The sequence below is a fragment of the Corallincola spongiicola genome, from assembly GCF_004284785.1.
Classification (GTDB): domain Bacteria; phylum Pseudomonadota; class Gammaproteobacteria; order Enterobacterales; family Neiellaceae; genus Corallincola; species Corallincola holothuriorum.
The window spans coordinates 230,686-288,356 of record NZ_SHLY01000004.1; the positions used below are offsets into that span (position 1 = coordinate 230,686).

54 protein-coding genes are annotated in these 57,671 nt (G+C 50.5%); 18 read left to right on the forward strand and 36 right to left on the reverse strand.

Annotated features, from left to right (window positions below; all coding sequences use genetic code 11):
• The first annotated feature begins 54 nt into the window (after positions 1 to 54).
• Entirely contained in the window at positions 55 to 1,410 is a 1,356-nt protein-coding gene (locus EXY25_RS13205; RefSeq protein ID WP_130567124.1) for a DegQ family serine endoprotease, read from the forward strand.
• Positions 1,411 to 1,523: 113 nt separating this feature from the next.
• Entirely contained in the window at positions 1,524 to 2,621 is a 1,098-nt protein-coding gene (degS, locus tag EXY25_RS13210) for an outer membrane-stress sensor serine endopeptidase DegS (RefSeq protein ID WP_130567125.1), read from the forward strand.
• Between the two features lie 85 nt (positions 2,622 to 2,706).
• On the opposite strand, the gene murA is transcribed toward degS, so the two are convergent.
• The 7 genes from murA to mlaF are packed head-to-tail and all read right to left on the reverse strand — an operon-like array spanning position 2,707 to position 7,332.
• Positions 2,707 to 3,972, reverse strand: coding sequence for a UDP-N-acetylglucosamine 1-carboxyvinyltransferase (gene murA / locus EXY25_RS13215; protein ID WP_130567126.1), 1,266 nt, complete (start codon positions 3,970 to 3,972; stop codon positions 2,707 to 2,709).
• A 13-nt stretch (positions 3,973 to 3,985) separates the two neighbouring features.
• Positions 3,986 to 4,243 (reverse strand): BolA family iron metabolism protein IbaG, encoded by a 258-nt coding sequence (ibaG, locus tag EXY25_RS13220; protein ID WP_114338146.1) that lies wholly within the window; start codon positions 4,241 to 4,243, stop codon positions 3,986 to 3,988.
• Positions 4,244 to 4,261: 18 nt separating this feature from the next.
• Positions 4,262 to 4,573 (reverse strand): STAS domain-containing protein, encoded by a 312-nt coding sequence (locus EXY25_RS13225; RefSeq protein ID WP_114338145.1) that lies wholly within the window; start codon positions 4,571 to 4,573, stop codon positions 4,262 to 4,264.
• Complete coding sequence (locus EXY25_RS13230) at positions 4,570 to 5,229, reverse strand: MlaC/ttg2D family ABC transporter substrate-binding protein (RefSeq protein WP_130567127.1); 660 nt, start codon at positions 5,227 to 5,229, stop codon at positions 4,570 to 4,572. Before EXY25_RS13230 ends, EXY25_RS13225 begins: the two co-directional genes overlap by 4 nt.
• 27 nt (positions 5,230 to 5,256) lie before the next feature.
• Entirely contained in the window at positions 5,257 to 5,745 is a 489-nt protein-coding gene (gene mlaD / locus EXY25_RS13235) for an outer membrane lipid asymmetry maintenance protein MlaD (protein ID WP_114338143.1), read from the reverse strand.
• 4 nt (positions 5,746 to 5,749) lie between these two features.
• On the reverse strand, positions 5,750 to 6,526 hold the full coding sequence (gene mlaE / locus EXY25_RS13240) for a lipid asymmetry maintenance ABC transporter permease subunit MlaE (RefSeq protein ID WP_114338142.1): 777 nt from the start codon (positions 6,524 to 6,526) through the stop codon (positions 5,750 to 5,752).
• Positions 6,523 to 7,332, reverse strand: coding sequence for a phospholipid ABC transporter ATP-binding protein MlaF (gene mlaF, locus EXY25_RS13245; protein WP_114338141.1), 810 nt, complete (start codon positions 7,330 to 7,332; stop codon positions 6,523 to 6,525). The genes mlaE and mlaF overlap by 4 nt, the downstream gene beginning before the upstream one ends.
• A gap of 222 nt (positions 7,333 to 7,554) precedes the next feature.
• Between mlaF and EXY25_RS13250 the strand changes: the two genes are divergently transcribed.
• The 11 genes from EXY25_RS13250 (at position 7,555) to mgtE (ending at position 15,899) form a co-directional block, all read left to right on the forward strand.
• Entirely contained in the window at positions 7,555 to 8,523 is a 969-nt protein-coding gene (locus EXY25_RS13250) for a calcium/sodium antiporter (protein WP_130567128.1), read from the forward strand.
• 41 nt (positions 8,524 to 8,564) lie between these two features.
• On the forward strand, positions 8,565 to 9,122 hold the full coding sequence (gene kdsC / locus EXY25_RS13255; RefSeq protein WP_130567129.1) for a 3-deoxy-manno-octulosonate-8-phosphatase KdsC: 558 nt from the start codon (positions 8,565 to 8,567) through the stop codon (positions 9,120 to 9,122).
• On the forward strand, positions 9,119 to 9,685 hold the full coding sequence (gene lptC / locus EXY25_RS13260) for an LPS export ABC transporter periplasmic protein LptC (RefSeq protein WP_130567130.1): 567 nt from the start codon (positions 9,119 to 9,121) through the stop codon (positions 9,683 to 9,685). Before kdsC ends, lptC begins: the two co-directional genes overlap by 4 nt.
• The gene (gene lptA / locus EXY25_RS13265) at positions 9,669 to 10,199 is read left to right on the forward strand and encodes a lipopolysaccharide transport periplasmic protein LptA (protein WP_130567131.1); all 531 of its coding nucleotides are present in this window, start codon (positions 9,669 to 9,671) and stop codon (positions 10,197 to 10,199) included. Before lptC ends, lptA begins: the two co-directional genes overlap by 17 nt.
• Positions 10,200 to 10,202: 3 nt before the next feature.
• Positions 10,203 to 10,928 (forward strand): LPS export ABC transporter ATP-binding protein, encoded by a 726-nt coding sequence (lptB, locus tag EXY25_RS13270; protein ID WP_114338137.1) that lies wholly within the window; start codon positions 10,203 to 10,205, stop codon positions 10,926 to 10,928.
• 89 nt (positions 10,929 to 11,017) lie between these two features.
• Complete coding sequence (locus EXY25_RS13275; RefSeq protein WP_130567132.1) at positions 11,018 to 12,514, forward strand: RNA polymerase factor sigma-54; 1,497 nt, start codon at positions 11,018 to 11,020, stop codon at positions 12,512 to 12,514.
• Between the two features lie 31 nt (positions 12,515 to 12,545).
• A complete protein-coding gene (hpf, locus tag EXY25_RS13280; protein WP_114338135.1) occupies positions 12,546 to 12,833 on the forward strand; it encodes a ribosome hibernation promoting factor in 288 nt (95 codons plus the stop codon).
• Positions 12,834 to 12,841: 8 nt separating this feature from the next.
• A complete protein-coding gene (ptsN, locus tag EXY25_RS13285) occupies positions 12,842 to 13,291 on the forward strand; it encodes a PTS IIA-like nitrogen regulatory protein PtsN (RefSeq protein WP_114338364.1) in 450 nt (149 codons plus the stop codon).
• Complete coding sequence (gene rapZ, locus EXY25_RS13290) at positions 13,288 to 14,160, forward strand: RNase adapter RapZ (RefSeq protein WP_114338134.1); 873 nt, start codon at positions 13,288 to 13,290, stop codon at positions 14,158 to 14,160. The genes ptsN and rapZ overlap by 4 nt, the downstream gene beginning before the upstream one ends.
• A 5-nt stretch (positions 14,161 to 14,165) precedes the next feature.
• A complete protein-coding gene (locus tag EXY25_RS13295) occupies positions 14,166 to 14,444 on the forward strand; it encodes an HPr family phosphocarrier protein (protein WP_114338133.1) in 279 nt (92 codons plus the stop codon).
• A 96-nt stretch (positions 14,445 to 14,540) separates the two neighbouring features.
• Positions 14,541 to 15,899: a magnesium transporter gene (mgtE, locus tag EXY25_RS13300; protein WP_130567133.1), complete on the forward strand. Its 1,359-nt coding sequence runs from the start codon at positions 14,541 to 14,543 to the stop codon at positions 15,897 to 15,899.
• Positions 15,900 to 15,960: 61 nt separating this feature from the next.
• On the opposite strand, the gene pmbA is transcribed toward mgtE, so the two are convergent.
• Positions 15,961 to 17,346: a metalloprotease PmbA gene (gene pmbA / locus EXY25_RS13305; protein WP_425455776.1), complete on the reverse strand. Its 1,386-nt coding sequence runs from the start codon at positions 17,344 to 17,346 to the stop codon at positions 15,961 to 15,963.
• Between the two features lie 92 nt (positions 17,347 to 17,438).
• Between pmbA and yjgA the strand changes: the two genes are divergently transcribed.
• Positions 17,439 to 17,966 carry a ribosome biogenesis factor YjgA gene (gene yjgA / locus EXY25_RS13310; protein WP_114338131.1) on the forward strand — a complete coding sequence of 176 codons (528 nt, stop codon included), beginning with the start codon at positions 17,439 to 17,441 and terminating at the stop codon, positions 17,964 to 17,966.
• Positions 17,967 to 17,989: 23 nt separating this feature from the next.
• Positions 17,990 to 20,833: an Ig-like domain-containing protein gene (locus EXY25_RS13315; protein WP_130567134.1), complete on the forward strand. Its 2,844-nt coding sequence runs from the start codon at positions 17,990 to 17,992 to the stop codon at positions 20,831 to 20,833.
• Positions 20,834 to 20,955: 122 nt separating this feature from the next.
• On the opposite strand, the gene tldD is transcribed toward EXY25_RS13315, so the two are convergent.
• The 8 genes from tldD to EXY25_RS13355 are packed head-to-tail and all read right to left on the reverse strand — an operon-like array spanning position 20,956 to position 31,851.
• Complete coding sequence (gene tldD / locus EXY25_RS13320) at positions 20,956 to 22,404, reverse strand: metalloprotease TldD (protein WP_130567135.1); 1,449 nt, start codon at positions 22,402 to 22,404, stop codon at positions 20,956 to 20,958.
• Positions 22,404 to 23,231 (reverse strand): carbon-nitrogen hydrolase family protein, encoded by an 828-nt coding sequence (locus tag EXY25_RS13325; protein ID WP_165419362.1) that lies wholly within the window; start codon positions 23,229 to 23,231, stop codon positions 22,404 to 22,406. The genes tldD and EXY25_RS13325 overlap by 1 nt, the downstream gene beginning before the upstream one ends.
• Positions 23,228 to 27,316, reverse strand: coding sequence for a YhdP family protein (locus EXY25_RS13330; protein WP_130567136.1), 4,089 nt, complete (start codon positions 27,314 to 27,316; stop codon positions 23,228 to 23,230). The genes EXY25_RS13325 and EXY25_RS13330 overlap by 4 nt, the downstream gene beginning before the upstream one ends.
• Positions 27,317 to 28,792, reverse strand: a complete 1,476-nt coding sequence (rng, locus tag EXY25_RS13335; RefSeq protein WP_114338127.1) for a ribonuclease G — start codon at positions 28,790 to 28,792, stop codon at positions 27,317 to 27,319.
• Positions 28,770 to 29,396, reverse strand: coding sequence for a Maf family protein (locus EXY25_RS13340; protein ID WP_130567137.1), 627 nt, complete (start codon positions 29,394 to 29,396; stop codon positions 28,770 to 28,772). The genes rng and EXY25_RS13340 overlap by 23 nt, the downstream gene beginning before the upstream one ends.
• Positions 29,397 to 29,407: 11 nt before the next feature.
• Complete coding sequence (gene mreD, locus EXY25_RS13345; protein ID WP_130567138.1) at positions 29,408 to 29,896, reverse strand: rod shape-determining protein MreD; 489 nt, start codon at positions 29,894 to 29,896, stop codon at positions 29,408 to 29,410.
• Positions 29,893 to 30,747 (reverse strand): rod shape-determining protein MreC, encoded by an 855-nt coding sequence (mreC, locus tag EXY25_RS13350; RefSeq protein ID WP_130567139.1) that lies wholly within the window; start codon positions 30,745 to 30,747, stop codon positions 29,893 to 29,895. Before mreC ends, mreD begins: the two co-directional genes overlap by 4 nt.
• A gap of 60 nt (positions 30,748 to 30,807) precedes the next feature.
• A complete protein-coding gene (locus EXY25_RS13355; RefSeq protein WP_114338124.1) occupies positions 30,808 to 31,851 on the reverse strand; it encodes a rod shape-determining protein in 1,044 nt (347 codons plus the stop codon).
• Positions 31,852 to 32,067: 216 nt separating this feature from the next.
• On the opposite strand from EXY25_RS13355, the gene EXY25_RS13360 reads away from it, so the two are divergent.
• The gene (locus tag EXY25_RS13360; protein WP_165419363.1) at positions 32,068 to 32,544 is read left to right on the forward strand and encodes a YbaK/EbsC family protein; all 477 of its coding nucleotides are present in this window, start codon (positions 32,068 to 32,070) and stop codon (positions 32,542 to 32,544) included.
• 46 nt (positions 32,545 to 32,590) lie between these two features.
• On the opposite strand, the gene EXY25_RS13365 is transcribed toward EXY25_RS13360, so the two are convergent.
• From EXY25_RS13365 to pilM, 18 genes are all read right to left on the reverse strand, one after another.
• Complete coding sequence (locus EXY25_RS13365) at positions 32,591 to 37,600, reverse strand: DUF6701 domain-containing protein (RefSeq protein WP_130567141.1); 5,010 nt, start codon at positions 37,598 to 37,600, stop codon at positions 32,591 to 32,593.
• Positions 37,597 to 38,097, reverse strand: coding sequence for a hypothetical protein (locus EXY25_RS13370; protein WP_130567142.1), 501 nt, complete (start codon positions 38,095 to 38,097; stop codon positions 37,597 to 37,599). Before EXY25_RS13370 ends, EXY25_RS13365 begins: the two co-directional genes overlap by 4 nt.
• Complete coding sequence (locus EXY25_RS13375; protein WP_130567143.1) at positions 38,087 to 38,929, reverse strand: PulJ/GspJ family protein; 843 nt, start codon at positions 38,927 to 38,929, stop codon at positions 38,087 to 38,089. Before EXY25_RS13375 ends, EXY25_RS13370 begins: the two co-directional genes overlap by 11 nt.
• Entirely contained in the window at positions 38,929 to 39,558 is a 630-nt protein-coding gene (locus EXY25_RS13380; protein ID WP_114338119.1) for a type IV pilus modification PilV family protein, read from the reverse strand. The genes EXY25_RS13375 and EXY25_RS13380 overlap by 1 nt, the downstream gene beginning before the upstream one ends.
• Positions 39,548 to 40,057, reverse strand: a complete 510-nt coding sequence (locus EXY25_RS13385; RefSeq protein ID WP_165419364.1) for a pilus assembly FimT family protein — start codon at positions 40,055 to 40,057, stop codon at positions 39,548 to 39,550. Before EXY25_RS13385 ends, EXY25_RS13380 begins: the two co-directional genes overlap by 11 nt.
• A 184-nt stretch (positions 40,058 to 40,241) precedes the next feature.
• Positions 40,242 to 40,754: a type II secretion system protein gene (locus EXY25_RS13390; protein ID WP_130567145.1), complete on the reverse strand. Its 513-nt coding sequence runs from the start codon at positions 40,752 to 40,754 to the stop codon at positions 40,242 to 40,244.
• A 189-nt stretch (positions 40,755 to 40,943) separates the two neighbouring features.
• On the reverse strand, positions 40,944 to 41,468 hold the full coding sequence (locus EXY25_RS13395; protein ID WP_130567146.1) for a type II secretion system protein: 525 nt from the start codon (positions 41,466 to 41,468) through the stop codon (positions 40,944 to 40,946).
• A 30-nt stretch (positions 41,469 to 41,498) separates the two neighbouring features.
• Entirely contained in the window at positions 41,499 to 42,101 is a 603-nt protein-coding gene (locus tag EXY25_RS13400) for a type II secretion system protein (protein ID WP_205695353.1), read from the reverse strand.
• Between the two features lie 56 nt (positions 42,102 to 42,157).
• The gene (locus tag EXY25_RS13405) at positions 42,158 to 42,685 is read right to left on the reverse strand and encodes a hypothetical protein (RefSeq protein WP_130567148.1); all 528 of its coding nucleotides are present in this window, start codon (positions 42,683 to 42,685) and stop codon (positions 42,158 to 42,160) included.
• A gap of 1 nt (position 42,686) precedes the next feature.
• On the reverse strand, positions 42,687 to 43,913 hold the full coding sequence (locus EXY25_RS13410; protein ID WP_130567149.1) for a type II secretion system F family protein: 1,227 nt from the start codon (positions 43,911 to 43,913) through the stop codon (positions 42,687 to 42,689).
• Positions 43,914 to 43,923: 10 nt separating this feature from the next.
• Complete coding sequence (locus tag EXY25_RS13415; protein WP_130567150.1) at positions 43,924 to 45,672, reverse strand: GspE/PulE family protein; 1,749 nt, start codon at positions 45,670 to 45,672, stop codon at positions 43,924 to 43,926.
• The gene (locus EXY25_RS13420; RefSeq protein ID WP_130567151.1) at positions 45,672 to 46,862 is read right to left on the reverse strand and encodes a tetratricopeptide repeat protein; all 1,191 of its coding nucleotides are present in this window, start codon (positions 46,860 to 46,862) and stop codon (positions 45,672 to 45,674) included. The genes EXY25_RS13415 and EXY25_RS13420 overlap by 1 nt, the downstream gene beginning before the upstream one ends.
• On the reverse strand, positions 46,859 to 47,758 hold the full coding sequence (locus EXY25_RS13425) for an ExeA family protein (RefSeq protein WP_130567152.1): 900 nt from the start codon (positions 47,756 to 47,758) through the stop codon (positions 46,859 to 46,861). Before EXY25_RS13425 ends, EXY25_RS13420 begins: the two co-directional genes overlap by 4 nt.
• 3 nt (positions 47,759 to 47,761) lie before the next feature.
• Positions 47,762 to 49,432 (reverse strand): pilus (MSHA type) biogenesis protein MshL, encoded by a 1,671-nt coding sequence (mshL, locus tag EXY25_RS13430; protein ID WP_233496463.1) that lies wholly within the window; start codon positions 49,430 to 49,432, stop codon positions 47,762 to 47,764.
• Between the two features lie 11 nt (positions 49,433 to 49,443).
• Positions 49,444 to 49,776, reverse strand: a complete 333-nt coding sequence (locus EXY25_RS13435; protein ID WP_114338109.1) for an MSHA biogenesis protein MshK — start codon at positions 49,774 to 49,776, stop codon at positions 49,444 to 49,446.
• A gap of 1 nt (position 49,777) precedes the next feature.
• On the reverse strand, positions 49,778 to 50,428 hold the full coding sequence (gspM, locus tag EXY25_RS13440; protein ID WP_130567153.1) for a type II secretion system protein GspM: 651 nt from the start codon (positions 50,426 to 50,428) through the stop codon (positions 49,778 to 49,780).
• Positions 50,425 to 51,018 carry a PilN domain-containing protein gene (locus EXY25_RS13445; RefSeq protein WP_114338107.1) on the reverse strand — a complete coding sequence of 198 codons (594 nt, stop codon included), beginning with the start codon at positions 51,016 to 51,018 and terminating at the stop codon, positions 50,425 to 50,427. The genes gspM and EXY25_RS13445 overlap by 4 nt, the downstream gene beginning before the upstream one ends.
• Positions 51,015 to 51,920 (reverse strand): type IV pilus biogenesis protein PilM, encoded by a 906-nt coding sequence (pilM, locus tag EXY25_RS13450; RefSeq protein WP_130567154.1) that lies wholly within the window; start codon positions 51,918 to 51,920, stop codon positions 51,015 to 51,017. The genes EXY25_RS13445 and pilM overlap by 4 nt, the downstream gene beginning before the upstream one ends.
• Positions 51,921 to 52,042: 122 nt before the next feature.
• Between pilM and EXY25_RS13455 the strand changes: the two genes are divergently transcribed.
• Positions 52,043 to 53,008, forward strand: a complete 966-nt coding sequence (locus EXY25_RS13455) for a 1-aminocyclopropane-1-carboxylate deaminase/D-cysteine desulfhydrase (RefSeq protein WP_207232169.1) — start codon at positions 52,043 to 52,045, stop codon at positions 53,006 to 53,008.
• Here EXY25_RS13455 and EXY25_RS13460 read toward each other — a convergent pair.
• Entirely contained in the window at positions 53,005 to 54,927 is a 1,923-nt protein-coding gene (locus EXY25_RS13460; protein ID WP_130567155.1) for an EAL domain-containing protein, read from the reverse strand. The genes EXY25_RS13455 and EXY25_RS13460 overlap by 4 nt on opposite strands.
• A gap of 40 nt (positions 54,928 to 54,967) precedes the next feature.
• On the reverse strand, positions 54,968 to 56,164 hold the full coding sequence (locus EXY25_RS13465; RefSeq protein WP_130567156.1) for an EAL domain-containing response regulator: 1,197 nt from the start codon (positions 56,162 to 56,164) through the stop codon (positions 54,968 to 54,970).
• Between the two features lie 352 nt (positions 56,165 to 56,516).
• Between EXY25_RS13465 and EXY25_RS13470 the strand changes: the two genes are divergently transcribed.
• Positions 56,517 to 57,434: a tetratricopeptide repeat protein gene (locus EXY25_RS13470; protein ID WP_165419365.1), complete on the forward strand. Its 918-nt coding sequence runs from the start codon at positions 56,517 to 56,519 to the stop codon at positions 57,432 to 57,434.
• Positions 57,435 to 57,671: the final 237 nt, after the last annotated feature.

Here is a 57,671-nt window from a genome sequence, read left to right on the forward strand (position 1 = left end):
TGTCTGTTTGTGATGTAGCAACAATCAAACACCATTAGGGAGAATGAAATCAGTATGAAACGTTTGCTGTCTCTTGCCTCGTTGGCGCTATGCGCCACGCTTATCGTTACCCCAACAGAAGCCGCGGCTTCTCTTCCCCTCTCCGTCGAAGGGCAACCAGTTCCTAGCCTTGCTCCTATGCTGGAAAGAGTCACTCCAGCCGTCGTCGACATATCCGTATCTGGAACACATACGGCGAAACAAAGAGTTCCGGATATCTATCAGTACTTCTTCGGAGCCCCGCGCGAGCAGGTACAAGAGCGACCATTTCGCGGACTCGGCTCTGGCGTCATTATTGACAGTGACAAAGGCTACATCGTCACCAATCACCATGTTATCGACAGCGCAGATAAGATCATGGTGACGTTGCAAGATGGGCGAGAGCTCGATGCCCGCGTTATTGGTTCAGATGAAGAATCCGATATCGCACTGTTACAGGTAGACCAAGATAATTTAGTCGCGCTGCCCCGCGCCAATGCAAGTCAGTTGCGTGTTGGCGACTTTGTGGTGGCCGTAGGCAACCCTTTTGGCTTAGGACAAACAGCAACTTCAGGGATCATCAGCGCCCTAGGTCGCTCTAACCTTAACATCGGCCAATATGAAAATTTCATCCAAACCGATGCAGCCATCAACTCGGGTAACTCTGGCGGCGCATTGGTTAATCTCAATGGTGAACTGGTCGGGATCAATACAGCGATCGTTGCCCCTAACGGCGGCAATGTTGGCATCGGCTTCGCCATCCCGATCGATATGGTGAATGACTTGGTCTCACAGTTTATCGAGTTCGGTGAAGTTAGACGCGGTGTACTCGGCGTATCTGGTGGCGAACTCACCCCAGACTTAGCAGAAGCATTTGGCTACGATACCAAACACGGCGCCTTTGTTAATCAGGTGTTCGAAGGATCGGCCGCAGAAGCTGCAGGGATAAAAGCTGGTGATATCGTGGTCAGTGTTGACGGTAGTATGATCAAGAGCTTTGGCGAACTGCGCGCCAAAATAGCTACCCGCGGCGCTGGCAGCCAGGTTACGCTGGGTGTGATCCGCGATGGTAAATTGACCGACTTTAAAGTCACCCTGAAAGAGGCAGAGGAAGCACGAGTACAAGCACAGGCGCTCCATCCCGCTTTCGAAGGTGCGGTACTGCGAAACAGTGAAGATAGCGATAAACAATCAGGAGTGATCGTAGAAAAGGTCGCCCCCCGGTCGCCAGCATCACAAATCGGCTTTAAAGAGGGCGACGTCATTCTCGGTCTCAATAAACAGCCAGTAACCAACCTGAAGGGGCTACGCCAAATTCTGGAGCAGCAGCCATCCGTATTGGCCCTGAACATTCAACGGAACGGCCAACGTATGTATTTAGTTGTCCGGTAACACCCGATAATCAACTAAGATCTGTTAAGACACGCTCCACCAGAGCGTGTCTTACTCCCTTTTCTTTAGTGGCAGTGCTATCCTGCGATTGTATCTAAAGGAATTTCATATCCATGATCTCTCGATTTGCCTCTTTCGCCTCCTATTTGGGCAAAAGCATCGTTTTTGGCCTCGCCATTGCGGCGATCTTATTGCTGCTACTACCAAACCTGCGTGAGCAGGGAAGCGGCGGGAGTCTGCTGATCAGCAGTCAACCTGCAGCAATATCTTTTGCTGAAGGGGTTAGGCGAGCGGCGCCTGCAGTCGTCAATGTCTATACCCGCAGCCTACGATCGGTCACCGACTCGCAACCAGCACAACTTCGTCCGCAAGGCTTAGGCTCTGGCGTATTGATGAGCAAAAAGGGCTATATACTCACCAATTACCATGTTATTGCCGATGCCGATCAAATTATTGTGGCGCTGCAAGATGGGCGAATATTTACCGCCGAGCTCATTGGCAGTGATATCTATACCGATCTTGCCGTGCTCTATATTGAATCTGACGATCTTCCTGTGATCCCACAAAATAGAGACACAGTGGCCATGGTCGGTGATGTGGTATTGGCCATCGGTAACCCATACAACCTGGGTCAGACGATCACCCAAGGGATCGTCAGTGCCACGGGGCGCAGTGGTATGGCTTCCACCAGCTATCAAGACTTTCTGCAAACCGATGCTGCAATTAATCGCGGTAACTCTGGCGGTGCGCTGGTCAATAGCCTGGGTGAGCTTGTCGGCATCAACACGGCAGCCTATTACACCAGCCCCAATGTTGAGAGCCAGGGGATCAGCTTCGCCATTCCCTATGCGTTAGCCCATAAGATCATGAACAAATTAATTTCCGATGGGCGCGTCATACGAGGTTATTTGGGGATCACTGGGCAGCAAGTTAACCCTGTACACGCTAAGCAGTTAAAACTAGGTACATTAACCGGCGTTGTAATTGACAATATGGAGCCGGACGGCCCAGCAGCAAGAGCGGGACTGCTCCGTAATGACGTAATGATCAAGATGGACGATATAGCTGTCGCTGGTGTCCATGATGCAATGGATCGGATCGCAGAAACCAGACCTGGTGCCACGGTAAATATCACTGTGGTCAGGCGTGGCGAGCGCCTCAACATCCCGGTTCAAGTGCATGAGCCACCAGCACTGGCGAGCAACAACTAGCCACTTTTGCTCAATTGAATGTGGATAAATAAAAAAGCTGCCATTGAGGGCAGCTTTTATATTCGTATATCAAGACGATAATCTATCAGGCTTTGACGCGAGTGATTGTCGCGCCTAAGCCGCCCAACTTCTTCTCTATCGCCTCGTACCCGCGATCTAAATGATAGATACGGTCGACAACCGTTTGCCCAGCGGCCATCATACCGGCTATCACCAAGCAAGCTGACGCTCGAAGATCGGTGGCCATCACTTCTGCACCTGTCAATTCGTCAGTGTGATGACAAATAGCAGTGTTGCCTTCCAGTTCAATGTCAGCACCCATACGGCATAGTTCCGGCACATGCATAAAACGATTCTCAAAAATCGTTTCTGTCACTTTGCCACTGCCATCCGCCAGAATATTAAGCACGGTAAACTGTGCCTGCATATCCGTAGGGAAGCCAGGGTGTGGTGCTGTACGTATGCTTACAGCCTTGAGTTGGCGAGCACGCATATCTAATCGGATCCAGTCATCAGCAAAAGTGACCTTTGCTCCTGCTTCTTGCAGTTTAGCGATAACAGGCTCCAATAAACGCGCATCGGTATTGCGGCAAGTGACATCACCACCGGAGACAGCCGCTGCCACCAAAAAGGTGCCAGTCTCTATGCGATCAGGTAACACCGCATAACTTCCACCGTGTAGCGCTTTTACGCCTTCAATCTCAATTCTATCTGTCCCGGCACCACTGATCTTCGCCCCAAGTGAATTTAGGAAGTTGGCTAAATCTGTCACTTCCGGCTCACGAGCCGCGTTTTCAATTATCGTTTTACCGTTGGCAAGGACGGCGGCAGCCATCAAGTTTTCGGTACCTGTCACACTGACGGTATCGAGAAAAATAGTCGCCCCACGCAAGCCGCCTTCAGGTGCGGTGGCATTGATATAACCGCCCTCCACCTGAATATCTGCGCCCATCAACTCTAGCCCATGAATATGCAAATTCACTGGACGCGCACCAATAGCACAGCCACCCGGTAACGAAACTCGCGCCTTACCGCCACGAGCGACCAAAGGCCCCAACGCCAGAATAGATGCACGCATGGTTTTCACCAAATCATAAGGCGCTTCATGGCTGGTCAAGATCGAGGCATCGATAGTAACTTGATTGTCACCACTCCAGTTCGCATCAACCCCCATACGGCCAAGCAGAGCCAACGTAGTATTGATATCTCGCAAGCGAGGTACGTTGTTAACAACCAGCGGCTCACCGCATAACAGGGTGGCAAATAAAATAGGCAGAGCGGCGTTCTTAGCCCCTGAGATGGTTACATCACCATGCAGAGGACCGCTTTTTTCAACTAACAATCTATCCATTACATACGACTTACTATGAGGGCATCATCAACTTACGTTCCCGTTGCCATTCATCAACGGTAAACGCTTTAATCGAAACTGCGTGCATGTCACCGGCAGCGATCGTAGCCATCAAAGGGCCATAAACCGTCTGCTGACGCTTCACTGATCGCATACCTTCAAAACAGGCACCGACAGCAATAATTTCATAATGACTACCGTCGCTTTTTACGTGTACTTCATCCAGCGACAGTGCATCAGTCAGTAATGACTGAATTTCAGTGTTATCCATTACAACCTCTTGGAAAGATCAGGCGGCTTTAGCCGCTTCAATCGGAAGGATATCGTTAAGATCAGAAACTTCGACTAAACGCATCAATTGTTCTGGCGCATTAACAAAATTAAGCACGCGCCCATGACGGCTTTGACAGGCAAATAACTCGAAAAGAAAGGCCATACCAGCACTATCACAGTGCTCAAGCCCTGACAGGTCGACATAGGTAATGCCTTCGCCACAGCAGAGGCTTTCACGTTTGTCCCAAAGGGTAGGAACCGATAGGCGATCTAGCTTACCGCTAATCTGAAAATGGCTGGCCTTAACCCGCTCAAAGGTTGCACTCATTTGGCCTCCTCCGGCTCAGATTGAAACTCGATCTTGGTCTGGTTCTTCTCTATCAGCAAATCGGTGACCGCATCCAACCCTTGCTGTCTGATAAGACCTCGCAATTCAGCCTCTTTCTGGCTCAACATACTGAGATTTTCAGCCACCATGTCATATGCTAGCCATTGGCCAGTTTTTTTGTTGCGGCGCATTTTGAAGTCAACGCTGATATCTGGCCTTCCAGGTTCTTGGATCAATGTCTTAACTGTGGCGTAGTTTTCATCTGATAACGCGCCAGGTAAAAAAGCAACTTTCTGGCCATTGTACTCAGTAAAAAGCTGAGCATAGGTAACAATAAGGTTCTCTTTAAATGCTTCCACAAAGCGATCACGCTGCTCTTTGGATGATTTTTTCAATTCACTCTGACCGATCACTTTATATGCGGCAAAGCGATAGTCGGCATAAGGGATAAGCTCTTCACGCACAATCTCCTTAAGCAATTCAGGCTGTGCAAGCAGCTGCTCCTGTTCAGTATTGATACGCCCAAAGGTTCGCTTCGACACAGCTTGCGCGAGCTTAAACGGATCATCCCTCAGTTCCGTTGGCAGCGGTTCAGCGACAGCAGCAGTAACCAGCAGTAACCATGCTGATAAAAAGGAAGTAAATTTGAATATCATTGAATACACAGTTGCCCTGCTCACTATTTACTTGGATTGACTATAGAGAAACTGCCCAATGAGATCTTCCAATACCAGTGCCGACTTGGTATCAGGGATCTTATCGCCATCGGCTAAGTAGATACTCTCTTCTTCAAACTCTTCAAAGCCTGGCTGCAGGCCAATGTACTGCTCGCCGAGCAGTCCAGATGTCAAAATCGATGCGGATGTAGAATCGGTAAAGCGGTTATAGTCAGCATCTAAACGCATCTCCACCACAGGCACCCAATCTGTTGGATCAAGGGCAATGGAAGCCACCCGACCAATAACAACGCCGCCAACTTTAATCGGCGCACGTACTTTCAAACCACCAATATTGTCGAACTTAGCAAACAGCGTGTACGAGTTCGTGCTGGTGCTCAACTCTGAGGTTGCCACTTTCAGTGACAACATAAGTAGCGCCAGAAAACTGGTCAGAACGAAAAAGCCAACCAATATCTCGATTTTACGCTGATCAAAACGCTTACTATTTTGCATCCATTTACCCGAACATAAGCGCGGTAAGGACAAAGTCGAGTCCTAGCACCGCTAACGAAGAATGAACAACGGTTTCAGTGGTTGCCCTACTTATCCCTTCTGAAGTAGGCACTGCATCATATCCCTTGAAAACCGCTATCCAGGTCACTACCAGCGCAAACGCTGCGCTCTTGATAATTCCATTGCCAATGTCTTCCCGCCATTCAACGGAAGAGTTCATCACCGACCAAAATGTACCACTATCAACTCCCAGCCACTCGACACCAACAAGGTAGCCGCCAAAAATACCCACGCTACTAAACATCAATGCCAATAACGGCATGCTAATGATGCCAGACCAAAAGCGAGGAGCGACGATCCGCTTCAACGGGTCGACAGCCATCATCTCCAAACTAGAGAGCTGCTCAGTGGCTTTCATTAAACCGATTTCAGCGGTCATGGCCGAACCCGCTCTGCCGGCAAACAGCAGTGCGGTAACCACTGGGCCAAGTTCCCTTAAAAGGGCCAAAGCAACCATAGGTCCAATGCTGGCTTCTGCACTGTAGTCCACCAATACATTATAGGCTTGCAATCCCAGTACCATGCCAATAAACAGCCCTGATACTAAGACAATCAACATCGACAAAACGCCGGTGATATAAATCTGCTTAATCAGCAGTGGAAAACCACGGCGTATAGAAAAACGCCCGAATAGCACAGCGGTCAACAATAAAGTAGCCCTGCCTGCGCCCGCCAAACTATCCAATACGCCGACGCCTAAGAGACGAATTCTCTCAATCACTTCGGATCAACTCCCTTAAGATCCTCTGCAAAACTATTCGCAGGAAAATGAAATGGCACAGGACCATCATGGGCACCATCTAAAAACTGGCGTACCAGCGGCGACTCTGATTGTCGAATCCGTTCTGGTGTGCCCTGACCAATCACCTTTTGGTCAGCAATAATATAAACGTAGTCGGCGATACTCATCACTTCCGGCACGTCATGGGTTACCACAATGGACGTCATATTTAATGCACTATTAAGTGACCGGATTAACTTAACCAATATTCCCAGAGAAATTGGATCCTGACCAGCAAACGGTTCATCGTACATGATCAGGTCAGGATCTAATGCAATTGCCCGAGCGAGTGCGGCTCGGCGCGCCATGCCTCCAGAGAGCTCACTTGGCATTAAATCCCTAGCCCCTCTTAACCCCACGGCTTCAAGCTTCATTAATACGATAGAACGAATCAACTCTTCTGGTAGGGCAGTGTGTTCGCGAATAGGAAACGCCACATTGTCAAAAACGTCCTGCTCGGTAAACAAAGCGCCGCTTTGAAAAAGCATGCTCATCCGCTTCCGAGCCTCATAAAGCTGGTGTCGGCTCATGCTTGGAATGTCGTCACCGTCGAACAACACCTCACCTTTAGTCGGTGTTAGTTGGCCACCAATCAGACGCAAGAGGGTCGTTTTGCCGATACCGCTAGGCCCCATAATGGCAACCACTTTGCCACGGGGAATGGTCAAATTCAGATCTTTATAGATAAATCTCTGGCCACGACGAAATGTAAGATTGCGTATATCAACAACGTTTTCAGTTGCCATGCTCCATAACCTCTACCGACTCTCGGGGCCAGTTGGCCGCATTGTCCCTTTAGCGGGCCGCTGATTGTATCCTTTTTACGTCTCGCGACCAAATCGAAAACTATTCAAAAAACTGTTTCTGATTATTGCTATGTTCGACATATCATTAAAAAAATGTCACTCTCTGCCACCAAAATGGCGCTTTCCTTGCATCTTTTATCAACGGTCAAAGATTAAAACCTTATGCTAATTCCGGCTCTCATTGTCATAGTTTCCCTCATAGTGCTGGTTTGGAGCGCAGACAAATTTGTCTATGGCGCAGCCGGGCTGGCTCGAAACCTTGGAATATCCCCCCTTGTCATTGGCTTAACTGTTGTCGCTTTCGGCTCTTCTGCGCCAGAAATGCTCGTGGCGGCATCCGCCTCCCTGAATGGCAACCCCGACACGGCGGTGGGTAACGCATTAGGTTCCAACATTACTAATATAGCCATGGTATTGGGAATTACCGCCTTAGTACGCCCGTTGAAAGTATCCTCGGCCACTCTCAAACGTGAGTTCCCGCTCTTGCTGCTAATTACGTTTGGTGTCAGTGCGATGTTTCTCGATCTCAACCTCAGCATCATTGATGGTTGTTTGTTAGTTGCCGGTCTGATTGCATTTACTGGTTTGATGATGCGTATATCGATGCAGGAAGCCAAGGCTGGAGATCCCCTGATTACGGAGGCTGAAGCAGAGATCCCAAGCGATCTTCCCACAGCCAAAGCCGTCTTGTGGCTGGCCATTGGACTTCTACTGTTATTAGGCAGCAGTGAGCTTCTCGTCACAAACGCGGTTGAACTGGCCCACTATTTTGGTGTCAGTGATCTAGTCATTGGCTTAACGATCATCGCCATTGGCACCAGTTTGCCGGAGTTAGCCGCCAGTGTGGCCGGCGCCCTGCGAAATGAAGGCGATTTGGCACTGGGTAATATTATCGGTTCAAACATCTTCAATTTGTTTGCTGTACTTGCCATGCCAGCGCTATTGGCGCCAGGTAAAATAGACGAGCAAGCCTTGTATCGCGATATACCGATAATGATTGGGGTAACGGTGTTGCTGTTCATTTTTTGTTATGGCTGGCGTGGTAAACGGATATTGGCCAAATGGGAAGGCGGCCTATTAGCTGCCTGCTTTATCGGTTACCAGATCCTTTTATTCAGTAACTTACGCTAAGCTTGGCTATAGCGCACCAAAGAAGCATGTTGAGAGAAGTGATGACAGAAACCGTTCAGACACTTTATGGCCATGTTAAAGCCGACATCTTGGCAAAAGCAGCGCGAATTCGACTACTGATTTGCGATGTTGACGGCGTATTCTCCGATGGCCGAATTTATCTTGGCAACGATGGCGAAGAACTAAAAGCTTTCCACACTCGAGATGGGTATGGCATTAAAGCCCTGCAATCCTCAGACGTCGCGGTTGCCGTCATCACAGGTAGACAATCGAATATCGTTGAACAGCGCATGACCGCTTTGGGTGTTGCTCATATTTTCCAAGGCCAAGATAACAAAGTGCAAGCATTCTCCAGCCTTCTTACCACGACCAACTTAACGCCAGAGCAGTGCGCTTATATTGGCGATGATCTGGTTGATGCCCCGGTGATGCAACAGGTCGGACTCGCCATCAGCGTGCAAGATGCTCACCCCATGCTCCATCGCTTTAGCCACTATCAAACCGTGATCCCGGGTGGGCGAGGAGCAGTGAGAGAGGTGTGCGATCTAATTTTGCAAGCACAAGACAAATTAGAGACAAGCCAAGGTTTGAGCATATGAACCGGGTTATTCTTTTTACCGTCATACTGTTTGGGGCTGCCATCGGGCTCTACTACTATCAGAGTTTGCTAAAGTCCGAGATCGATATTAATGCGAACAATCAAGGACAACAGCGGCCTGACTATACGGCCAAAACACTGCGCAGCAGGATTTACAACCAAGAGGGTCAGCTAGAGAATCAAATCTGGGCCAGCAACATGAAGTATTACACTGGTTCGATGACTCTTACGCAATTTGATGCGCCCAAGTTAGTCGTCTACCCAAGCGGTAAGCGTTCTGGTTGGACCTTAAACGCAAGCCATGGTGAATTAGAGCAAAACAACCTACTGCGTTTATCAGAAGATGTTGTGATCACCATGCTAACAGCACAGAATCAAACCAATACCTTACTGACAGATTATGTTGACATAGACCTGACAACCAATGATGTCAGCAGTGATCAACCAGTCACAGTAAAAGGGCCTGGCTACCGACTCGATGGAGTTGGATTAAAGGGCAACGTCGAACAAGAGCACATCGAAGTGCTAAATGATGTAAAAGCGACCTATGAACCTGAAAAATAGATTCACCTTCAGCTTAGTCGGCTTATTGCTGACCACATCGGCTTCCCTAGGCGCCGTTGAAAGTGACTTTAATAAAGAAGTCCGCGTGGATGCAAAACGCCAAAGTATCGATATTCAAAAAGGCATTATCTCCTTCTTTGACGACGTCACGGTAAATCAAGGCACATTACAGATCTTTGCCGACACTTTGCAGGTTGAGCAATCCGCAGGCGCAGGAAAAGAGGTGCTCATCGCTGTCGGTAAACCAGCGAAGTTCAGTCAGGTCTTGGAAAATGGCCAAAAAATGCATGCCGAAGCTGCAGAGATCCGTTACCGATTAGCAGATAACACTATCCAATTAACTGGCGCAGCGGTACTGACGCAGCAAGACAGCGTAGTGAAAGGCGAAACTATTCATTACGATATCGCCAAACAAAAAATGGTCGCAGAAAGTGGCACAGATAAAGATGATCGCGTGACAACCATTTTTCTCCCCGAACAGCTGCAACAACAGCTCGGCGAAAATAAGGAATAAACCATGGCGACATTGAAAGCCAGTCAATTAGCCAAGAGCTACAAAGATAGACAAGTAGTTAAGAATGTCTCTTTAGCGCTGAATGATGGCCAAATAGTTGGCTTATTGGGACCGAATGGGGCAGGTAAAACAACCACCTTCTATATGGTAGTTGGACTGGTACCCAACGATAAAGGGCGCATCACGATTGACGATGAAGATGTGACCCTTTCACCCATGCATATCAGAGCACGCAAGGGGATCGGTTACCTGCCACAGGAGTCCTCCATTTTTCGTAAGCTCAGTGTCGCTGACAACATCATGGCAGTACTGCAAACCCGTCCAGAGTTAAGCCGGTTACAGCGCACGGAAACCTTGGAACATCTGCTAGAAGAGTTTAGCATCACTCACATAAGAGATAGCTTAGGTATGTCACTGTCAGGTGGTGAACGCCGTCGAGTAGAGATAGCCAGAGCGCTGGCTGTGGAACCTAGGTTCGTGCTGCTGGATGAGCCTTTCGCTGGCGTAGACCCTATCTCAGTCACAGATATAAAAAAGATTATTCAACACCTTAGAGACCGTGGTCTCGGTGTATTGATCACTGATCATAACGTGCGAGAAACACTCGATGTGTGCGAATATGCTTATATCGTTAGCCACGGAGAGTTAATCGCCGAAGGAAAACCGGAACAAGTGTTAGCCGACCAAAAGGTACGAGACGTATATCTCGGGGAACAATTCCGGCTATAGTGTAAGTAACCAGCGTTGATACATCGGGCTCTTTTGAGTGCCGATTAACGATGACAGCAACAGCATTATTTTAAATGTCACGGAAGTAGATGAAACCGTCATTACAGTTACGTTTAGGTCAGCAACTCACCATGACGCCGCAATTGCAGCAAGCAATCCGGCTATTGCAATTGTCGACGCTCGACCTTCAGCAAGAGATCCAAGAAGCGCTGGATAATAATCCGCTACTCGAGCAAAACGAAGCGGAAGAAACCAGTGAGCAAGTTAATGGTGAAAGCCATACCGCGACTGACAAGCTGGAACAAACCACGGCTAATGCTGAAAATAATCAGTCGGAAGAGCGCGAAGATGCAGCCATGGAAACATCTGAGGCGCTCAACCAACAACAAATCAATGAAGAACTGCCTACCGATACAACCTGGGATGACCACCTTTCAGCAGCGCCCGTTTCAGGTTCCTCGTTCAGTGATGACGCCGACTTTACCTATCAAGGCGAAACCACAGAGTCGTTGCAAGATCATCTGGAATGGCAGATGCAATTAACCCCGTTCACAGATGTCGACAGAGCCATTGCGACATCGATAATCGATGGGATTGATGAATCGGGTTACCTGACGGTCACCGCCGACGATATTCTTACTTCTTTAGGGCAGGAAGATATCGAACTTGATGAAGTAGAAGCGGTCATTAAGCGAGTACAACTGTTCGATCCCATTGGCGTAGGTGCCCGCACATTGCAGGAGTGTCTGCTGGTACAACTCAATCAGTTTGCCAAAGAGACACCTTGGCTAAAAGAGTGCCGCCAGGTTATTGGCCAGTATATTGACCTGCTAGCCAGCCGGGATTATCGCCAATTGATGCGCAAGACCAAACTGAAAGAAGACCAGCTCCGTGAAGTTCTGCGGGTGATCCAATCGTTGAATCCGCGTCCCGGCAGCGCAGTGATCAGCGGTGATGAGCAATATGTGATCCCCGATGTGTCGGTAATGAAAAAAGCTGGACGTTGGGTGGTTGAGCTAAACCCCGACTCGGTACCCAAGCTGAAAGTGAATCAGCAATACGCAGCGATGAGCCGGACGGTAAAGAACACCACTGACAGTCAATATATACGCTCCCACCTGCAGGAAGCGAAGTGGTTTATCAAAAGTCTGGAAAGTCGTAACGACACCCTACTCAAGGTCGCCAACTGTATTGTACAGTTCCAACGCGACTTCTTTGAGTACGGCGATGAAGCGATGAAGCCAATGGTACTCAATGATATTGCCTTAGCGGTTGATATGCACGAGTCCACCATCTCTCGAGTAACCACACAAAAATATATGCATACCCCGCGGGGTATTTTCGAACTCAAGTATTTCTTCTCCAGTCATGTCAGTACTGAAAGTGGCGGAGAATGTTCTTCAACGGCAATTAGAGCGTTAATCAAGAAACTTGTGGCGGCAGAAATCCCTAATAAGCCTTTGTCAGATAGCAAGATTGCTGACCTACTGGCAGATCAGGGAATTCAGGTAGCGCGGAGAACCATTGCGAAGTATCGGGAATCCTTGTCTATTCCACCGTCAAATCAGCGAAAAAGCTTGCTATAGCAGGCAATAAAACTAAATAAGGATGAGGTCTATGCAAATCAATCTTACCGGCCATCATGTAGAAGTAACAGACTCTCTGCGAGAGTATGTCGACGGAAAATTTAGTAAATTAGAGCGCCACTTTGACCACATCAACAATGTCCACGTGATCCTCAATGTTGAGAAATTAACCCAAAAAGCCGAAGCCACACTGCACCTAAATGGTGGAGAGATCTTTGCGAATGCAGAGCATCGTGATATGTATGCAGCTATTGACTCGTTGATCGATAAACTCGATCGGCAAGTAATAAAACACAAAGAAAAGCTAAACGCTCACTAGAGATGTCTATGGATATATCATCCATACTTAGCCTGGACTGCACCCGAAGTGCAGTCCATGGTTCAAGTAAGAAACGAATATTAGAAATGGCCAGTGAATTGGCAGCCAAACACTTGCCAGAACATGGCCACAAAGCCATTTTCGAAAGTATTCTAGAACGTGAAAAGAAAGGCAGTACCGGTATAGGTAACGGCATTGCCATTCCCCACGGTAGGATCACTAACGCCAATAAAGCAGTCGCCGTGTTATTGCAGTGCGATGAGCCTATCGCCTTTGATGCAATTGATAACAAACCGGTGGATCTGATTTTCGCCCTCTTGGTTCCAGAACAGAGTTGTCAGGAACATCTGAAGACCTTGTCGGCTATCGCCGCCAAACTGTCAGATAAACAAGTCCTCAAACAGCTCCGCTGTGCCGCTAACGATCAACAATTATACGAAATCATCACCGATTCATGACCAGCACTGACGTGGCCGCAAAACCCAAACTAACAATTGTCAGTGGCCGCTCAGGCTCAGGCAAAAGTGTTGCGCTTCGCGTACTGGAGGATTTAGGTCACTACTGTGTCGACAACCTGCCGGTAGCCATGCTACCGACACTGGTTGCTCAGGTAAGTGGACACTATAGCGATATCGCCGTCAGCATTGACGTCAGAAACCTGCCCGAAGATCCACATACGCTGGAAACAATTCTCGACCTTTTATGTCAGCAATGCCGCTGTACGGTTCTGTTTATGGACGCGCAGCAAAGTGCATTGATCCAGCGCTTTAGCGAAACTCGACGGCTTCACCCACTCTCCAAACATGGTGTATCTCTGGAGCAAGCGATTGAAGCAGAGCAGCGCTTACTTGAACCGCTTATCTCCCGTGCCGATCTTCAGATAGACAGCTCTCAGCTGTCGATACATCAGCTCAGCGATCTGGTACGAGAACGGTTACTAGGCAATGCTGATCGCCATCTGGTTTTAGTATTTGAGTCCTTTGGCTTTAAATACGGTATTCCGCAAGATGCTGATTATGTGTTTGATGCACGATTCTTACCCAACCCCCATTGGGAACCAGAACTACGCCCCATGACCGGATTAGATGCTCCTGTTGAGCAGTTTTTTAGCCGCCAACCTATCGTGGCCAAATTCATCTGGCAGATAAACAACTTACTCAATACCTGGTTGCCACATCTGGAACTGAACAATCGAAGCTATGTAACCGTCGCTATCGGTTGCACCGGTGGACAACACCGTTCTGTGTTCATTGCCGAAACATTGGCAAAACAGTTCAAAGAGTTACGTAACGAAATTCAGATCCGTCACCGAGAACTAGGTCATTAGTCTTTATGACACAACGCATTGAAAAGAAACTACTGATAAAAAACAAACTGGGTTTGCATGCCCGTGCAGCAACCAAGTTAGTCATGCTGGTCAACAAATTTGATGCCGAAGTGATGATTGAGCATCAAGGAAAATCCGCTTCCGCCGCCAGTGTCATGGGACTGCTGATGATGGAAACCTGCATGGGGCAAGAGATCCAGGTCGTTGCCGAAGGGGATGAAGCACAGCAGGCACTGGATGCCGTTGAGTCCCTGATCAATGACAGATTCGACGAAAACGAATAATCCTCACCTGTTAAAGAAAAATTCTCTCTATTTTTCTGGTTGTTACGATACAATTCCGCTATCGAACTTTTTTAATCGATTGGAGGGCTTAAGGCGATGGCTGAAACTTTAGAGCAAGACCTTACCCAACAAAAATTAAAAGAGGTAAAAAATGCCCTCGATAGCGGCATGTTTATCCATGTTCGCCGCATTTTGCAGGAGATGGATCCTTCTGATGTCGCCCTTCTGTTTGAGTCTACCCCCACTAAGGGCCGTGCAGTCCTATGGCAGCTGGTCGATCCTGATCTGCATGGCGAGATCCTCGAAGAGCTGTCGGAAGATGTAAAAGACAGCATTATCCGCTTAATGGACCCGGAACTGGTCGCAGCGGCCACCGAAGGGATGGATACCGATGACTTAGCCAACCTGTTACGTGGTCTCCCAGACAGCGTCTATCGCGAGATTTTGGCACAAATGGACGCGCAGGACAGGCACAGGGTTGAAGCCGCCCTCTCCTATCCTGAAGAGACCGCTGGCGCGATCATGAATACGGATACTGTCACTCTGCGCCCTGATGTCACTGTCGATGTGATATTGCGTTACCTGCGTTTGAAAGGCGAACTGCCAGAGGCCACCGATAACCTCTATGTGGTTAATCTTCGAGACGAGTTACTTGGGCAAGTTTCACTTACCACCTTAGTTACCGCCAACCCCAGCGCCACCATTGCCGATGTGATGGACACGGGGGCAGAAAAGATCCCTGCAGACATGGAGGAAACGGAAGTTGCCCAGATGTTTGAACGTTACAACTGGATCTCCGCGCCCGTGGTTGATGACCGAGGAGTCCTGCTGGGCCGTATCACTATTGATGATGTCGTCGACATTATCCGCGAGGACGCCGAACACTCGATGATGAGCATGGCGGGTCTGGATGATGAAGAAGATACCTTTGCCCCAGTTCTCAAAAGTACCAAACGACGCACAGTATGGCTGGGGATCAACCTCCTGACCGCACTCATGGCGGCCTTTGTCAGTAACCTGTTTGAAGACACCTTAGCGCAGATGGCCACATTGGCCGTATTGATGACCATCGTTCCCAGCATGGGCGGGATCGCCGGCAGTCAGACCCTAACACTGGTGATCCGCGGCATGGCATTAGGCCACATTGGTGACAGCAACTCGCGCTGGCTGCTAGGCAAAGAAGCATTAATCGGGCTGTTAAATGGTCTGATCTGGGCACTATTGATCGCCGCAGTAGTCGCAGTATGGAAACAGGATATTAGAGTCGGGGCGGTGATCGCGTTTGCCATGTTGGTGAATATGGTTTGTGCTGGAGCCAGTGGTGTAATGATCCCACTGCTAATGAAGCGAATGAATATCGATCCTGCACTGGCCGGTGGCGTGGTGCTCACCACCATTACCGATGTTGTCGGTCTGTTCGCTTTCTTGGGTGTGGCCACCTGGTTATTGCTCTAGCCGCTAGACGCAGAGTTACCGACAAAGGCTGCTGCCAACAGCCTTTGTCATGCATAGCCGATTAGTTACCCGCTACCCGCATGTTCTCCAGCAGAATAGAGCCTGAGTGCATCGCGCCGCGATAATCGACATCGTTACCCACTGCGACGATCTGTTGGAACATATCTTTAAGATTTCCAGCGATAGTGATCTCTTCCACCGGGAACTGGATCTCACCATTTTCGACCCAAAAGCCAGCGGCACCACGGGAGTAATCACCAGTCACTATGTTGACGCCCTGCCCCATCACTTCTGTCACCAACAAGCCTTTGCCCATCTTTTGCAACAACGCTTTTTGATCACCATCGGTACTGGCCACTTGCCAATTGTGGATCCCGCCAGCATGGCCGGTCGACGCCATTCCCATTTTGCGAGCCGCATAGCTGGTCAACAGATAGCTCTGCAATACACCGTCACTGATGATATCGCGTTCAACAGTGGCAACCCCCTCCGAATCAAATGGGCTGCTACCAAGTGCCCTTGGCAAATGCGGACGTTCGGTGATATTGAAAAACTCAGGGAATATCTTCTCGCCCAGCTGATCCAGCAGGAAGCTGGATTGACGATAAAGGTTACTGCCAGATATAGCGGCTACCAGATGACTGACAAAGCCACCCGCCATCTCGGGCGAAAACAATACAGGCACACTGCAGGTATCCAGTTTGCGGCCACCAAGGCGCTCGACGGTCTTGCGGGCGGCTTCCTCACCAACCTTTTCTGCACTCCATAACGCTGCCGGATCTCGGGCGACAGAATAACCATAATCTCGCTGCATCTGTTCGCCTTCAGAGCCGATCACCACACAGCTCAAGCTATGTCGCGAGCTTCGATAGCCATGCAGAAAGCCATGGCTATTTCCGTAAACCCGGGTGCCATTGTGCGTACCAAAAGTGGCACCATCACTATTGACGATGCGAGGGTCATGGGCCAGAGCAACCGCTTCTGCACGGCTTGCCACCGCAATCGCATGTTCCACATCCATCGCTTGTGGGTGATAGAGATCCAGGTCCGGTACCTCTGTCGCTAACCAGCTTTTCTCAGCAGGACCATTACAGGGGTCTTCAGACGTATGACTTGCGATATGAACGGCTGCTTTCACCGCCTGAGACAACGCCTCTTTACTGAGATCGGAGGTAGATGCAGATCCTTTCTGATGCCCCATATAGACACTGATCCCGAGCGCACCATCCTGGTTAAACTCCAGCGTATCAACCTCACCTTTGCGCATCGACACCGACAACCCCTGTTGACGGCTGATAGCCACTTCGGCACCACTCACGCCTTCAGACTTAGCCAACGCCAAAGCATCTTCCACGGCTTGCTTTAATATGGGTAACTGCTGTTCAAATTCGTCCTGCTGCACAAAAATTCCACCATCTGAGGTATCGTTAACCTCATAATACTGCAATCGGCCTCAACTCTCAGCTTCTGACTGGATAGATCAGTGATCCATGTGGTATAGGTTACTCATCTTCCTTAAAAAAACAGTTCAATATCTTCATGGGTAAGACCTCAGACAAAAATCAGCCAGACGAAGAGCTGATCTCAAAATCTCAGCAGAAGCGAGAAATGCTTGCTTTACAAAAACTGGGAGAACAGCTGACCACGTTAAAGCCAGCTGATTTAGCCAAAATCCCATTAGAAGAGTCACTGGCTGATGCAGTGAAACTGGCTGTACGGATCCGCAACACTCGAGAGGGCTATCGCCGCCAGCTGCAACTGATTGGTAAGCTGATGCGCCATGCCGATGCCGACGCGATCCGCCAAGCGATCGAACAACTGAACAGTGTCCATCAGCAGGGAAATGCGCTCTTTCATCGCCTGGAAAAGTGGCGTGACGAGTTAATTTCCGGTAGCGATGAAACCATTAACCAATGGATGGCTGACTATCCACTCAGCGATCGGCAACGACTGCGCCAGTTCGTTAGACAAGCAAAGAAAGAACAACAACAAAATAAACCACCGAAATCAGCCAGAGAACTCTTCCGCTATCTGCGGGAGCTGGCCGAAGCGAGTGAAGATAAATAACAATCAAATAAGGCCCGGGCAATATGATAAGCAAAGCACTTTCCCGTTACCTGTTTACTCTGTGTACCCTACTTTCTTTAGTCGCCTGCAATGGCAGCTCCGGCGATGGCGACTTTAACGAATTCAACCAGCTTGAGTTAACCCTCAGGAACAGTGAAGGTGATAGCACAAATACTCTGACCGCTGGCGAAACCGCTTGGCTTGAAGCGAAAGTGGTCGATGTGTATGGCGAAGGGATCGACGGCCAGATCGTCGATTTCAGCAGTTCGTTAGGCTCTCTCAGCGCCAGCTCAGCCCTCACCGACGGTGGCGGAAAAGCCAGGGTGCAATTGCTAACCACCGGCGTCACCGGGGCCGGCACTCTCACCGCGAGCACCACACTGGAGTCCGTTGATGGCAGCAGCGAAGAGACCCTTACTGCATCAAGTAATTTTCAGGTCAACGCCAGTGGCGGTACAAACGAAGCATTACAACTCACCATCCTTGCCGATGACTGCCTGTCACCGACCTCACCAAGTTTTGTCGCTGGTAGCAGCTTTTGTTTGCAAGCCAGCCTAAGTAACGATGATGGTCCCGTTGTCGATACTATCGTCAGTTTCAGCGCCCCTTTGGGAACCTTGGCCAGCGATTCTCGCCTGACCGACGCCAATGGTATCGCCAACGTTTTAGTAAGCAGTGATGACACCAGCGTTGGTGCAGCAACCGCAACGGCAACGACTGGTGAGCTTAGTGAGCAAGCTGTTTATGAATTCACTTCCACTGGTGATATCGGCGGCGGTGAGAGTCCTAGCCTAGCAATAGTGATGCTGGATAGCGGCACGCCGGTGAATAGATTTAATGCCGGCAGCAACGTACAGCTACGGGCAACCTTGTTAGATGGCGAGAGCCAACCGCTGGAAAATCAGGTGATCAGCTTCACTGCAGGCTTAGGGACTTTAACCCCCTTCACCGCCCTAACCGCAGCGAACGGTCAGGCGGAAGTGACGCTAACCGGAACGGACACCGATCTCGGTGCAGATCAAGCGATAGCCACAGTATCAGTCGACGACTTAACGCTATCTGCCAGCCTCAGCTATGAGATCCTTGCTCGTGACGCTATCGGCGACGGCGACACCATATTGCTAGGATACTGGCCTGACAAAGCCGATCCGGCCAGTTTTCAAAATGGCGTGATTGGTATAGCCACTGACAGCATCAGTGCAGGCGGTACCGTCGGTCTCACCGTAGATTTAGTTGAAATGGCGGACGATGGTAGCCTTAGCGCCCTATTGGAACCTGCGACAGTCAGTTTTACTTCCGGCTGCTCAGCAGATGGTAAAGCCAGCTTAGATGCCACCGCACAAACCATCGCAGGACGGGCACAAGCGACTTTTCAGGATCAAAGCTGTGCCAGTGGCGGCGAAATCAGTGACAGCTTACTTGCCACTGTCAGTAATAGTTCAAGCACGCTGAATGCTCTGGCAACCCTCACCATTGAAGCAGAAGCCCTGGGCTCAATTGAGTTTGTCTCCGCTGAGCCCGAGCAGATCGTACTCAAAGGTACGGGTGGACAAGGCAATCAGGAAAGCTCAACCGTCACTTTTTTAGTCAAAGGCAGTCAGGGCTCGTTACTACCACAGCGTCTAGTCTGCTTCAGTCTGGATACTCAGGTTGGGGGCTTAAGCCTAAGCCAACAGTCAGGACTGACTAACTCAGAAGGTCTGGTTACCACAAAAGTGCAATCAGGGAATGTGCCGACGCCGGTAAGGGTCACCGCCCAAACACAACAGGATGCCACCGCTTGTCCACTCACAGGCGATGACATCATACAGAGCCAATCAGATCTATTGACCATAAACACCGGGCTGGCAGAACAAAGCAGCTTCACTCTGTCCCCTGACATTCTCAACCCAGAAGCATGGCGCCATAACGGCGAAACAGTGACCTTAACTGTCTGGTTGGCTGACAGTTTCAATAATCCGGCCCCAGATGGCACAACGGTTAACTTTACCGCAGAAGCAGGTCAGATCACCCCAAGCTGCCAAACGCTATCTGGCAGTTGCCAAGCCACCTGGACCAGTACTGATCCACGCCCAACCGACCATCGCGTTACCATTCTGGCATCAGCCGTGGGTCACGAGACTTTCTTCGATAACAACGGCAACGGCATATTTGATGAGGCTGACGGCACCGCAATTGCCGCTGGCGCCTCGGTCAACGCAGGCTTTAGCCAGCCCGGCGTAGTCACAGGGTTTGTCGATATGAGCGAGGCTTGGCGAGATGATGACGAAAGCTTCATCAGAGAAACTGACGAGCCTTTCTTAGACTACGCAAATAGTGGCGGCTTCAACCTTGCCGATGGCCTGTTTAATGGCCCGCAGTGTTCCGGCAGCCTATGTGGCAGTGCCGACGCCGGCAACAATAAACTGCATATTCGCCGAGCGATCGTATTAATCATGTCGGACTCTGCAGCCAATTGGGAACTGGACTATCTCAATGGTAGTTTTGATGACTCAAGCACCCAACAGCAAGGGGCTGGCAACACTGGTGTAATTGGAGCAAGCGGCGTCACTTTGAACGCAGGCGCAGCGGCCAACTTGAGTTTTCACATCGGTGACAGTATGGATCAGATACTCCCTGAAGGAACAACCATCGTAGTCGCCAGTGACCAAGGCGACCTAACCGGCACCACCAACATCACCGTCGCCAACAGCCGTGGTACCGCCATTGGCTCAGCAGATAGCTATAGAGACACGGTCAGCTTTAGCCTGCTAAATACTCTCGCACCGGGTGATCCCACTGAGGTTGGCTTTATCACTGTCACCATCACCACACCAAAAGGACTGGGTATGGTGCTACAGGTGCCGCTAACGATGACGGGGCTCTAACCTTCACCCTGCGATAATCACAATAAAGCCCAGCAAATGCTGGGCTTTATGTTTAACGAGATAGCATCGATTGATGTCTTGCAATCGAATCTAACGATTCCTGTTCACTTAGCATCTGGTCACTAAGCTGTTCCGCCGACGGTCAGCTGATCCAGCTTAATAGTTGGCTGCCCGACGCCGACGGGAACACTTTGACCATCCTTACCGCAAACACCGACCCCTTTATCCAACGCCAAATCGTTTCCAACCATAGAGATCTGTTGCATCGCCTCTGCACCAACGCCTATTAATGTGGCACCTTTAATTGGCTTAGTCACTTGGCCGTTTTCGATAAAGTAGGCTTCGGACGCAGAAAACACAAAACGACCGGAAGTAATATCTACCTGACCACCGCCAAAGTTGGGGGCATAGATGCCACTCTCAACCGACGCGATAATCGCTTCCGGCGTATGCTCTCCCGGCAACATATAGGTATTTGTCATTCGCGGCATCGGCAGGTGGGCATAAGATTCCCGGCGACCATTCCCGGTAGGCTGCTCGCCCATTAAACGGGCATTGAGCTTATCTTGCATATAGCCTTTGAGCACACCCTCTTCAATCAAAGTGGTGTACTGTCCCGGTGTGCCTTCATCATCAATAGATAATGAGCCCCGACGCCCTGCCATGGTGCCATCATCAACAACGGTGCATAATGGACTGGCGACTAACTCGCCCACCTTACCAGCAAACGCTGAGGTACCTTTACGATTAAAGTCACCTTCCAGACCGTGCCCCACCGCTTCATGCAATAACACGCCGGGCCAGCCGGCACCGAGAACCACGGGCATGGTTCCCGCTGGCGCATCAATGGCAGCTAAATTCACAGTCGCTTGCCTTACCGCTTCTCTGGCATAGCCTAAGGCGACTTTCACAGCGTTGTCGGAGGCTAAGAACATCTCATAGCTACCGCGGCCACCACCGCCCGCAGAGCCTCGTTCACGCCGCCCATCCTGTTCTGCCAGAACGGTACAATTAAGTCGAACTAAAGGGCGGTAATCTGCGGCTAAAGTGCCGTCAGAGGCCGCCACCAATATCTGTTCATAAACCCCAGAAATAGACGCAATCACCTGCTTGACCCGCGGGTCCATGCGTCGAGCTTCCGCTTCCATCTCATGCAGTAAAGCGATTTTGGTTTGTTCATCCCAGCTATTAAGCGGGTCTTCAGCAGGGTAAAGCGGAGCCGCTGCCATCGCTTTAAGGGCAACACAGGGCTCTGCATGACTCGCGCTACGGGCGATGCCGCGTGCTGCAGTTGCTGCGGTTCGGATCGCTGAAGGGGTGATCTCATCGGCATAGGCGAAGCCGGTTTTCTCTCCTTGCACCGCTCGGACACCGACGCCACGTTCAATATTAAAGCTGCCCTCTTTAACAATGCCATCTTCTAACATCCAAGACTCATGGCGACTGGACTGAAAATAGAGATCGGAAAAATCCAGAGGCTGCTGATGAAGAAATGCGAGCGTTTCTTCCAATGTGGCGATGGTGATACCTGTCGGCTCAAGCAGATGTTGCTGCGCCAATGCAATAGACATTAAGACTCCTTACCCCAATGACAATGAAAGCGGGCATGTTGCGATACCGGCATGTTACTACGGATACGTGCCATTTTCTCACTATCCATGGCAACACTGATCACCCCTTCCCCTTTCTCCAGCTCGGCTACCACCTCGCCCCAGGGATCGACAATCATGCTGTGACCAAATGTCTCGCGCCCATCCGCATGCACGCCACCTTGATCGGCGGCCACCAAATAGCATTGGTTTTCAATAGCTCGAGCACGGATTAACGTATGCCAATGCGCCTCTCCTGTGACCTGCGTAAATGCCGCAGGTAACGAGATAACATCAGCGCCTTGCTGCCGCATCCAACGGAACTGTTCAGGAAAACGGAGATCGTAACAAACAGCCATCCCCAAATTGCCGAGAGGGGTTGGCACGACCGTCGGTGTGGCACCATGAAGATATTGGTCTGACTCGCGATAACGGCCAGTAGCATCATCCACATCGACATCAAACAAGTGGATCTTATCGTATTTGGCAATGGTTTCTCCGGCTGGAGAAAACAGCAAACTGCAGGCTGTCACTTGATCATCAGCGCGTAAAGGAAAGCTGCCTGCGACTAGCCAAAGCTGAAACTGCTTAGCTAACGCCGCCAATTGACGCTGAATGGGACCATCGTTAGGTGACTCCGCAATGGTTTGCAGAGCCTGTGGATCTCCGCCAAAGCAAAGCACGCTTTCTGGCAACACCACCAACTGGGGGCGATGTTCCGGCAGCTTACTTAGCAATACGACTAGGCGAGCAAAATTATCTGCCGGTATCGGGCCACTGACCATTTGTACCGCGCTCAACCAGCTCATGCGGCCTCAGCCAATTTAGAGTCAGAAAGCTTACCCGTGGCATCAACGCTGCCTCCGTCAGCATCCTTTATCTCCTCAGACTCCTGCTTCTTCAGCTCTTTCATCTTCACGTCTTTACTCTTGCGATCCAATTCATAGACTTTCGGCTCAGACATGGTGCCTTCAATTTTCATATTGACCTGATAGACCACTTCAACCACAGGGTCGATCACCTGAGTTAGCGCCAATACCGCCAATCCAGTGACAGGGGTAATAGCAAACGCGGTCAATACTGGCAGGCTCGCAGTGAGTTTAGGATAAAACACCACGTCATAGTCCAGCTCTTCTGTCACCAGTGAGGTGTGGCCAGCAATAGTCATGGTGCCTGAGGCGCCTACCATCTTCAGGTCTTTCGTAGACACAACACCACTCTCAATATCGTAATTGCCTTTGAAGGTATTGAAAGTGAGCCCCTTATCAAACATATCGCTAAAATCCAGGCGCAAACGCCGAAGCAGCGTATCCAGGCTAAGCATGCTGATGATCCCAACACCGCCACCGCCCGCATCAACAATGTAACCATCCTTCATATTGGTCGACATGGTGCCGTTGAAGTTCTTATGGGTATACTGTTCGGGGTAGCCCAACCAAGAAAAGTCAAAGGAGCTATCCATCGTGGCATCTCGGATCAGTGATGGCAAACCAACAAAATCAGCGGTTTCGCCAGTGTCCTTACTCACAAAAGTGCCCTTAACCTGAGTGACAATCTGCCCCTCTCTACTTTCGCGCCAGCCACCTTGCATCCGCAGTTTGCCATCTTTGGCATCAACGTTTAACGCTTCCAGCGACATCCCCTTTGCCCCGTCATGCCAAGGTTGTAGCTCAAAGACGACTTGCCCTAAGGTGTATTTGTCATAAACACATCGCTTACATTTTAACGAGATAGCTGGCAGCTTTCGGCTCTCTGTTGCCGCAAGTTCATCAAGCAAAGCCCCTTCTGCGTGTTCACTATCAACAGACGGTGCCCCCGCTCCAGAATCATGGTCAGCGCCAGCCCCATCCGTATGACTTTTTAATACAACACTCTCATCAGCACCATCGGCGGGGATCTCATCAGGCGGTTCTGCAACACTATCCGTCTCACCCTTATCGCTGCTATCTGTCGCCTCAAATTGGTGATCAAGCATTAATGTTAGATATTCAGCATTAATCACCGCTGAGTCATTGGCGTAGGTAAAATCCAGTTCCGCCTGATCACCACTGACCTGACCACTCAACACACCACTATTGGCAGTCACATCCAGATTAAACTGTTCAAACGCTAAACCAGACACCGTCAGTCGTCCAATATCAGCGCGTAACTTCCTAAACTCAACACGGTTAACGTTTTCTGGTGCAGACAGGGACACCCCATCCACTTTATCAGGGTGCAGCACTGACAGTTGGTCGAGCCAGGGGGACAGATCGAACTCAGGTAATTTTACGCCAACTTGTACATCACCATTTTTGGATGGCGGTAAGTCAGTATTGCCAATTGCCACACTGACGGAATCCAATAATAGATCATCACCATCGTCGGTCATTATCACCCGACTCCTATACCGCTCAGGAACTTCCGTATCGATACGCAAGGTCTGACCGTCATGGTTCAACCGCACCATCATCGGCCAAGAGGCTTCAGCAGGCTTATCAAAAGGCGCAGGTAAATCAACGCTCACCCCCTTTAGCCCGCTACTCACCGTAATATCGGTGAGGATTCTCTCGCCTATCGACCGGACAGCAACAGCCCCCTGCCAATCCGCCGAACCCTGTGCCAATGCCAAACGCGGATCATCCCATAGGGCACCAAGCGCAGACACGGGCCAGTGACCATCAACCGAGGCATCAATACGATAGTCATCATTACCCGTTTCACGACCATCCAGATCAAAACGCACCGGCTCACCGTACAAGGTGGCGGTCGAGCTTCGCATCTGTATCGTGCTATCAACAAATGACAAACTGCCATTAACCTGCTGCAAGGTCATTCCTGCCGCGGCGATTGTCACCTCATTATTTTTGAAGAACACTTCACCTTTGGCTACTACAGGATCTTCTTCGTACAGCGGGATGGTTAAATCAAGTTTCGCTGTAACTCCGCCCTTAACCGGCAGATCTTCAAGCACTTGCCCCACCGGATCTTGGAATGGCGATGCGTTCATTAACGCGGTAGCTTTGGGTCCATCACTGCGTGCCGATGCCTGAATAAAAAGCACAGACTTGTCTTGAAACTCCGGAATATCCGCTTGCAATGACAGCAGTTCAGTGCCCATCAAATCACCTCCAGAAGAGGTGATTTTAAGGCCATCATTCTCAAACATTAGCCGCAGATCAACCGGGTCTAACGCTGGCCATTCAGGGTCAAATTTAAATCTGGCTTTATCCAAGTTGAGGTGGGCTTGAAAGATGCCTTTATTATTACTGTAGGGGAATTCAGCAAAGCTACCATGCCAAAGCAAACCGCCCTGCTGGCTATTCCCGCCCTGTAAGGCATCAGTTAGATAAGCCACCAACTCCTCGTCCATCACCGGCAGCGGGTAATAACGGTAAGCCGACGCAGCATCATTCAACGAGGTATCCGCGTACAAAGATAAAGAGGTTTGTTCGGCAATATCTAAATGAAAACCAGCCGTCACCCCCAAGTCAGGTGTTGTCAGCGCGACACGATCGGAGAACAGTTGAAAATGCCCCGGCTGCTGCAACCAATAAAGCACGCCGCCCATCTGCTCAATCACTAGCGGTTCAGCGAACACCTCGCCGACATCAACGGCTAACTGCCGCCCTTGCAAACTCAGGTGACCACTTCCAGGGTTAATAACCAATCGACCATCGATGCCCTTCACCCCCGGTATGCCCTGCCAATGATTCCAACCCAGCCCCGAGACATCGGCCGACAGATGTAAGCTCTGTTGACTCACATCCACATACATATTGAAGCGTTTCAGGATCCCCTCCGGCTTCAACCCCCTCAGCGGATCTTCAACCTCGGGTGGCAACACCGGCGCCAAGGTCAACAGGGGAAGTAAGCGACTGATATCCAGCTCTTTAACACTCACTGCCATTTTATCATTGTGGTATTTCCCGGCCACTTCGTAGTCTTTCCAGGTCTTACCATCGGTGGCAAATTGAGTACCACTGGAAGCGAACTGCCAGCCGCCTTCCGCTAATGGCAGCCATTTCGCACTGCCACCATTCAGAGTCAAACTGTGGCTCTCTCCACCTAGATCCCAGTTCAGGTGGTTTTCACCAAAATCAACCCAAACTCCGACAAGGCGATCCCAGGCAAAATCGACCCATACTTCAGCGCTTATTTCGTTTGATGTCACCTGATAAAAATCACCCAGCACCCTGTTCAGATAGCGGGTAAAATTGACCCCTTGAGCATCAATATAGAGTTCCCCCTGCAATGAATCAGGGTTACCCAATTCTCCAGCCACATTCAACACAAAATTAGCCGTTTCCTGAGACTGTGACTCTAAAACGATTTCACCCTGGCCCTGATGTTTACCGTTGCGGTTTAACCAGCTCACCCGATTAATCTCGATTTTACGCCAGTGGTCATCCGCCTGACGTAACAAAAGCTCAGAATTGGTCAGTTCCACTTTCGATAAGTGCACCAGAAAAAATGTCGCTAATGTATGCCTGACATCGAGATCCATCTGATTATTAGCAGCTGACTTTGAAGGGTCGACAGTAAAACGCACGCCATCCAAGGTGAGATCTTTAAAGCGCAACTCGCGGTGATAGAGGGTACGCCAAAAATCCAGCTCGACGCGCGCTTCGGCCACTGACAACTGCAAGCTAGAGTCATCGACATCCAGCAGAGTTAAGCCTTGCAGAGAGAGGGATGGGCCTAACTTTTCCCAGCGCGCACTCAGGCTATCAATGGCAAGGTGAACATCGTACTCGTGCGCCATCCACTGCACGATCTCGTCACGGTAATCGTCGAGGTATGGCAACAACGCCCGCGCACCACTAACCGCCATGGCCGCTAGCACCAAAAATATGGCGACAATCAGCCAAGCCTTTTTCAACCAATAAAGTGGGGATATGAACCGTTTAGTCACTTACATCATCACCACATCAAACTGCTCTTGAGCATAAAGTGCTTCTTGCTGCACTGACACCTCTTTGCCAATAAACACCTTTAGTTCCGCAAGGTTATGAGACTCATCACCTTCACCTTCCAACGCTTCAGCCACACTCGGTGAAGCATAGACCACGAAGCGATCGGCTTGGTAAGCCTTATTCACTCGCAGGATCTCACGCAAAATTTCATAGCAAACTGTTTCCACGCTCTTCACCGATGCCCGCCCCTGACATTCGGGGCATTCAGCGCACAACACATGCTCAAGGCTTTCCCGCGTGCGCTTACGCGTCATCTCCACCAAACCTAACGACGAAAAGCTACTAACACTAAAGCGGGCTTTATCTCTGGCTAACGCCAACTCCAAGCTATGCAGTACCCGGCGCTGATGGTCTTCATCCACCATGTCGATGAAATCAATAATAATAATACCGCCGAGGTTGCGTAATCTAAGCTGGCGGGCGATCGCCTGCGTCGCTTCCAAGTTGGTATTAAAGATAGTCTCTTCGAGATTTCGATGACCGACAAAAGCACCAGTATTGATATCTATGGTAGTCATCGCTTCGGTCTGGTCGATAATCAGGTAACCCCCAGACTTAAGTTCAACTTTTCGATCCAATGCCCGTTGGATCTCATTTTCAACATCAAACAGGTCGAAAATAGGTCGATCACCGGCATGGTATTCAACGGTATCGGTAAGTTCAGGGACAAACTCTTGCAGAAACAGTTTTAATCTTTGATAGGTTTGACGGGAATCGATACGCAAGCGGTCGATGCCGGTGCCAACATAATCTCGCAGAATACGAAACGCCAGCGGCAGATCTTCATATAAAACACTACAGGGCTGACACTCAGTGCGTCGCTGTTGAGTTTTTTGCCACAGTAGGCGTAGGAACTTGGCGTCTTGCTCGAACTCTTGGTCGCCGACACCCTCAGCAGCCGTACGAACAATAAAGCCACCCAGTTCATCAATATGTTTACTCGCTAGATCTTTCAGTCGAGTTTTCTCATCCTCACTCTCGATGCGTTGCGAGACACCCACATGGCTTTGCCCTGGCATAAAAACCAGATAACGAGAAGGTAGGGTGATATCCGTAGTCAAGCGCGCCCCTTTAGTGCCCAAGGGATCTTTTACTACTTGCACCATAATGTCCTGACCTTGGCGCACTAGCTCGGCAATATTGCCCGCTTGAAAATGCTCCTGTTCAACGTCAGCAACACATTCAGTATGGGGAACGATATCTGAAGCATGGAGAAAAGCGGCTTTATCTAAACCGATATCGACAAACGCTGCCTGCATTCCCGGCAGCACCCTACTCACCTTACCTTGATATATATTGCCGACGATACCGCGCTTGGCACGTCGCTCAATATGTACCTCTTGCAAGATACCATTTTCAACCAGCGCAACCCGTGTTTCACTGGGTGTCACGTTAATCAATAATTCCACGTTCACCCAATTCTCCTGAATATTGTTTCACCAACGTCTGTTGAGCCTGCTGCAACAAATGCTCTGTCTCAACCAAAGGCAACCCGACCACAGCACTGTAACTGCCATTAATCCGCTCGACAAAGCGGCCACCCAAGCCCTGAATACCATACGCACCGGCTTTATCAGCAGGCTCTCCGGTTGCCCAATACTCGGTGATATCAGCGTTCGATAATGGCCGAAACCAGACTTGGGTTTCCACACATTGACTAAATACTTTATCCGTAAATGCCACCGAAATAGCGGTCATCACCTGATGTTCCTGACCTGATAATAGACCGAGCATGGTAAATGCATCTTGATCATTCTCCGGTTTCCCAAGGATCTCCCCTCGCGCAACCACGATGGTGTCGGCTGCCAGAACCAATGTATGGGGGTGCAACGCCGATACCGTCAGCGCTTTTTCCTGCGCCAGACGCGTCACGTGCGCTCGGGGTTGCTCACCAACATGAGGGGTTTCATCGATATCGGCAGGTATGACAGCAAAAGAGGGCCATAGTTGGGATAATAACTCTTTCCGCCGTGGCGAAGCGGATGCCAGAGTGAGCGGAACGGTCAGATGCAGCGCCATAGTGCCCTCCGTTAACGGACTTTAAAACGCCGTCTGGTTTTTCTCAACAATAGAAATATCCACGGCCAAAGCACCATGCTGCTGAACACCGGATACAAGATGCCAGAGGTCAGAGCCACATCATCAAACAGATACGCCGCCCAGAAACGAAGCAACTGGTGCAATAAGCAGATGACGCCGACCAGCAAAGATTGCTGCCAGATTGAAAAATTTCTAAATCTTTGGAAATTCAAAGCAAAAACATAACAAGCCAAGCTAAAGCTCAGGGCATGTACACCCAGCGGTGCCCCTAGCAATACATCTTGCAGCAAGCCCAGCACCCAGGCATGGCCAACATTAACGCGATGGGGCAATGCCAAGGTCCAATACAACAACACCAGCAACACCCAGGTAGGGCGCCAAGCAGACACCACACTAGGCAACGGCATAATGGTCAGCACTAACGCTAAAACCAAAGAGAGATAGATTGTAATTCGACCATTGGGTAGTTGTAGGCTCATTCTGCCGCCCCCTGAGTCCAAGGTTGGTCATCAGCATCAGGCCAAAGCAGTAGCAGGTAACGGAGGCGATCTAGCTCAGCAATTGGGCGCGCTGTCACCTGGGCAAATGGAAAGCTTTCATCACTCTCAACACTGGTCACCTTAGCGACAGGATAGCCCTCAGGAAAACGCCCCCCCAAACCAGATGAGATCAGTAAATCACCTATCCGCACATCTGTGCTATGCGCCACATATTGCAGAGCTAATTTGTCGACTTCACCGGTGCCGTTAAGGACGGCGCGGACATCATTGCGGTGAACCCTGACAGGGATCGAATGCAAGCTATCACCAATTAATATCACGCGACTGGTGGTCGAGCCAACATCTTCTATTTGACCCACAACACCTTGATGATCAAGTACCGGTTGCCCGACATAAACACCATCAAAGCTGCCCTTATCGATCACCACTTGCAGACTGTATCTATCGCTATTGACGGCAAACACCTCCGCAACCATCTTTCTTACGGTTGAGCGCTTGGATGACCCCAACAATGCGCGTAAGCGTTCGTTTTCCTGCTTCAACTGGGCAAACTGTTGCAACTGACCACTGTCCAGCAAAGCTTGTTCACGGAGGGCTTGGTTTTCAGCGATTAACTGTCGACGCGACTTTACGTGGTCGATCGCCCAGTCCAAGGCACCTTGCGGCGCATTAGCCAGATACTGCAACGGGCTGACCAAGGTACTCAAATAGAACTTGAATTGACCCACCTGCGGCAAAGAGCGATCAGCGATCATTAGCGCAAGCGAAAGGCAGACAGCAATCACCAAACGCAGTTGCAGTGATGGTCCGCTACCAAAAATCGGTTTCATTAAAGCAGCCAACTCCGAGATGAAGTTGGCTTATCTGATAATGGTTCAAGTGACAGGTGATCACTCATAAGTGAACAGATCACCGCCATGAACATCAATCATCTCTAACGCTTTACCACCGCCACGAGCAACACAGGTCAGCGGATCATCTGCAACAACGACTGGGATCCCTGTCTCTTCCATCAACAGACGGTCGATATCTTTTAACAAAGCGCCACCACCGGTCATCATCATGCCGCGCTCTGAAATATCAGAAGCAAGCTCTGGTGGCGATTGCTCCAAAGCCACCATCACGGCACTAACGATGCCGGTCAATGGCTCTTGCAGTGCTTCAAGGATCTCATTGGAGTTGAGAGTAAAGCTGCGGGGAACCCCTTCAGCCAGGTTACGTCCACGGACTTCAATCTCCCGTAGCTCTTCACCTGGGTAAGCTGAGCCAATCTCATGCTTAATCCGTTCAGCGGTAGCTTCACCAATTAAGCTACCGTAATTTCGACGAACATAGTTGATGATCGCTTCATCAAACTTGTCACCGCCGATACGTACGGAAGAGGAGTAAACCACACCGTTCAAGGAGATGATCGCCACTTCCGTGGTACCACCACCGATATCTACCACCATCGAACCGCGGGCTTCAGACACCTGCATGCCAGCACCAATCGCGGCGGCCATCGGCTCTTCAATCAGGAACACTTCCCGACTACCGGCACCCATGGCTGATTCACGGATCGCACGCTTCTCAACTTGCGTCGCGCCACAAGGGACACACACCAGTACCCGTGGGCTGGGGCGTAGCAAGTTGTTCTGGTGAACTTGCTTGATAAAGTGCTGCAGCATTTTTTCAGTGACATAAAAGTCAGCGATCACACCATCTTTCATCGGCCGGATCGCGCGAATGTTGCCGGGAGTTCTTCCCAGCATCTGCTTAGCTGCATGACCTACAGCAGCGACACTTTTTGGCCCACCAGCACGTTCCTGGCGGATCGCCACGACGGACGGCTCGTTCAAAACAATGCCTTCATCGCGCACATAAATAAGAGTGTTGGCTGTCCCCAAATCAATGGAGAGATCATTTGAAAACAGGCCGCGGAGTTTCTTGAACATAGAGAGCGCCTACTGGGATGCTTAATTTGAGGGTTCCGGTTAACCGCGTAACTTTACCAATGCCCCTTGTTTTCAGCAAGCTGGCGAGTGTGATAGCTTTCAAGTAATGACTGGCTAACACGCGTTTTTGGCTATTTACGAGCAATTTTCACCCAATATATGGGCGCAGAGCGGTTGCAAGTTACGACCACAAGCAGCGCAAGAGGTTTCATTAAGTTGAGCAAAAGCCTGAATCAGCAGATCAAACAGCTACTGCAACAACGAAATATTAGCTTTCAACAGTGGCAACACAGTGACGCTGTAGACTGCTATCAAAGTGCTGCATTGCGAGGCACGCCACTGCACCTTGGTGGTAAATCTTTGCTGTTTAAGAGTCGCCGTGGTTTCAGCATGTTTGTCATCTCGGCGGCCTATCGGATCAACTCCAATCGCGTACGCAAGATATTGCAACAACAGAAAGTGCGCTTCGCTAACGAACAAGAGCTAAAAGAGCTCGCAGGGGTAAGTAAGGGCGCACTCCCTCCCTTTGGCGGCCGCTTTATCGATTGCGAACTGTTTATCGACGAAACCATCTATGCCAACCAGGAGATAGTCTTTACCTGCGGCTCACTGACAGAGTCGATCAGCATGCAAGTAAGCGATTACCTAGCGCTGGTTGAAGGAACACGGGTGGACTGCTGCCACCCGCTTTAAGAGTAACCGGCGCTAACAACGAGCCAGCAAGATAAGACTGATGGTGTTAGTTAGCACCGGTCTCGCGCCAATAGATCACCCGTTCATTACCACGATAGCGGCCAAAGAAGCCCTCAGCTACAGGCGGATTGTCAACACCAAGACCGTTACAACTGGTCAAGTCATTGGCGCAATCCCATTCAAACTGAAAAAACGGTAACGCATTTAAATTCAAGCGGATTTCAGCGCGTCCGGTGTTACCCTCGCCCGGCGCCGATAGCGTAAATTGCAGCTGACCTTGTCGAATAGGCTCAGCGTAGCCGGCATTGGTCGTGCCAGAGCCATCCAACAGAGCGATATTGTCCAAGGTTCCCGCCGGTTCACTATTCATAGTGACATACGCCGTGTCTATGATGGTGCAGCTGTCGTCAATTTCTGTAATGAAACTACTGCCATCATAAGTTTCGACGCTGATCGGGATCGGCAAAGCCAACAGCTCAGAGCCATAATTACTTGCGGTCACCAAACGGCCAAAGCGCAGATCTAAGGTGCCACCGATACGGCGACTGCTGCACTCTCCGGACGTTATATCGCTATCATCAGTACAATCACCGGGAGAGTCGGCATCCTCATCCAAGGTATCGAAATTCACCCCATCCAACTCAGTCGTGACAACTAGGCTCAGTTGTAACAAAGGAAACGGCCCATCAATGGCGCCAGTCAGCGCCTTTTCCAAACTCGCTGTATTACTGGTGAAGGTATACACACCCTCTTTCCAGGAGTCAGCTCGATCCGCCGCGATCACATTGACCAATCTGCCACCGAGATCAACACCATCACTGCTGTCTTCCGCCGCCATGCCTAATGTACCGGTATCATAACCCAGCGTAGGATAATCATAATTTTTGGTCAGAGTGCCGTTGGCACTGACAGCCTCCACCTGATACTCAACCGTGAGCGCTTCATCCCCCATATAACTAAAGCCAGCAATGCACAGCGAATTACTGCTGTTGCCATCGGTAGTTATATCTGAATTCAATAGAAAATGATCGGGGAAAAAACGCCCAATTACCGGCTGTGTCGAGGCTGGTACAGTTAAACTGTTGCCCGTCACCTGCCAATCGCCACTATCAATTCCTATCTGGATACTGCCGACTTCAGAGTAAGTCAGCCCAACAATGGTTGCCTCGCCATCATTAAAAACGCTTTCGGGCACCACGATAGTATCGGCAGGTGCCCATGGGGGACTGGGCACAACAGGGTTACCATAACGTAATAGGCCAGTTTCCCCGCCAGTCGGGGAATGCAGTTCCCTAGACAGTGCCAGTTCAACTTTATAGGAGGGGGTCACCGTTGCGCCATCAACGGCCAACGCCTGTATCACCATATCAAACGGTGCATCAGCAGCGACAAAGCCATCACCACTGTCAGCTGTTCCGCTAGGATTTAACGCCGTGATATCGCCACTTCTATAGATTTTATCGATCCGTAAGCTTTGCGGACTAAACAGTATCTCGCTGCTACCCTGCAGGATCTCATCGCCTGTATCCGCGGGCGGATCCCCCGTGTCATAAAGGTCTTTCGCATGCAGCGAGATCTTCCCGGCGTCCCAATAAGTAACGTTGCTTAGGGTCGCAACACCCAGAGCAAATTCCGCCGCGATAGAGACAGCATTAGCCTCGCCAACGCCCAAGGACACACCATCAATCTCCGCTAACAAGCCTGCCGCCGGATCAGGCTCGACATAGCCCTGCCACATCTCCAGCGATTTAGTCCCTTCAAAATCAACTAGCGGTTCACAACCGGGCTGACTGGGGTCATCACCGACAGCAGTCAACACCAAGTTAAAAGATTGCCCGGCCAACTGATTTGGGATAGCAAAGCTAGGGTCATGCCAGGGGGTGATTTCGGCAAAAAAACCTTTGGCGCGAAAGGTGACAGCGGCGCTGTTGCTGGACAGTCCATCGCTCACGGTAATAGTCACCGTTTCCGGTACGACATTATCAAGCCCAAGCACAATTTCACCGCCATCACTGGCGTTAAAGCTATAGCGGATGTCACCGTTGCCTAGATCCTGCAGTACGCCATTCGCATCGACCGCCGACCAGATACCGTTGTCGGTATCGGTATTGATTTGAATGTCACCTAAATACCCCCCCACCAACACGCCGTTTTGCTCTACCCGAATGCCTATCTCCTGCACCCGGCAGGTCAATGCATCCGGCGAAGCGGTAATAATGAAGTCATAGATGGGATCCGTATTTGAGCGATACGTCAGTGCGATATATCCCACATCCTCAGGTAGGTGAGCACGGTCGCGGTCATTGGCCTGATCTTCATCGGTGACAAAACTTGCGGCCTGACGGAAGTTCTGACAGCGGCGCAGCCAGCCACCATCGCTGCCGTCTCGAGAATTTTTATTCGCCACCAGTACCGGCGGATCAATATAGTCATTGATATGGGAGTTTAAGTATTCGCACTGCTGATCCAGATCTCGCGTACGGCCATTGTTGCCATGGGTACGTCCACGGCCAAACTCATAAAGAATGGTTTCACTGTTACTTTGAAAACTGCCACTCCCTGTACCCGCTAAGTAAGCGATAGTTTCGGGTGATGTCGGCCGTCCTTGGGCATTGGTACGTCCCGGTACTTCCGACATCTCTATCGCCAATTGCGCCCCGCTGCCAGTGACATTGCGGATCACTGTCGTCTTCCATAAATCAGGATTATTATTGCTCTGGATCTGACCAAGCACAGCCGGCGTTGTCGCAAACACAGCGTCAAAGCTAAGCGCTTCCCAACCGCCTCTTCCTGTACCGCTGTCGGTCGTTTTACCCTGATATTTTTGCGTCTCTATTGTTCCCGCTTCAAACTCACCACCGCCCGGCATCTGTACCCGCCCCGGCAAAGTAACAAAATAATCCACATCAACCATCGGCTTCTGACCCGGTTGATTGGTATAACGATTAGGCGCTTCCAATTGCACGATATCAAAACCGGTAGAAGTCACATTGCGCACAGCGACAGACGCAGGGCCATCCTGCAAAGCATCGGGGTAAACCATGGTCGGCATCACGAACACCAGCGGAGTAATGCCAAGGTAATCATTGCTAAACGTCACCGAGCCCGACCCGTTGTTCATCTCGGTTCGGCCCCATTCATAGGTTGGTGGCGGACAGCGTTCAAGCACGGCATCAGCCACAATAGAGAAACTGCTGTCACTCGGGGCTTGCCACAGCAAGCGATAGACATTACTGCCGGATTCCTCTTCGTGACGATACTCAATCTCATGGTAACCCGCATCGAGACCCACACTCGCTTGATAGGTGGTGCAGTAGTTACAATCGCCATGGGCACCGTACCAGCCGGTTATCACCTCACCGTCGATTAACAGTTCCACCGCATCGTCACCATCCACAGCAAATTTATACTGACCGGTTTCCGGTACGTGGATATAGCCGATAAAACGGCTGAGAAAATAATCATCAGCGCCATGGGGGCTGCCAGAACCATCAATGGTCGCAACTACACTACGCCCTTGCTCGGTGCCCAAACGACCGTAGTTATCAACCAGGGTTTGAAACTGCGTAGCGTCTAACGGGGCTCCCGGTGGCTTATCAAAGGTATAAAAATCCAGCCCCGCGACGGGCACCGGACATTCTGGGATGATCGGCGGCTTGGTACTAAAACAGGTCGACAGGTTGTCGGTGGGTACAATGGTGAAGTTAGCACCATTAGCGATATCTGATGGCGTCTTCCAATACAGATAAAAGTACTCCTCGATCGCTAACTCCTGATGACGAAATTCGACACGATGAAAGCCCTGCTCAAGCCCAATTTGTGCAGGGAATTGCGGACTACCAGCACGGGCATGTTCACCATACCAACCCGTGATCACCTGACCATCGATCAGCACCTCGACGGCGTCATCACCATCAATAGCAAACTCGTAAATGCCATCTTCCGGCGCCTCGATATAGCCAGTAAATGTACTGATGTAATAATCTTGTTGGCTGCTGTGAGGGTTAATATCTGTACCACCACCGTTGATCTCATCAACGATAGAGCTACCAAACAGATAGGTATCATTGGCGTAGGTATTGATCAGCTGCTGGAATTCTGTGGCATCTGCCGCTGGCGTGTGCCCAACCGCTGAGCTGTCGAATGTAGACCAGGTGACTCCCGCGCCGATGGTTTCTGGGGATGGACAGGTTTGCGGAATATCAGGGAGAAGCGGCGGTTCATCGCCACAGATAGGCGAAAAATCGATACCAGTAACATCAACGCCATTAATGTCGCCATCATTCATTACCACATTTTTTCCATTGACGGCCCCATTAAGCTCACTACCGTTATTCATCACAAAATCATTGTCAGCAAAAACAGTGGCCCATATTCTTCCATCATTAAACCGTGTGGTTTGGCCCGAATAAAACAACAGTCGTTTGGGATCACCATTGTTGTTGATGCGACCATTACCACTGTTCACTTCAAAGTGGTCTTTCACCATCACTGTTGCTGTACCACTGCCGCTAAGTTCAACCCGTCCATCGTTAAGCGTAAAAATACCGTTGACCCAAAATATCCCCTCGGGGAAAGTCAACCGGGCGCTGCTGTTATTGATTTGGATCCAGCCCACTTTGTATTCACTGTGATTGGCAGAAAACTCAACGCGACCACCATTGATCTGAATAGCGCCAAACTCATTGCCATTAAAGGGAGCTTCCCCTAGGACGATCTGTTCACCGTTATTCGCTTGAATAAATTCGTTACTGCTGGAGACTTGAAAGGTAAAAGTGTCACGACCAGCGGCAGAAGTCCCTGTAATCGAACAAACGTCTGGCCCAGGAATGCTTCTACAGGAGTTATTTGGTAAAGGATCCGGCGTGCTGTTTACAAAAGGCAATTGGCCATCGATGCTGTTGTATATGCGGGAGTTGTTATACATGGTCAAACGACCATTAATGTCCCAAGATTGCGCAGGCTTGGTAAACAAGGCATCGCAAGTCACCGCCAACGAAAACGGAGAAACAAGCAGAAAGGTAAACAAAACAACCAAACGCAGCATCGACTTCATAACGATTTTGCCTCAACTTCCACTTGCCGACTCATCACCAGCGCGGTAGAGCCACCACCCACCGTACAGGTCGCAGTGCTCACCAAATAATAATAGGTCACGCCCAAGTGTTTGCGATCGCTGCACTCCACCACCACACTCGCGCAGTTTTCCAGGCCAGTTATGCCTGCCAGATTTAACGCCGTAGTGCCACTGGAGCTAAAACTATCATCAAGCAAAGGGCTGGTAGGAGTGCCGTCACAATGCTGATCAAGACCACCAGCAGGAAACAGCGTGGTTAACACCCGTTCCACGCCCGTTTGTGCCGCCTGCATCGCTCGCACCCCATACACTTCAAAGGTCACGCTCTCTGACGAGGAGCCAAGCAAGCGGATCATCCCCGCCCCCAGCACAAACAACACCACAATAATAAACAGAGCGAGCAGCAAAGCACTGCCGCGCTGACGAGATGCCACGGTTAGGTCGTTGCGCTTTGCAGAGATAGGATCAGGGTACATTCGGCACCTGCACCTCATGGTTATAAGCCAATGTTTCGGCATCATCTACCCGTGTCAGTCGCAGGCGCACAATCACCAACGCATTGCGATTTAGTGTCGCACCAGCAAAACGAAAAACAGGCTCAGCGATCAGGTTATTTGACACTTGTGTTGCCATCAGCAAACCGCCACTGGCAAAGAGCGGCTGGCTCGACTGGTAGCCATAATTCAGGTGCAGATAGACACTGCCATTGCGCACACAATAGCTCAGTGGCTGCGCCGCAAGATAGAAACGTTTACCCGGCGAATCGGCGGCAAACTGGGTCGCTGCTGCAAAGTCGATCTGTTGCAGATCTTCCTCCCCCGACACATCACTTATCGCCGTGACCGTATGGCGTCGCCCACTATTAGCGTATACATGATCCGTTAACAGCGGATACACCAACATCTGATCACCACTGCTAAAACTGTAATTATTAATCTTAATCACCTGCGCCTGAGCAGCCGCTGTTAACACCGGAAGATCAATATAGCTGGCACTGCCCCGCAGTGGCAGCAACTCCAGACACTGTACCTGGGCGCCACTGACAGCACCGGATCTCACACGCACACTGTTGGGCACCGCACTCCGAATATCGCGAGTGATCCGCTCCAAAACAAAACGACTTTCACTAAGTAGCTGTTCACGCGCAGCGACATCCACATAGATCTCACTGCCTACCTCGATAAAGCGGGTGATCCCCGCCGACAAGATCGCCAACAACAGGATAGTGACAATCATCTCTATCAGGGTGAAACCGCGGCGCATGCGCGGAGTTCGTGGCACTATCAACTTAGCTTGAGCAATAGCCATCAGTAGTTCCCCCGATAGCCGCTAAATGCGATCTGCTCACCCGACGGCAGGGTGACCAAAATGGTGACCCGTTTCGCCGCACTGTTATTTGCCAATCCCAAGGCCGCACCGTCGTACGCCACACTGACCTGCAAGCGGTAATTTTGATAGAAGTCAGTCAAGGGCTCACCGAGGGCATTTTCAATCTGATCTCCGCTTTGGTCGAGGCAGTGATAATCATCGACATCGTTATAAGTGGCGCGATCGTTTCCCTCTTCTGTTGCCGCACTCATCCCCGATGCCGGACAGGTGGGGATAGTCGCAATACAAGCAACCAAAACACCTGCGGGCCCAGCTTCGTCACAGCGGTAGCTGCCAGCCGGGTTATTACTGCAATCAGTATCGGAGCGCTCATCGCCAGTGTGACCTGAGCACTCATCAAACTTCTTCGTCAAAATTTCATTCAGCAAGGAGTGACCCAGCTCTGAAGCTCGCACCTGATGGAAAGGGTCAACACTGCGGCTGGCCTGCGGAAAAATCATGGTCAACATAGTGACAAGCGCTACCGCCAAAACAATAATGCCGATCACCAGCTCGATGAGACTAAAGCCGTTGTTGCTCGTTAGGGGCGTTCGGCCATCAACAGCCATGGATATAGCCCTCCGACTCAATACAGATGCGCAACGTCACCTCACCATTCACGGTAATTTCACAGCCACCAAAGCAAGCGGCTAAAGGACGGCCACTGCCATCAAAACGGATATCAGCAGGCAGTCCTGATGTGCGATTAAAGCCATAAACGACGCGGCCAGATTCTCCGGCTAAATCAGCGCTGCGATTAGGTTCGAGTGGCGTAAAAAAATAGTCGTCGCTGTAGCCCCGGGACGAGGCACAGGGGTTCAGATTAGGAACGCCAAAACGGGTTGCTTCCAGCAGCAACTGATGGCAGGTTTCAGCTCTATCATTCATGGCATTGAGCTGAATTAGACGCAAACTCGCCAACAGGCGATCCCGGTAGGTGTATTCTTCAAAGCCGCCGCGGCCAAAAAATTTACCAGCCACCACCACCGCAATGATCCCCACAAGAATAATGGTGGTGACCAATTCAACCAAAGTGAAACCGCGGTGGGCGCGTTGAAAACTCAGCAACAGAAGGCACCTAACAAATTGAGTTACTTAACTAAGTCTTCTTAGCATAGCTGGCCTAGCGAAGGATTGACCACTGCCACAAAGGTGAGAAAAACAAGCTAAACATCGCCATGCTTAATGAACAACTGTCTACAGTTGCATCAATTCAGCGCTCTGTTATCTAGATATGCAACAAATGCCAGATCTAACAGCCATCACTTGCCGTCACAATCACAGGACGGTTGTCGGTATCAATCGCCTCGTTATATTCAACCTGACATTTATCTGCAAGAGTGTCTGTGCCATCGGTACCTGACAAAGTAATCACCGCATCGGCGGTCAAACTGAAATCGATGTCCCACTCTTCACCATTACTGCCATCACCAAAAATGGTCTCTAGCACCACACTTAAGTCTCGCTGCGTAGCTCGGGGGTAACCATAAACCGTATTGACTTCATTATCTCCATTACAGCTGCTTGTTGGTGTGCCAGAGAGCAGCACACAAGCAAAAGGTGCTCGCTGCTTATCCTGAATAGCCGCTTTACTGTAGGTGAGTGTCGAGGCCCCTTCAAGCGCAGCCTTCATCCCCTGTAGGGTTGATTCTCGGGCGTCCCCTTGCAGGTCAATAAACTTAGGCGCCGCGGTCACAGCCAAGATCCCAAGAATAATGATCACCACAACCAGTTCTATCAGAGTAAAGCCTTGCTGCCGCATCATCTAACCACCTCATAAACAAGGTTATTAACACCAGTTTAGTGGCTGAATGTAGCCCTGACACAGTTCTTTCATCGAGAAGTGACCAAGGTCACCGATTGCTAATGGAAGATGAAACCCGCACACAGGGGGGAAGCAGCAACAAAAAAGGCGCCGAAGGCGCCTTTCATGCTCTGTGACTAACTGTAAGCTTTAGCAGCCAGCAGTTTCAGTCACAATAACAGGACGACTATTCGCATCGTTTGCTTCGTTATACTCAACTTGGCATTTATCCGCATCAGTGTCGGTACCATCGGTACCCGACAGGGTAATTACCGCGTCCGCAGTCAAAGTCAAATCGATGTCCCACTCTTCACCGTTTGAGCCATCACCAAATACTGTTTCCAGTACTTTCTGTAGATCCGCGGTAGCAGCCTTTGGATAGCCATATACAACGTTCACTTCTGTTGCCGTTGCATCTGTACAAGTATCAGGATCGGCCGCTGTACCACTTAACGCCAAGCAAGCCGCAGCTTTCTTTTCGATACCACCAATAGCCGCTTTACTGTAGGTCAGCGTAGACGCCCCTTCCAAAGCCGCTTTCATGCCCTGCATGGTTGACTCTCTCGCATCGCCTTGCAGATCAATAAATTTAGGTGCAGCAGTGACTGCCAAAATTCCCAGAATAATGATCACGACGACCAGCTCAATCAGGGTAAAACCTTGTTGCTTTCTCATACTTAAAACCTCAGGAGTAGTTAACTAGTTTTAGTTATTAATATTAATGGTCACACGCCCTGTGGCCGGGAAATATTGAAAGTTGTTCCCAACGCCTGTCGTGGGATTAAGGTAGTTACCCGCCGCATTCTGCTCCATGGTCGTCACCAAATAGAAGTCACAGGTATGGTTAACACCACCACCAGACACTTCAACAAAATAACGGAATGCATTCTTGTTATTAGGATCATTTAAATCAGCCAATGTACCAGTGACAGTTGGCGGATTTTGCAGCATGCCTTCCCACACCTGAATACAGTGGGTCTCGTCAATGCCGTCATAAGTTTGGCCTGTCACATCCGCTATCGGGTAGCCCGGAGACACGCTCTCTACAATCTCTTCAGTCAGATACAGACGTACACCGTCGTACCAGATAGAGTTCTCACTGTCAGCAGTTGGGCGGCCTTCTGCTTCCCATTGCGCTCTGACTAGCGAAACACCGGTAGCAAAACCACCTGCGATCCCTTCGATATTAGCCGCCTCAGCTTCATCCGTGATATTGAGGAACTTGGGCAAGGCGGTCACTGCCAAAATACCCAGAATGATCACGACGATCACAAGTTCGATCAGTGAGAAGCCGCGTTGCTGTTTCATCATATTTACCTGTTAGTTAACAAAATTAAGGATCACTACAGCCCTAATAGTAAGAGCTAATTCAATTGTTTGCCTAGCGCTTCATTGCCATTTTGTTGGATGGCTCGTAGTTTTTCCGCCCGTTGCGACAAGGTTCCATGACGCAAATCAACATCAAAGTACACCTCCTCGCTAATCAGGTAGCGGCAATATTCTCCATGCAAACGCCGATCCACCATCGCCACGGCCGAGATCGGCCGCTGATTAATCTCCATCGGCTGCGCCAACATCAGCCGCCATAACTCATGGCAATCATAACTGCCATGGGAGGTGCGCAGATCTGGAATGCCAAACTTACCCATGGTCATACGCGTCCCCTCTAATTCCAGCTGTGGCGGGCGTCCGTGGATAGTCCACTGGGTTCTTACCATGTTTAACCGCACCAAAAAATTGTTAGTGAGACGGTTAAACGCAGAGTCTTCCACCTCGCTCTTGGCATCATCTTGACTGCTGAGCAACACGGTCGCTAACACCATGATCACCGCCAAAGCCGGTAAAAAATAGAACATGCGGCGTTCGGTATCCAGCTGTCGATTTTCTGGCACCTTAGCCCCCCTTCATGGCACTCATCATGTCCCACATCGGCAGGTAGATACCCAGCGCCAACAACAACACCATGCCTGCGACCACACCGATCAGAATGGGTTCAATACGCGCAGTCAGTGTTTTCAAATCATAGTCCACTTCGCGCTCATAATACTCGGCAGCATCCAGCAATAGTTCATCTATACGTCCAGTCTCTTCCCCCACCGCAATCATCTGCATCACTAGGGGGGTAAACAGCTCTGAACTGTTGGCGGTGCGCAGCAGGCTTTCACCACGCTCAATCCCCTGCCGCATATCACGGATCTTTTGCCCCATAAATTCATTATCGACCGCATCAGCCACTAAGTTTAATGCATGGGTAAGTGGCACACCCGATTGCAACATCAACGAGAAGCTACGGGCATAACGGGCCAGCGTAGAGCGATTGATAATATCGCCCACTATCGGCATACGCAGCTTAAACCGGTCCCAACGCCAACGCCCTTTGGGTGTATTAATCGCGTAAATCGTACCGCTCACCAATGTCACAGCGCCGAGCAATAACGCCCACCAGTACTCGACAAAGAAGTTACTCATGCCGATCAAGATCCGCGTCGGTAAGGGTAGCTGGGCACCAAACTGTTTGAACATATCAGCGAACGCAGGGATCACCATGATATTCATAATGACCAAAGCGATGACGATGGCGATCACCACAAAACTGGGATAACGCAACGCAGTTTTAATCCGTTTACGGGTTTCTATCTCCAGTTCCAAATAGCCGGAAAGCTGCTTAAACGCGTCTTCCAACCGGCCGGTGTTTTCACCCACATGGACGATCGCGACAAACAACTTACTGAAGATTTTGGGGTGTTGGCTCATCGCGGTACTGATGGTACGCCCGCCCTCAAGCTCCTGTGCCACATCACTCAATGCCGCTTTCAGTGCTTTTGAACTCGATGACTGCGCCAGCCCATTGATCGCCCGTAGTATCGGAACCCCGGCCTTACTCAGAGAGAACATCTGACGAGTAAACAGCGACAGATCATCCAAGCTGACCTTGCTCGGCAACAGATCGTTGATATCAAAACTACTGCCCTCTGCAGCGCCCGCTTTCGCCTTAACCTGTAGTGGGATCACCTGGCGTTGCGATAGCAGATCAGCAGCGGCGCCCGCATTCGCAGCATCAATCTGCCCCTTTACTTCGCCACCCCGGCTGTCTCGTCCTCGGTATTCGAAAGTTGGCATAGGCGTCTAGTTAACCTTCCACTGCATCGGCGGTGACCTTCACCGCCTCGGGGATATGTTCAACATGCTCTGCCAGTCTGAGCACTTCATCAACGGTGGTGATACCGGCAAACGCATAATCCAGCGCCGCTTCGGCTAACGGCTTAAAGCCCTTGCTGCGCTTCGCCGCCAGTGCAAACTGTTGTGGGTCGCTTTGGCGTAACGCTGCCATCATGGCATCGTCCAGCTCAAGTAGCTCAAACACACCGATCCGACCACGATAACCGGTATAATTACAGGACTGACACCCGACCCCTTTATGGAACACTTTGTCGGTCAGTGAGAAGCCTGACAGCCCTTCCAACCACACTTTTTCACTGTCATTTAAAGCGTGAGGCTTGCCGCAATTGTCACAGATCCGCCGCACCAAACGCTGTGCCACCACCGCCCGCAAGGCACTAGCCACTAAGTAACCAGCCGCGCCCATATCGATCAAACGCAGTGCTGAGGTCACCGCATCGTTAGTATGCAGTGTGGTTAACACCAGGTGACCGGTTAAGGCACCCCGTAAACCAATTTCAACGGTTTCATGATCCCGCATCTCCCCCACCATGATGATGTCGGGATCCTGACGTAAGGTGGTTCTCAGGATCTGAGAGAAACTCAAACCGATCTTGCTATTCACCTGTACCTGATTAATCCGTGGCAGACGGTATTCCACCGGATCTTCCACCGTAATGATCTTTTTCCCCGGTTCGTTTAATTCGCTAAGCGCACCGTACAAAGTGGTGGTCTTACCGCTACCCGTCGGCCCGGTCACTAGGATCATGCCATGAGGACGTTTCAACTGGTGCCGCAGCCGCCGCAATAGGTCATCCGGTAATCCGGTTTGTTCCATACTCAGCAGGCCAGCGGATTGATCCAGCAAACGCATCACCACCGACTCGCCATGCTGCACCGGCATGGTAGAGACACGTACATCGATGGAGTGACCACGCACCTTAATGTTAAAGCGGCCATCCTGAGGCAGGCGTTTTTCCGAAATATCCAGCCCCCCCATCAACTTCAGACGCAGCACCAAGGCCGCAGCAATACGCGACTCTTCGAGAATATTTTCCTGTAACAGGCCATCCACCCGCTGGCGGATCCGCAACGCGTTTTCATCCGGCTCTAAATGCACATCCGATGCACGCACCTGCACCGCATCTTCAAAAATAGACTGTAACAAGCGCGCGACCGTCGAGCTTTCACCCTCTTCATCGCCATCACCACCAAGGCTGAAATCTTCGGTCTGTGAGTACTCTTCGCCCAATTGGTTGGCAAATGAGGCGATCTCTGCCGTCCGCCGATAAAGTTGATCGTAAGCCTCGAGTAACTGCGCTTCCTTGACTACTGCCAGCTCAATTGGCTTGGACAACAACATCGCCAAGGCGTCTTGCGCACTAAGATCTGCCGGATCACTCATTGCCACCAACAGACTCTGCCCTTTATCCTGCACCACTAGCGCACGATGACGCCGAGCGTGTACTTCAGGGAGTAGTTGGGCAATTTTTGGATCCAGACGCAGATCCTGTAGATCGATAAATGGAATATTGAGCTGTTGTGATAAGAACTGCAGCAGCTGCTCTTCCGTCAGGTGTCCCAAATCGATAAGGGTCGCGCCCAGCTTGCGCCCACCACTGCGCTGCGCCTGTAACGCTTGTGTCAGCTGCTGTTCAGTTATGATGGACTCATGCACCATCAAGTCACCTAACCGCATGCGTAACTTCGCTTGCGCCATTACAGCTCTCCCAATTGTTGAATTCGTTTCTTAGCATAACCGACTGCGGAGGCAGACAAATTGCGGCTTTTTAACGCTTGCTGAAATGCTGCCAGCGCGGTCTGGGTATCATTTAGCCCATCAGCGGCAATCCCCCATCCCAACCACCAGCGCCCTTGCTCTGGCTGGTATTGCGCCAACAAGCGATAGCTGCTCACCGCATCGGCATACTGTTTTAACTGTTGAGCCAAGGCACCGCGCAGCGCATGAAAATCAACATCTTCAGCCGCAGGCAGTGGCCCTTGATTGAGATACGCCAACGCTTGGCGTTCATTTTTTCCTTGCTGAAAAATACGTGCCAGCATCAAGCGAAACTCTACGTTACCAGGCTGTATCTTTAGCCCTTCACTCAATATTTTCGCCGCTTCACCCGAATTTTTTTGGCCATAATAGAGGCTTGCTAAGCGCGCTCGCGCCTTTGCCTGATCAGGCTTAATCGCCAACACTTGACGCAATAAGTCTTGGGCTCCGCTGATATCTCCCGCCTCAATGCGCTCTTCGGCTTTGCGAAATTTCGCCGCTGCCAATTCGCTTTGACTAAGACGCACCTCTTTGATCGCCATCACTTTGGGTGCTTTTGGCGGTTCGGCCACAACTGGCGCGGGTGCAACCACCGCTTTAGTCTCAGTGACAGGCTCAACTTTAGGTGCAACCACAGCAACAGCTTTGTCATCCGGCATTTTTTCGGGTTTTGCTTGTGGCTTTGCTTTCGCTACCGGTAGATCAGCTTGCGGCCGCACGGGATCGTCGGTGGGCTGTTCAATCACAAGAGGCACATTTTGTTGCGCCACCATCGACAGGCGATCCGCTGCATCGACGACGGTCAGAGGCTGTTGCGGTTCAGATTTTCCAGCAAGGTTATCGCCAGCTAACACGGGCTTCCCTTGCATCTTTGTGGACTGGACAACTGCTGTAGGCTCGGCAACCTCAGTTACCGGGGTGCTCGGTAGTGGGGAATTGCCCGCAAATAACCACCATCCCCCTGCAAGCAAAAGCAGCACAAGCAAGACAACAGCCGCCAACCAGCGAAAATTGAGATTTTCTGGTGGTCGTTCAACCCGTCCGCCAGACACCAACGGTGACGTCGCACTGACCGGCGCATGTTGCTCACGCTTTTCCAGATCTTTGAGCATCTGATTGATCACACTCATAACCAATCTCCGCTGCTGACACCCCAAAGCAGAGCCACGACAGAGACCGAAGCCATGCACAGCCAGCGCCACAGTCCACTGCCCATAGATGCCTCTTCCGTATCTCGAATAGCCGCCTTAACATCCTTTGCCAGCAGATAGTGGCGCCCCTGACCATAAGCGAGGATCAGCGCTTTATGCGCAAGCACATTGATCAATCGAGGGATCCCTCGGCTGCCACGATGGATCTGTTTAGCGATATTGGTCGTGATCAAATCCGCCGACTTATTCCCCGCCACCCGCAAACGATAAACGATGTATTGGTGCACTTCGCTGGCGTTCAATGGCCGCAGGTTGTAGGAAAAAGTGATACGTTGGCGCAGCTGCCGCAGTTCGTCACCTGCCAAGCGCTGATCAAGTTCAGGCTGGCCAAATAACACCACTTGCAGCAGCTTACGGCGTTCTGTTTCCAAGTTAGTAAACAGGCGTAGCGCCTCCAGACTTTCCTTTGGCAGCGCTTGTGCTTCATCCAAGATCAACACGACGGAATGCCCTTGCTGATGCAACTGCAGAAGTTTGTCTTGAATGCGTTGAGTGAGCTGTTGCTGGTCTGGTTTGCCTGTCGTCCTCACCCCGAGCTCAGTGGCGACCGCCACTCTTAACTCTTCCGGTGACAGATAAGGGTTCGGGATATAGGCGGTAACAAAATGCTCAGGTAGATCGTTAAGCAGTTTACGACAGATCAGCGTCTTACCCGTTCCGACCTCGCCCACCACTTTGATAAAACCTTCACCGGTTTTTAAAGCTGTCAGTAGCGTCGCCAGCGCTTCCTGATGCGCTGGCAGCCCATAAAAAAATTCCGTATTAGGCGTAAGGGTGAACGGCAGCTCACGCAGGCCAAAATGATAAAGGTACATACCTCAGAATTCTTTCTCCGGCTCAGGATACCAACGCTCTAACAATTCCGAGGAGCGCTCTAACTCCTTGGTGGAGCTTTCACGGGTCAGCAAGGTTGGCTTAATCAAGATAACCAACTCAGCTTTTGACGAAAACTCACGTTTATTAGTGAAGAACTCACCCATAAACGGAATATCACCTAACAGCGGCACCTTAGAGTCGGTATACCCTGTCAATGAAGTCATCAAACCACCAATGACTACCACGTCACCACTGTGCGCTTTAATCACTGTATCGGTTTCCCGAATATCGCTCACCGCCAGCGGCAGATCGATGGTGTCGCCGCCAAACACAATCACTTTGTTCTCTTCAGTCACGTCGGTGATCGACGGGTGAACGTGCAATAAAACGGTACCGTCTTCATCGATCTGCGGGGTCACATCAAGCGAGATACCGCTAAAAAACGGGGTCAGTTCGATATCGGGCGTAGTTGAGGTCGCGGTGCCAGTCACTGTGGTGGTAGACACGTCAGTGACATAATACTCATCCGTCCCCACTTTAATCAGCGCCTTTTGGTTGTTGGACGCAGAGATCCGTGGACTGGACAGCACGTTCACCTCCCCTTGCGTTGAGAGCAGGGAGATCACACCACTGAAATCACTGTTCGAAAAACTAAGATTAACGATACCGCCCAAGTTGGTGGTGAGTTCGTTACCCAGCGTCGCCGCTGTATTGGTGAAGTTGAAATCGGTGCTACCTATATGGCTAACCGCTCGCTCCCAGTTGATCCCCTGCTGGAAATCATCGTTCAGCGTCACCTCTATAATTTTAGCTTCCAGCAGAACCTGTCGTTGTAACGTTTCTTCCGAACGTGCCAAGTAATCACTGACCTTGCGCAGCTCTTCAGGGTAGGCATGAACCGTCACCAAACCGGATTGCGGGCTCACAATCACCTTCCGTCCGGTGCCATCTCCTACCAGAGAATTCAAGATTGTCGTCAGCTCCGTCCAATAATCCGTTTGGCTCTTAGTGTGGATGAGCGTGCCACTTAAGCCCTGGCTGTTACTGTCAGAACCGCTGGAATCACTATAGCTGTCACTGCCACCTGAACTATCACTGTTGCTATTACTGTCATCATCATCGGTCAGACGCGTGGTCAGGATGGTCGTCCGCGACTCGCCGTCACGGGTCATAAACAGGTAATCAAGCGAAAATGTTTCGGTTCGCATACCGGCGGGAAAAATATTCAGCACTTTGCCACTGCGCCGAACATCGTAGCCGTATATATCTGTCACCACATCGAGCGTTTCAGCCAGGGTGACATCTTTCAGGTGTAAGGTAATATCCCCCACCACATCAGGGTGAACAGCCACGCTGTATGAGGAGTCATCAACCAAGCTGGCAAAAAACTGTCGCGCTGGAACACCATCGGCACTGATCTCGAAACGGCGCTCCTGCAGTAACGCCTCCCCTGCCAAGGTCGGGGCGGCAGGTTGGGTCTCGGGCATCAATTCAGCCATCACATCCGCCGGCGGCGCGGTGGTTTCTATATCCGCTTGTTCATTTTGCCGGTTATTATCAATCGCTTCCTTAATGGCTTGTTTTTGCTCGGTATGGGCCAGTTTTGGCGTCGTTTCGCAGCCCAATAACAGGCCTAACCCACAAATCGCAATAACACTTCGCTTCATCAGCATGTTCACTTTTCCTATTTCGACGCCTGTTTGACCGTAGTAAACAGAGTCAACTTAACGCGCTTATCTCCGCGGATCAGTTCAACCTGATTGGCCGATATCTTCCCGACAGTGTATCCACGGATCTTCTGTCCTGTACGCAATTGCTGGCCATTAATAATGACCAAGCTTTGCTCATCTTGAAATAAAATCTGTTGCAGCTGCAAAGAGGAAGGTTTTGCAGCCTGTTGCCCACCGCCAACGGCGGCTCTCTGCTGTCCGGGTGGACGCGTCGGATCCTTCAATTCAGTGGCAGCCATCGCCAGCGATGAAGCGCAGATCAGTAAGCTAAAAAACAGTCGTTTCATCCTAGCTCCCGATAAATGTTCGGCTGGTACTGAGGGTAAACAGCTCAATCACCAGTTGGGCTTTTGGATACGTACCCACTTGGTAATTAAAGCTCTTCCAGTAAAAACGTGTCGGCAGCCCCTCCACCTCGGCAATGAAACGCATCAAATCGAAGTAACGCCCCTCGAGCTGTAACTCAATACCATGTTGATAGAGGTTTATCTGCTGACCGGAATCATCCACCAGATCCAGCATCGGGATCGGTGTTTTAGAAGTCAGCGCCAACAGCTTCACGCCTTTGCCTTTATCCAGCACCTGTTCCAACACGGCGGCCATCCGGTAGGCTGGCACCAAATCAACGGTTTGCGTTTCTAACTGCTGGTCGAGTTTGCGAATAGCAAGCTCTGTTTCCTCAATCTCTTGCGTCAATAGCTCATTCAGATCCTTGCTTAAGCGGATCTCTATATCGGCGATCTGAGTCTGGGTACGAGACTGTTCATCAAGCGCCTTGACCATATTGGCCTGAGTTTTTCGCAACTGAAGATAGGCAGGATCGACAAATAGGCTGTAGCCACCGAAAAGCACCAACACTAACCCAGAAACCAGAATGAGCACCCGTTCCCGGATGCTTAATCCATGATAGCGCGTAAGTAACTGCTGCCACTGGCTCATTCACTCTCTCCCGGTAAGCTGCTGAGAGTAAACAGCAAGCGCTGATTTTCATCTCGACTCATAGACAGCGAAGCGAACCCGGCCTTTTGCAATCTTGGCCCTTGGTGGAACCCCTGCACCCAACGGGGTACAGCTTTCGACGTGCGGGTGAAGCCGGTCAAAGCCAGATTAGTTTCGCTGGCTTTTATACCACTCAACCAGACATCATCATCGTGGTGCTTAGCTAGCTCCAACATCAACTGTGAGAACCCCTGATTCTTTAGCGGTTCACGGTTACTTAGCTCACGTAGTAAATGGGTTTTCACTTTATGTTCGGCGGTTACCAACTCTTTTTTCCGCACCAAGTTGCTGGATGGCTGTCGCTGTTGCAGCTGCTGGGTCAATGCCGCCAGCTGCTGATTGAGTTGTTTGTTGGTCATCTGTGTCATCGACAGTTGATATTGCGCGTCAGCCAAACGGGAATTCAACCAGATGGCACTCCCGGCAATAAACAAAATAGAGAGACACCAAAACACCAGCACAACCGGCAATGACAACGACTCTCTTTGCGGTCGTAAGGCATCAACATAAAGATTGATATGTTGCTTCATTCGTCCCCCATGCCGGCAGCAAATACCCCAGCAAAACTGAGTAACTCACCGCTGTTCAAATTGGCAGAGATCGCCACTTCAGGCTCGAAGGTGACCACGGGAATAAAGAAATTGGCAGACATTAACTCAAGGAGCAACGGGGTATTGTCACCCGGCAAAGCGACCACTATCTGTTTCACTGGCGCTTGTCTTAACTGGCTTTCAAAGTAATCCAACGAACGCTGAACTTCCAAGCTCAAATTATCAACAACACCGGCTCTTAGCTCTTCGCCAGTCATAGACACCAGCAGGTCATAGCCACGAATACGTCTTGAGAAAAACAGCATCCCCTGCTTCACAATTAACAGCAGCAGCTCTTCATTTGCCTGTTGCACTAACAGCAGTTGCGCTTCGTCGGTCACTGGAAACAGTTTTGGCAACGTCAGCTCATCAACCGCGATGCCACTTAACGGCAGCTTAGCCGCGTGTATGCCATCAACCATCGGCTTGAGCACTTGAATATCAGCGCAAACCACATTGAGCTTATTGGCTCCGGCAGGCTGCACCGGCAGTTCGAAGTAATCGAGGATCATATTTTCGGGTGCGATAGGCACCAGATCTTTGATCGCCCAAGAGAGCGCTTGAGCGATCTCTGCGTCATCGACTGCTGGGCGATCAACTTGCACGATGTGATAATAGCTAGGTCCCACCACCAGCTGGCAGTCACTGGCGTTAGGGGGCAGCGCTTCGCCCGTGGCAAGCGCTTGCTCAAAAGTGATATCTGAGCGATAACTCAAACTCTCCGCGGATATGGTATGAGGTGCTCCGGCGCGAAAGCGGCACAGAGTTAACGTATCATTGCTGACCCTAATACCGATACGTTCTCCGGACGCCTTGCGGCCAAACAAACGACCGAGCGGCATTCATATCTCCCTTGCGGCCTCTGCGGGCCTTTATCATAGGTTACAGCTTGCGCTGTATAGTTTAGGATTATCGCCTAAACACCCCGCTTATCAATGAACTAATAGCCTAAACTGTTGTGCCTGTGGCAAAAATTGACGATGTTCACGCAAAATTAAGAGATCTAGCACAGGCTTCACCACTGATGCCGGTGCCATTACCACTGTGTCAGCGCCATGGCATCACCCTCTATTGCAAGCGCGATGATCTAATCCATGGGGAAATTTCCGGTAATAAATGGCGTAAATTAAAGTATGGCTTGCTCTACGCCGCAGAAAGGGAGCTGACGCATCTGCTCAGTTTTGGTGGCGCCTTCTCCAATCATATTGCTGCGCTGGCGGCAGCCGGTCACCACTTTGGATTTACCACCACCGGCATTATTCGCGGCGAGCCGGATGCCGCCAACCCGACACTCAAACGCGCCGCTGAGCTGGGGATGAAATTGCACTTTGTCGATCGCCAAACCTATCGGCGCAGACATGAACCGGAATACCTTGAGCAACTGCAACGCCAACATCGCAATACGCTGATTTTGCCTGAGGGCGGTAGTCATGCCTTAGCATTGCCCGGCGTTGGCGAGATCCTGACAGAGATAGATATTGAATATGACAGCTTGATCACCGCAGTTGGCTCGGGAGGTACGCTTGCAGGGCTCATTGCCGCTGATCAGGGAAAACACCAACTGCTTGGCATACCTGTGGTAAAAGACAACAGTTTGGCAGCACGTATTGAGCGGTTAGTCGCGGAGCAAGCACCACACTACCAAGCAGCGCCGAGCCACTGGCAGCTGCTGCATGGTTACAGCGCAGGGGGGTACGGAAAAGTCCCAGCAACACTGCAACAGGAGTTGATTGAACTGGCGCAACATTGCCCTATCCCGCTTGAACCTGTCTATACCGGCAAAGCGTTTTTAGCACTGATGAGTTTAATTAAAGAGGGCTATTTCCCCGCCGGTCACAAAATTATTTTTCTGCATACTGGCGGGTTACAAGGCCTGGCCGGATTGGCTTACCGCGGGCTATTTCAGATGCCCAACACTAAGCCAAATTAGCTACTTTCGGTGCACTCAGCAACCCGTTCCAGTGATTCAGAAAAGAAGTGGCCTTGGCCACCGTAGACACCAAGATTTCGCAAGGTGCGCCATTCCGCTTCGGTTTCCACACCCAGCGCAAAAATATGCACTTTTTGCTCTTCCAAACTACCGGACAAACTGCGGACAAACAGCTGATTTTCAGGCCGATTTTGGATATCTCGGACGATACTGTGGTGCAGTTTCAGGTAGTCAATCTTTAGCTTGTTGATGTAGTGACTTCCCACCACAGTCTGCCCAACCCGATCAACCAACAACTGGCAACCTGTTTGCTGAAGCTTTAGCAGAGGCGCCTGTATATCATCTTGATGGTGACTGACGTGGTATTCAGAGACTTCAATGATAATGCGATGTGCGATCGCTGGGTGGCTGTCCAACGTGGCGAGTAACCACGTCATGAACTCATCATTCATCAGTGAGTCACAGGACAAATTGATACTGCAACGCTCGGTATCGGCTTTTTCATACTCAAGTAGCTTTATCAACTGCTCGATAATAATGCGGTCAATTTTTGGCAATAGCCCGCAGCGAGACGCCATAGGCAAAAACACCCCTGCGCTCACCAGCTGGCCTTTATCATCCCGCACTCGTGTTAGCACCTCATGGTGATGGATCCGACTGGCTGAGCTGGTAACGGCACTTTGAGTAAACATGACAAAGGTACGTCGGGCAATCGCATTCTCTAAAAGAGCACGCCAACGTACCGAGCCTAAAGCATGACCTCGTTCGATCACACCGCGGTCATACATAAACCAGCAGCTTGGGCCCTGCAGTTGCGCAGCCCGTAGTGCCATATCGGCTTCTGAAAGCACCTGATAGCCTTCATCTCCCTGAGCAAACAAAGCCACACCAATATGAATAAAGCACTCGCGGTCGACAATTTCCGGTACAGCTAAGCGACGCAGACCCCGTTGCAGTTTATTGGCAAGATCTTCCACCTCTCGAGGCATCAAATTAGGCACTAATGCGGCAAAATCCGCGCTGGAACGCCGGGCTATCACGGTATCGTTGTAACCAGCCAGAAGCTGCCCGAGTATATTACTGAATTGGGAGACCAACTCGGCACTGGCTTCCTCACCCAGTTGCTCTTTAATCAGGTCAAGTTCTTGCAGTTGGATCAGATAAACCGCACCGCCATCATTGGCTTCACTATCACGCAGAACGCCATCTAAACGGTTATCAAAAAATCGGCGATTACCAAATCCCGATTCCAGATCGGTAAAAGTATTGTCGCGAATAAACTGGTCAAAACGGCTGCGCTCTTGTTGCGCTGATTTGATCTGTTGCTGCAACTGATCCAATGCCTGACTAACGGCAGCAGGCGATTCTCCCGCCTCGGCTTGCGCGGCCTGACCATTTAAGATCCCTTCGCCCCGCTGCTGCAGCAGCGCCACACCCTGCATCTGTTGCCTGCTGGTGCGGCCAGAATAAAGCACAGCAAAACTACTCACCATCACAGCAACTAGCAGGGCAACCAACCACCAAAGACTGCTAAACGCACTGATAAATAAAGGCTTTAGGCCCAGTAAACCCCAGCGTTTTTGGTGGGTCGGTAAGCGTAGTCTCACCACCGAAATCCCCTGCGTGGCGAGATCTTCACCAGCCGGGTACTGATAAATAGTATGTCCACTCTGCTTAACGGTCAGAAAGACTAAATCATCAATCAAGGCCAGTGCAGGCTGCAAAGACTCATGGTTTGCCTCTGCTTCATTGCTCTCTGCAAAATGCGTATCCAGCAGCCCTTCGATCACCGCAACCTGGTCAGCCCGTTGCTGCGAGGCGTGCAGCAAAGCTGCCGAGGCAAACAACAGGGCAACCAAGACCGTTGATAACAGCAAGCTGCCGGTCCATGCTCGCTGTAACTTTCGGCTTAATTCCATAGGTATTCCTTTACGTTAATCAACCAGTGACTATCGATAACTAAACGGCCCATTGCTGCTGCCAGGCATCAAGATCCGCACTCATCATAGGTTCGGCGGCATAATACCCCTGACAATAGTCACAACCTAATTCTCTTAATAACTGCCAACCTGCGGCATCTTCTACCCCTTCGGCAACAGTCGACAGGCCAAGCTTTTTCGCCACATCGAGACTCGCCTCAACGATAGCCCGCAACTTTGGCTTACGTGCCGCATCACGAACAAAACTCTGATCAATTTTAAGCTCTGTAAATGGGATCTGGCCAAGCTTTTCCAATGACGAGTAGCCAGTACCAAAATCATCAATCGCCAGTTGCACACCGTTCATACGCAAGCGTGCCAGCGTTTCAATCATAGGGCCTAGATCGGCCGTCAACTCACATTCGGTCAATTCGATCATGCATAGTTCAGGCGGTACCTGATAGCGCTTAAGCAAACGCATAAAACGATCGCAAAACTTGGTGTCAGTCATAGAGTTAGGCGGCAAGTTGACGGCCACCGTGACCTCTTGCCCCTGTTTGATAAATTGGCGGGATTGAGCCAGCGACGCACTCAACATGACTTCACTCAGTAACTCAATCTCTCCCGCCCGTTCGAGCAGGGGCAAAAAGAAACCAGGCGTGATCACGCCGCGCGATGGGTGGTACCAACGCACTAGACTTTCAACACCGATCCACTGCCGATTATCGAAACGCACTTTCGGCTGAAACACGGCATTAAACTCTCCCTGTTCCAACCCCTCCATCACCTCATGCAGTGCGATAGGCAGTTCGTTATCAGTTAGAGATTCAGCACTAGATTGATGAGCCAACATAGACACCAGTTGCGAAGGTTGCACTGGCTTGGCCAAGGTACCAAAAACCTTTAAGCCATACTCGGTCGCCATCGCCTCGGCGGAATGCAGCAGCATATCGGATTCAGCGCTGACCAAAATAAGCCCGCCATGAAAACTGCGTTGGCCTAGATGGCGAATAAATTCTAGCCCATCCATGTTTGGCATCTGCAGATCACACAGAATGATATCGAACAGGATCCCCTCAGACAGAAGCTGCAAAGCTTGCTTACCATCCTCAGCCTGCCAAGATTGTTCTACTCCAAGTCGCTCCAGCAGCTGCAACAGCAGTTGCCGCGGCACAGGTTGATCTTCCACCAGCAAAATCCGCAGTTCACGGATCTTGTCTCTCTCTTCTACGGTCATCCTTTCCCCAAAAAGCAGCGCTATACTTATCAACAAGGTCCTTGCAAAGGAATATGCGATGCGCGCTGTCCATCAAATGTTCATGGGTGTCATAGCTCTGCTATGTTTGGCTAGTATATCGGGCTGCAGCTCCAATACTGCCCTACATTCACAAGTTAAGCCGAAAATTCCAAATTCGCTATGGCAAGACAGCGCTTTTGTTAACCGTCCCACGATCCCTTCGCAGGCCGAAATATTCGCGATCTCACCACAGATGCAAGACTACCTTAAATCTAGACTTAGTGGTCATAGTAAAGGAAGTCACACAAAGTTAGCGCGACTGATCGATCTTTTACGCTCAGAAGATGAACTGATGCTCAGCTATGACAATCGAGCGACACTAACCGTTTCGGAGGCATATCAGCAACGTTTAGGTAATTGCCTGACACTCTCTTTGCTGACCCAAGCCATTGCTGATGCCTGGAAGCTGGACGTTCGTTTACAGCAACCAGACTTTCCGGAATTATGGGAGCATAGAGACGATATCTATCTGGTTAGCCAGCACGTTAATGTAAAGATCGACATCCCCAGAGCCTATGGTATCGGTGAGGCCGCCACCGACAACGCACATACTATCGACTTTAGCGGCAACCCCAGCCTTCGCTATCTGCCGCAGAAATCGTTATCAACCGAACGCGTCGTGGCGATGTTTTATAACAACCGAGCAGCTCAGGCGATAGCGAATAAAGATTTTGACAGCGCATATTGGCTAAGCAAAGCGGCACTGACTGCAGATCCAGGCTTTATCTCAGGCTACGCCACACTAGGGGTAATATATGCTCGCTCCGGCCAGCTCACACAAGCAAACCAAGCCTACCGAACAGGCTTAGCACATCAAGCCGATCATCCATTGCTACTCGCCAACCTAGCCATTTTGCTGGAACGGCAAGGAGACAGCGAGGCACTGGCAGAGATCCAGCCCCGCCTGAAAAAAGTGATTGAAACCAATCCATTTCACTATCATCAACAAGGGGAGCAGGCATTCAAGGCTGGCGAGTATCGCACAGCCCTTAGGTATTACGAGCGAGGCCTTAAACTCTCTCCCTATATCCACGATCTCTATTTTGGCTTAGCCAAAAGCTACTACGCCCTTGGCCATACTCAAAAAGCGAAAAAGTATTTAGAAGTGGCGATGGAGTTAGGCAGCAGTTATGCCATACAACAAAAATACCGCCGTAAGTTGCAACAATTGGACAGCTATACGCAAACAACAGCGGCATTAACCCAGTAACCAAAGCTCTGTTACTGTCTCTGTTGGATTTGCTCTGCACTTATCGCTTGGAGACGCATTCGCTCCCATTTAAGTCGTCGCACGCTGTGCCCCTACGTCGGCCATTCTTTGAGCTGACAAGTGTGACTCACTCTGCTCAGGCAGACGCCTGTTGCTAATCCAAAAGCTGTTTCTGCATACGATAAAGTGGCCATGAGTCGACGGTTCACGGCCACGTAGAAGTCACAACAATCTTGA

What these genes read in the sequence shown, in the direction of transcription:
- lptA (WP_130567131.1), top strand. Translation starts at nt 9,669, where the DNA reads ATGAACCTGAAAAATAGATTCACCTTCAGCTTAGTCGGCTTATTGCTG.
- EXY25_RS13355 (WP_114338124.1), bottom strand. Translation starts at nt 31,851, where the DNA reads ATGTTCAAGAAACTCCGCGGCCTGTTTTCAAATGATCTCTCCATTGAT.
- EXY25_RS13460 (WP_130567155.1), bottom strand. Translation starts at nt 54,927, where the DNA reads ATGGAATTAAGCCGAAAGTTACAGCGAGCATGGACCGGCAGCTTGCTG.
- EXY25_RS13375 (WP_130567143.1), bottom strand. Translation starts at nt 38,929, where the DNA reads ATGGCTATTGCTCAAGCTAAGTTGATAGTGCCACGAACTCCGCGCATG.
- EXY25_RS13325 (WP_165419362.1), bottom strand. Translation starts at nt 23,231, where the DNA reads ATGAGCTGGTTGAGCGCGGTACAAATGGTCAGTGGCCCGATACCGGCA.
- EXY25_RS13275 (WP_130567132.1), top strand. Translation starts at nt 11,018, where the DNA reads ATGAAACCGTCATTACAGTTACGTTTAGGTCAGCAACTCACCATGACG.
- ptsN (WP_114338364.1), top strand. Translation starts at nt 12,842, where the DNA reads ATGGATATATCATCCATACTTAGCCTGGACTGCACCCGAAGTGCAGTC.
- EXY25_RS13205 (WP_130567124.1), top strand. Translation starts at nt 55, where the DNA reads ATGAAACGTTTGCTGTCTCTTGCCTCGTTGGCGCTATGCGCCACGCTT.
- yjgA (WP_114338131.1), top strand. Translation starts at nt 17,439, where the DNA reads ATGGGTAAGACCTCAGACAAAAATCAGCCAGACGAAGAGCTGATCTCA.
- EXY25_RS13425 (WP_130567152.1), bottom strand. Translation starts at nt 47,758, where the DNA reads ATGTACCTTTATCATTTTGGCCTGCGTGAGCTGCCGTTCACCCTTACG.
- EXY25_RS13410 (WP_130567149.1), bottom strand. Translation starts at nt 43,913, where the DNA reads ATGCCAACTTTCGAATACCGAGGACGAGACAGCCGGGGTGGCGAAGTA.
- EXY25_RS13315 (WP_130567134.1), top strand. Translation starts at nt 17,990, where the DNA reads ATGATAAGCAAAGCACTTTCCCGTTACCTGTTTACTCTGTGTACCCTA.
- EXY25_RS13295 (WP_114338133.1), top strand. Translation starts at nt 14,166, where the DNA reads ATGACACAACGCATTGAAAAGAAACTACTGATAAAAAACAAACTGGGT.
- murA (WP_130567126.1), bottom strand. Translation starts at nt 3,972, where the DNA reads ATGGATAGATTGTTAGTTGAAAAAAGCGGTCCTCTGCATGGTGATGTA.
- EXY25_RS13230 (WP_130567127.1), bottom strand. Translation starts at nt 5,229, where the DNA reads ATGATATTCAAATTTACTTCCTTTTTATCAGCATGGTTACTGCTGGTT.
- ibaG (WP_114338146.1), bottom strand. Translation starts at nt 4,243, where the DNA reads ATGGATAACACTGAAATTCAGTCATTACTGACTGATGCACTGTCGCTG.
- EXY25_RS13400 (WP_205695353.1), bottom strand. Translation starts at nt 42,101, where the DNA reads ATGAAACAGCAACGCGGCTTCTCACTGATCGAACTTGTGATCGTCGTG.
- mgtE (WP_130567133.1), top strand. Translation starts at nt 14,541, where the DNA reads ATGGCTGAAACTTTAGAGCAAGACCTTACCCAACAAAAATTAAAAGAG.
- rapZ (WP_114338134.1), top strand. Translation starts at nt 13,288, where the DNA reads ATGACCAGCACTGACGTGGCCGCAAAACCCAAACTAACAATTGTCAGT.
- mreC (WP_130567139.1), bottom strand. Translation starts at nt 30,747, where the DNA reads ATGAAACCGATTTTTGGTAGCGGACCATCACTGCAACTGCGTTTGGTG.
- EXY25_RS13435 (WP_114338109.1), bottom strand. Translation starts at nt 49,776, where the DNA reads ATGAAACGACTGTTTTTTAGCTTACTGATCTGCGCTTCATCGCTGGCG.
- EXY25_RS13420 (WP_130567151.1), bottom strand. Translation starts at nt 46,862, where the DNA reads ATGAGTGTGATCAATCAGATGCTCAAAGATCTGGAAAAGCGTGAGCAA.
- mshL (WP_233496463.1), bottom strand. Translation starts at nt 49,432, where the DNA reads ATGCTGATGAAGCGAAGTGTTATTGCGATTTGTGGGTTAGGCCTGTTA.
- mlaF (WP_114338141.1), bottom strand. Translation starts at nt 7,332, where the DNA reads ATGGCAACTGAAAACGTTGTTGATATACGCAATCTTACATTTCGTCGT.
- EXY25_RS13340 (WP_130567137.1), bottom strand. Translation starts at nt 29,396, where the DNA reads ATGGCGCTGCATCTGACCGTTCCGCTCACTCTGGCATCCGCTTCGCCA.
- degS (WP_130567125.1), top strand. Translation starts at nt 1,524, where the DNA reads ATGATCTCTCGATTTGCCTCTTTCGCCTCCTATTTGGGCAAAAGCATC.
- EXY25_RS13390 (WP_130567145.1), bottom strand. Translation starts at nt 40,754, where the DNA reads ATGATGCGGCAGCAAGGCTTTACTCTGATAGAACTGGTTGTGGTGATC.
- EXY25_RS13395 (WP_130567146.1), bottom strand. Translation starts at nt 41,468, where the DNA reads ATGAGAAAGCAACAAGGTTTTACCCTGATTGAGCTGGTCGTCGTGATC.
- EXY25_RS13445 (WP_114338107.1), bottom strand. Translation starts at nt 51,018, where the DNA reads ATGAAGCAACATATCAATCTTTATGTTGATGCCTTACGACCGCAAAGA.
- lptC (WP_130567130.1), top strand. Translation starts at nt 9,119, where the DNA reads ATGAACCGGGTTATTCTTTTTACCGTCATACTGTTTGGGGCTGCCATC.
- EXY25_RS13365 (WP_130567141.1), bottom strand. Translation starts at nt 37,600, where the DNA reads ATGAAGTCGATGCTGCGTTTGGTTGTTTTGTTTACCTTTCTGCTTGTT.
- EXY25_RS13415 (WP_130567150.1), bottom strand. Translation starts at nt 45,672, where the DNA reads ATGGCGCAAGCGAAGTTACGCATGCGGTTAGGTGACTTGATGGTGCAT.
- hpf (WP_114338135.1), top strand. Translation starts at nt 12,546, where the DNA reads ATGCAAATCAATCTTACCGGCCATCATGTAGAAGTAACAGACTCTCTG.
- kdsC (WP_130567129.1), top strand. Translation starts at nt 8,565, where the DNA reads ATGACAGAAACCGTTCAGACACTTTATGGCCATGTTAAAGCCGACATC.
- EXY25_RS13370 (WP_130567142.1), bottom strand. Translation starts at nt 38,097, where the DNA reads ATGTACCCTGATCCTATCTCTGCAAAGCGCAACGACCTAACCGTGGCA.
- EXY25_RS13225 (WP_114338145.1), bottom strand. Translation starts at nt 4,573, where the DNA reads ATGAGTGCAACCTTTGAGCGGGTTAAGGCCAGCCATTTTCAGATTAGC.
- lptB (WP_114338137.1), top strand. Translation starts at nt 10,203, where the DNA reads ATGGCGACATTGAAAGCCAGTCAATTAGCCAAGAGCTACAAAGATAGA.
- mreD (WP_130567138.1), bottom strand. Translation starts at nt 29,896, where the DNA reads ATGAGCCTACAACTACCCAATGGTCGAATTACAATCTATCTCTCTTTG.
- pilM (WP_130567154.1), bottom strand. Translation starts at nt 51,920, where the DNA reads ATGCCGCTCGGTCGTTTGTTTGGCCGCAAGGCGTCCGGAGAACGTATC.
- EXY25_RS13380 (WP_114338119.1), bottom strand. Translation starts at nt 39,558, where the DNA reads ATGGCTGTTGATGGCCGAACGCCCCTAACGAGCAACAACGGCTTTAGT.
- gspM (WP_130567153.1), bottom strand. Translation starts at nt 50,428, where the DNA reads ATGAGCCAGTGGCAGCAGTTACTTACGCGCTATCATGGATTAAGCATC.
- mlaD (WP_114338143.1), bottom strand. Translation starts at nt 5,745, where the DNA reads ATGCAAAATAGTAAGCGTTTTGATCAGCGTAAAATCGAGATATTGGTT.
- tldD (WP_130567135.1), bottom strand. Translation starts at nt 22,404, where the DNA reads ATGTCTATTGCATTGGCGCAGCAACATCTGCTTGAGCCGACAGGTATC.
- EXY25_RS13250 (WP_130567128.1), top strand. Translation starts at nt 7,555, where the DNA reads ATGCTAATTCCGGCTCTCATTGTCATAGTTTCCCTCATAGTGCTGGTT.
- EXY25_RS13465 (WP_130567156.1), bottom strand. Translation starts at nt 56,164, where the DNA reads ATGACCGTAGAAGAGAGAGACAAGATCCGTGAACTGCGGATTTTGCTG.
- EXY25_RS13470 (WP_165419365.1), top strand. Translation starts at nt 56,517, where the DNA reads ATGCTCAGCTATGACAATCGAGCGACACTAACCGTTTCGGAGGCATAT.